Consider the following 56,280-nt stretch of genomic DNA (forward strand, 5'->3'; position numbering starts at 1 on the left):
CGCCCGCCTGCTGCTGGTCTGCACCTTCCGCACCGACGAGCTGCACCGTGGCCACCCGCTGCGGCCGTTCCTCGCCGAGCTGGACCGGGCGCGCGGGGTGGACCGGGTCGAGCTGAGCCGGCTCGACCGGGACGGCACCGCCACCATCCTCGCCGACCTGCTCGGCACCGAGCCGCCCCCGCGGGCCGTCGACGACGTGCACCGCCGTACCCAGGGCAACCCGTTCTTCATCGAGGAGCTGGCCGCCGCCGGCGACCCCGTCGGCTGCGCGGTGCTGCCGGAGACCCTGCGCGACCTGCTGCTGGCCCGGGTGGACCGGCTGCCCGAGCCGGCCCAGCGGGTGCTGCGGATCGCCGCCGCCGGTGGCACCCGCTTCGCCCACGAGCTGCTCGCCGAGGTCGCCGGCCTGCCCGAGCCCGAGCTGGAGGACGCGCTGCGCGCCGCCGTGGCCGCCCAACTCGTGGTGGCCGACCCGGACGGCGACTACGAGTTCCGGCACGCCCTGGTCCGGGAGGCCGTGCACGACGAACTGCTCCCCGGCGAGCACGCCCGGCTGCACGCCCGGTACGCCGCCGCGATCGAGGCGCAGCCGCACCTGGTGGCTGCCGGCCGCGCCCCGGCCGAGATCGCCCACCACTGGTACGCGGCACACGACCACCCGCGCGCCCTGATCGCCGCCCGCGTCGCCGCCTGCGCCGCCGCCGACCGGTACGCGTACGCCGAGCAGAGCCGGCTGCTGGAACGGGTCCTCGAACTGTGGGAGCTGGTGCCCGACGCTGCCGAGCGGCTCGGCATGGACCACCTGCGGGTGCTGGAGGAGACGCTGGGCGCGGCCACCACGGCCGGCGACCTCAGCCGGGCCCTCACCCTCACCCGGGCCGCGCTGGCCGAGGTGGACGCCGACGCCGAGCCGCTGCGCGCGGCCCGCCTGCTCGACCAGCGTGGCCGACTCCTGGCGCTGCTCGGCAAGAGCGACGGTGCGGCCGAGCTTGGTGAGGCGTATCGGCTGGCGGCCGGGGTGCCGGACGGGCCGGAGCGGGTGGGTCTGCTCGCCGACATCGCGGCACACCTGATGAAGGTCGATCCGAAACAGGCCGCCTCGGTGGCGGCCGAGGCGATGGCCGGCGCCGAGGCGATCGGGGCGGACCTGGTCCTGCTGCCCACCCGGATCGCCATGCTCCGCCGCACCGACCAGACGCCGGACCTCGGGCTGGCCGAGCTGCGCCAGGCGGAGGCCCGGGCCCGGGCGACCGACAACGCGCCGGCGTTGGTCAGCGCCCTGGTCTACCTCTCCGACGTGCTCTACGAGCTGGGCAGCTACCAGGAATCGGCCGAGGCGGCCGTGGCCGGGGTGGCCGAAGCGCGCCGGGTCGGGATCAGCCGCTCCATCGGGGCGTACCTGCTGTCGAACCGGGCCGAGGCGCTGATCGCCCTGGGGCGCTGGGACGAGGCCGACGCGGCCTGCGCCGAGGCGGCCCGGATCGACCCGCCGGGTGTCTCCGGGCTGCACTGGCTGCAGCTCCGCGCCGGGCTGCGGCTGGCCCGGGCGCACCCCGCCGCCGACGAGCTGGTCGGGCGGGCGCTGGCCTTCCTGGCCCGGCCGTACCTCTGGCCGAACCACCGGCTGCCGCTGCGCGAGCTGCGGATCGAGGCCGCCCTCGCGGCCGACGACAAGACGGCGGCGCTCGAGGCGAGCCGGGCCGCCCTGGCCGACGAGCGCCTGCTCGACCTGCCCCGCGAGGGGTGGCCCGTGCTCGGCGCCGCGGCGCGGACCGCCGCGCTGGCCGGCGACGCCGAACTGGCCGGTGAGGTGTCCGCCGTGGCCGCCGCCCTGCCCGTCCGCTACCCGGCGGAACAGGCACACGCCGCCCAGGTCACCGCGATCCTGGCTGGTGCCGGCGCTCCTGCTGTCGGTGGCGGCGTGGCGTTGGCGGCTTGGCAGGCGGCGGTGGCGCAGTGGCGGGCGGTCGGGCAGCCGTACCCGCTGGGCCGGGCGTTGCTCGGGCTGGCCGAGGCGGCCGCCTCCGCCGGCGAACGGGACAGCGTCGCCGCCGCGGTACGCGAGGCCGGCGACATCGCCGCCCGGCTCGGCGCCACCCCGCTGGGCGAGCAGGCCGCCGTCCTGGCCCGCCGGGTCGGGCTGCGCGGCGGTGGCCGTCCCGGGCCGGACCTGCTCACCAGCCGCGAGCAGGAGGTGCTGCGGCTGGTCGCCGAGGGACACAGCAACAGCCGGATCGCCGAGCGGCTCTTCATCTCGCCGAAGACGGCCAGCGTCCACGTGTCCCGGATCATCGCCAAGCTGGACGTGAGCAACCGGGTGGAGGCGGCCGCGCTGGCCCACCGCCTCGGCCTGCTGGACCCCACCCCGCGCTGACCCGCCCGGGTCAGGGGCGGGGGAGGTAGATCCGCCAGTCCGCGACGGTGACCACGTCGAGGGCGCCCGGGCCGGGGCCGAGCCGCTGTTCGAGCCGGGCGGCCAGCGGGGAGCCGGCCGGCGCGACCCAGGCCGCGCCCGGATCGGCCGTCACCGCCCGCCGGTAGCTCGGCAGCCGGTCGAAGCCCGGGCGTAGTTCGTCGTCGACCACCGCGCAGACCACGTCCTCCCCGGTGGCGAAGGTGAGCCGGTTGCAGGTCCAGTAGCCGCCGCGCACGTGCCGTACGCCCAGCCCGCCGAGGGTGTCGACGAGCGCGCGGTGCCGCTCGGCCTCGGCGTGGATGGCCGGTATCCGGGCCATCGCCCCGGCGGTGGCGACCCCCGCCGTACCGAGCATGGCGGCCAGCACGGCGACCGCCGCCAGGGCCGCCACCCGGGCGCGCCGGCCGCCCTCCGCCGGCCCGAGTCCGCCGGCCGGCTCGGCGCTGGTCGACTCCACATCGGCGAGGCGGTGTCGTCCGACCGACCCGGACACCGCCAGATCGCCGAACTGGCGTGGAAAAGGGAGCTGCCACAGCGGCCAGAGCAGGGCGGGCGTGGCGACCGCCAGGCAGGAGAGGTAGCGGGCGCTCTCCACCGGTGTCTGCCCGGCCGAGCTGCTCACCGTGTACGCCGCCAGCACGGCCGCCGCTCCGGCGAGCAGCGCCAGCCGCACCGCCCCCGAGACCCGCCGCTCGTCCGCGCCGCCCGAATCGTCGTCGGGTCCCGTGCCGGCGGCAGGCGCCACCGGCGTGCGGAGGGTGCGCCAGGCGGCCACCGCCCCGAGCAGCAGCAGCACCGGGAACGCGACGGCCCACCAGAGCTGCCAGCCGGCGCAGTGGCTCGGCGAGCAGAAGCCCATGCCGAGCGGCGGCCCGAGCACCAGGCCGCCGTACAGCCGCTCGCCCCAGCCTGCCGCCGCGTCCCCGCCGCCGGCGGCCAGGACCGCGGCCAGCGGGTTGCGGCCGTGCCGGAGGCTGTCCAGCAGCATCGGCGCCGCGCCCAGCAGCAGCGTGCCGGCCACCACCAGCCCGGCCCGGCCGGCCAGCTCCCGCCGGCGGCGGGCCACCAGCACCGCGCCGGTCCCGAGGATGTACGGCAGCAGCAGCGGGTCGACCCAGAGCATCAGCCCGGACACCAGCCCCCAGGCCGCCCACCGGAGCAGTCGCGCCCCGGGCCGTGGGCGGCTGGGATCGGCATCGACGGTGCGCGCGTCCGGGCCCGGAGGCGCGGCGCGGCTGGACGTCGGCCGCCCCGACCCGCCGGCGCGCCGCCCCGACCCGCGGGCGGGTCGGGCCGAGCCGCCGGCGCACAACCCCACGGTGAGCAGGGCGAGCGCGACTCCGGCCGGGTTCAGCTCGGGGTAGCCGCCCCCGGCGATGAGCTGGTTCTTGACGACGCGGTCCGAGCCGAGCGCGAGGAAGCCGACGACCAGCAGGGCGAACCAGGCATCTCCGCCGAGCCGGCGGGTGAGCCGCCAGGACAGGGCGAGGAAGAGTGCGTAGAGCGCGAGGGTGGGCAGCCGCAGCGCGAGCACCGACGGTCCGGCGAGGGCGACCAGCGGCGCGGCCAGGTACGCCTCCAGCGTCCCCATGTACGCCTGCCCGTAGAACCAGACCGGGAAGTCCTGCCCGCGGGCGATGTGCAGGGCGGCCAGGCCCATCGTCGCCTCGTCGCTGTTGGTGGGCGGGGCGTCGGCGAGCAGCAGCGCCAGCCGGTATCCGACCCCGGCCAGCCCGACGAGCAGCGCGAGCAGCACCGGCAGCCGGGGCCGCAGGGGCGGGCGCGGGCGGGCGCCCTCGCGTGGCTCCTGGCGTACCCCGGCGGTCATGCCTGCGATCATGGCATCCGGGCGGTGGCCGGCGGCGGGTGACACGGCCGGCGCCCCCGCCCGGACGCAGCCGGCGGGTGGCGCGGTCCGTGCCGGCGGCCGGGCCTCAGCCGGCGGCGGGGACGCCCTCGCGGGCGGCGAGCGCCTGCTGGTAGAGGCGCCCGGCCCGGTACGACGAGCGGACCAGCGGGCCGCTCATCACGCCGGCGAAGCCGATCTCCTCGGCCTCCTCGCGCAGCTCGACGAACTCCTCCGGCTTGACCCAGCGGGTGACCGGGTGGTGCCGGGGGGAGGGGCGCAGGTATTGCGTGATGGTGATCAGCTCGCAGCCGGCCTCGTGCAGGTCGCGCAGCGCCTGGGACACCTCGGCCCGCTCCTCGCCCATGCCGAGGATCAGGTTGCTCTTGGTGACCAGGCCGGCGGCCCGGGCCTGGCGGATCACGTCGAGGGAGCGCTCGTAGCGGAACGCCGGCCGGATCCGCTTGAAGATCCGCGGCACGGTCTCCACGTTGTGCGCCAGCACCTCGGGCCGCGACCCGAAGACCTCGGCGAGCTGCTCCGGGACCGCGTTGAAGTCGGGGATCAGCAGCTCGACGCCGCACCCGGACTGGAGGGCGTGGATCTGCCGGACCGTCTCGGCGTAGAGCCAGGCGCCGCCGTCGGGCAGGTCGTCGCGGGCGACGCCGGTGATGGTCGCGTAGCGCAGGCCCATCGCGGCCACCGACTCGGCGACCCGGCGCGGCTCGTCGGCGTCGAACTCGGCCGGCTTGCCGGTGTCGATCTGGCAGAAGTCGCAGCGCCGGGTGCACTGGTCGCCACCGATGAGGAAGGTGGCTTCCCGGTCCTCCCAGCACTCGTAGATGTTGGGGCAGCCGGCCTCCTGGCAGACGGTGTGCAGCCCCTCGCGCGAGACCAGCCCGCGCAGCTGGGTGTACTCCGGCCCCATCTTGGCCTTGACCTTGATCCACGGCGGCTTGCGCTCGATCGGCGTCTCGGCGTTGCGCGCCTCGATCCGCAGCAGCCGCCGCCCCTCGGGTGCCGCGGTCGCGGTGCGGCCAGCCTGCGGGGTCGTCGGCGTGGAGTGCTCGATCGTCACGAATCCGAGCCTACGCCGGACGGTGGCCGTCGATGAACGTCGGGCGACCGGCGTCACGCCGCAGATGTTGTGACACCGGACACCGGCGGTGAAAAAAGGTCGTCACAGGGGCCGGTACGGGGTGCTAACGTGCCGGCAAAGCTGCGACGGAGCCGAGTAGCGCGCCGACCCGCCAGCGCAGAGAGCCGCCGGTTGCTGGAAGGCGGTCTGGCGCCGGCGCGTGAAGACCCTCCCGAGCTGCGGGAAGAACGGCGCTCGTGCCCGGCAGGGCCCCTCTCCACGCCTCCGGTGGAGCGGGTGACCCCGCTCACCGCGCCCAGTAGAGCCCGCCGGCTGGCCCCCGTCACGGGCGACGAACGAGGCTCCCGCTCCGGCGGGGGCGAAGGTGTGGTGGCACCGCGAGGATCCCGCTCGCCCACACCTCCCGGGGATCGCGTTGCGATTGATCGAGGAGGTAGCCGTGCAACGCATCCTTTCCACCCAACTGTCCGCCCACGTCGGCGAGTCCGTCCGGATCGCCGGCTGGGTGCACCGCCGCCGGCTGCTCAAGTCGGTGGCCTTCCTGATCGTCCGCGACGCCGCCGGCCTGGCGCAGGTGGTGGTCGCCGACCCGGCGGTGCGCGCGGCCGTCGAGAAGCTCACCGAGGAGACCGTCGTCGAGGTCGTCGGCACGGTGGTCGCGAACGACACGGCGCCCGCCGGGGTCGAGCTCACCGCGCCGACGGTACGGCCGCTCGGCCCGCCCGCCGTCCCGCCGCCGTTCGACCTGTACCGGCCGGCGCTCACCGCCACCCTGCCCACCCAGCTGGACCACGCGCCGACCGCGCTGCGCCACCCGACCCGCTCGGCGGCGCTGCGGATCTCGGCGGCGGCGGTGGCCGGCTTCCGGGCCGCCCTGGACGCCCGCGACTTCGTGGAGATCCACACCCCGAAGGTGGTGGCGTCCTCCACCGAGAGCGGGGCGAACGTGTTCGCGTTGGACTGGTTCGGCCGGCCCGCCTACCTGGCCCAGTCGCCGCAGTTCTACAAGCAGCTCATGGTCGGCGTCTTCGAGCGGGTGTACGAGGTGGGGCCGGTGTTCCGGGCCGAGCCGCACGACACCGTGCGGCACCTGGCCCAGTACACCTCGCTCGACGTCGAGCTGGGCTTCGTCGCCGACCACCGGGACGTGATGGCCGTGCTGCGGGACACCCTCGCCGGAATGCTGGGGGCGGTCGCCGACCGGGCCGGCGCCGCGCTGGCCACGCTCGGGGTGGCGGCGCCCGAGGTGCCAGCCGAGATCCCCGCCGTGCACTTCACCGAGGCGCTGAAGATCGCCGGGGCGCCGGCCGACGAGCCGGACCTCGCCCCCGCCCACGAGCGGGCGCTGGGGGAGTGGGCCCGGCGCGGGCACGGTTCGGACTTCCTCTTCGTCACCGGGTACCCGATGGCGAAGCGGCCCTTCTACACCCATCCGGACCCGGCCCGGCCGGCCTACTCCAACGGCTTCGACCTGCTGTTCCGGGGGATGGAGCTGGTCACCGGCGGGCAGCGGCTGCACCGGTACGAGGACTACCTGGCCGCCCTCGCCGTGCGCGGCGAGCCGGTCGAGCCGTACGCGGGCTACGTGGACGCGTTCCGGCACGGCATGCCGCCGCACGGCGGCTTCGCGATCGGCCTGGAACGCTTCGTGGCCCGGCTCACCGGCGCGGCCAACGTCCGGGAGGTGACCGCCTTCCCCCGCGACCTGCACCGGCTCACCCCGTGAGGACAGGAGTGGTCCCCGGTTGACCGCCCGTCAACCGGGGACCCCTCCTTTCCAGCCGCTTCATCGGCGGCGTGATCGTGCTCTGCGAGCCGTGGGTTCGGGCGGGGATCAGCGCTGGCCGGGGACCGCAGCGGTGACCCGGTCGCCCGCTTCTCCGCCGCGCACCGAGGGCGCGATCGGGAGGCGGCGCTTGTGGTCGGTGGCCCGGTAGCGGGCCACCAGCGCCTCGGCCACCTCCGCCAGGACCGGCCGGCCCTCCAGGAAGTCGTCGATCTGCTCGTACGTCAGGCCGAGCGCGTCCTCGTCCAGCTTGCCCGGGGCCAGGCTCTCCAGGTCGGCGGTGGGCGCCTTGCCGACCAGTTCGGCGGGTGCGCCCAGCGCCTGGGCGAGCGCGCGGACCCGGCGCTTGGTCAGCCCGGTCAGCGGCACCACGTCCGCCGCCCCGTCGCCGTGCTTGGTGAAGAAGCCGGTGACCGCCTCGGCCGCGTGGTCGGTGCCGACGACCAGGCCACCCATCGCCCCGGCGACCGCGTACTGGGCGATCATGCGCTGTCGGGCCTTGACGTTGCCGTGCACGAAGTCCCGTTGGGCGGCGTCGGTGAAGGCCAGCCCGGCCGCCACCAGCGCGTCCAGGGCGGCGTCGCTGGCCGGCTTGACGTCGACCGTGAGCACCCGGTCGGGCCGGATGAACGCCAGGGCCGCCTGGGCGTGGTGCTCGTCGGCCTGCACCCCGTACGGCAGGCGCATCGCCACGAACACCGCCGGGTGGCCGGCGGCGCGGGCCCGCTCGACGGCGAGCTGGCAGAGCCGGCCCGTGGTGGTCGAGTCCACCCCGCCGCTGATGCCGAGGACCAGCGCCGTCAGCCCCGTGTCGACCAGGCGGTCGGCGAGGAAGACGACCCGGCGCTCGATCTCCACGGCGGCGTCGAAGGTCGACGCCACCTGGAGTTCCTCGGCGATCTGCCGCTGCGTCGAGATCAGGTCGGTCATCGGGTCCTTTCCGGTTCAGGCGGGGCCGAGTTCAGGCTGGGCCGAGGAGGTCCCACGGGTTGCCCTCCAGGTCGCGGAAGACGGCGACCCGGCCGTACGGCTCGGTGCGCGGCGGCTTGACGAACTCGACGTTCGCCTCGCGCATCCGGCGGTAGGTGGCGTCGAAGTCGTCGACCTGGAGGAAGAAGCCGACCCGGCCGGCGGTCTGGTCGCCGACCACCGCCTCCTGCCGCTCGCCGTCGGCGCGGGCCAGCAGCAGCCCGGTCCCGCCGCCGGGCGGGCGGACCACCACCCAGCGCTTCGGCCGGCCGTCGTTGGTCAGCGACGGCTTGTCCTCGGCCAGCTCGAAGCCGAGCACCTCGGTGAAGAACGTGATCGCCGGGTCGTAGTCGGCGACGACCAGGGTGACGAGATCGATCCGCACCGGACGAGAGTACGCGATCAGCCCGGCAGCTCGGCCTGGCGCCGGCGCAGGTGGTCGGCCTGCGGAACGCTCAGGCCCAGGGCCAGCGCCTCGCGGTCGGGTAGGGACGATCGGCGGGCCGCCCGCCGGGACACCACGCGGCGGATTGGTTTTCAGACCTGCACGAGGGTCGGCAGGTGGCGTTCGACCACCGGGAGCACGTCGGCGACGGTGACCGGGTGGCCCAGCTCGGCGGTGAGCGAGGTGGTCCCCGCGTCGCGGATGCCGCACGGCACGATGCGGTCGTAGTACGTCAGATCGCAGTCGCAGTTGATCGAGAAGCCGTGCAGGGTCACGCCCCGGGCCACCCGGATGCCGATCGCGGCCACCTTGCGGGCCGGGCCGCGGTCGTCCTCGGGCACCCAGACGCCGCTGCGCCCCTCGACCCGGCCGGCGGTCAGCCCGAACTCGGCGCAGACGTCGATCAGCAGCTGCTCGGTGCGCCGGACGTACGCCACCACGTCCACCGGGTCGGGCAGCTTGACGATCGGGTAGCCGACCAGCTGCCCCGGCCCGTGCCAGGTGATCTTGCCGCCGCGGTCCACGTCGATCACCGGGGTGCCGTCCATCGGCCGGTCCCACGGCTCGGTCCGCTTGCCGGCGGTGTAGACGCTGGGGTGCTCCAGCAGCAGCACCGTGTCGCCCTGCTCGCCGGCCACCACGGCCTCGTGCAGCCGGCGCTGCTCGTCCCAGGCGGCCTGGTAGTCGAGCACACCGGCACGGACCGGGGTCAGCCCGGAAGTCGTCACGCTCACCCGTCCAGCCTAGTCCCGCCACCTGCCGGTGCGCCCCTGTGAGCCTCGTCGCGTTAGGCCGGCGGGACCCGCCAGACCCACACGTCGTCCACCCGCTGGGGCGGGCCGAGCAGGCCGGTGGCGGTGCGCAGCAGGGCCTCCTCGTTGATGTCGTACTTGGCGCCGTGCACCCGGTCGGCCAGGACCACCGTCTCGACGTGCCAGTAGCGCAGGTCCTCCCGGCTCTGCCGGATGCTGCCCTCGGTGATGATCGGGACGAGCCCGGTCCGCCCGGCCTGGTCCATCAGCGAGTCGAAGCTCCGCGGCACCGGCCCGATCCGCCCCCGGCCCTCCGGGCCGCCCGGGCCGAGGAAGAAGCCGGCCGGGATGCGGAACTCGCCCTGCCGGTGCGCCAGGGCGTACGCCTGCCAGCGCTGGCCGTCCGGGGTGACGTCGACGGTCAGCGGCAGTGGGGTGAGCACCCCGCCGGGCGAGACGTACTGCTGCCAGGTGCCGTTGGTGATGAACTGCGGGACGGGCTCCCGCACGCTGGTCAGCAGCGGGGTCGGCAGCAACGGCACCAGCGCGACGGCGAAGCCGAGCGCCCAGGCCGCCGTGGTCACCCGGTGCCGGGGTGGCCGGGCGCGGAGCCGGTCCACCGTGTGCGCCAGCAGCAGCCCGATCACCGGCGCGACCACCAGCGCCAGCCGCGAGGGCAGCGCCGCGTTGATCACCGGCAGGTTGTCCAGCACCCCGAACGGGAGGAGTTGGCCGGTGCGCCGGCCGTTCCACTTGGCCGTCGGCCCCCAGGAGAGCACCGCGAAGACCACGGCGGTGACGCCGAGCGCGGTGAGGGTGGCCCGGAACGCCCGGTCGGCGCGCCGCCAGAGCAGCCCGAAGCAGGCCACCGTGAGCAGCAGCAGCGGGATGCCGAAGAAGGAGTTCTCCTCCGTCGGGTTCGGTGCCAGCGAGGTGCCCAGCCCGGCCCAGCCAGCCAGGGACCGGCGCGGGTACGACCCGTACGCGGCGATGTCCTCGGAGTGGATGAGCGGGTCGAAGCCGGTGCCGTGGAAGCGCTGCGGCCCGGCGAAGTGCAGCCACAGCGGGTACGCGAGCAGCGCCCCGGCCACCAGCGCGGTCACCCCGAGCCCGGCCGCGAAGCGGGGCAGCGCGGCGCGGACCTCGGCCCGACGGGCCGGGTGCAGCGCCCACACCAGCAGGAACAGGGCGAGCGCCAGGGCGGTGAAGAAGAGCCCTTCGGCGGCGATCGAGAAGGCGACCGCCACCAGCAGCCCGAGCACGATCCCGCCGCGGACCGCCCGGCCGGGGCGGCGCAGCCGGAACACGCCCCAGATCAGCAGCGGCACCAGCCAACCGGCGGTCCAGTTCAGGTGCGCGTTGGCGTGCGAGACCATCGCCGGGCAGTAGGCGATGAAGAGCGCGCCGACGGCGGCGGCCAGCCGGCTGCCCACCAGGTATCGGCTGAGCAGCCAGTACCAGGCCACCCCGGTGGCGGCGAGGTTGAGGGTGAGGATCACCAGGAACGTCGCGGGCGGCCCGATCAGGTACGTCAGCGGCGCGAAGAGCACCGCGTACACGGTGATCGAGGTGTTGACCGCGAGGTTCACCCCGTCCGGATTGTTGATCAGGTGGGTGTAGAACGGGTTCTCCCCGTGACTGACGGCGTGCCCGCCGAAGGCCAGCAGCCACTCGAAGAGCGCCTGGTCACTGGAGTTGACGGTGATGGCCCGGGTGTCCGGGTTCCACCACAGGCCGCTGGTCACCCAGAAGGCCAGGGCCACCGCGGCGAGCACCACGACCAGGTCGGCCCGCCAGCTCCGGTTGGCGGGCTCGGGGGACCGGTCGGTGACCAGGGTCGGGGAGGTCGGCACGCAGCGGACGTTACCAACCGGAACTGGACACGCCGGTCAGACACGAAACCTCGCGGCCGCTTCCGTCGCCCGCGGCGACACACTTCGATCTCGGTGAATGTGTGAGCGGCGGCCATGTCGGGCCGCGCAACCCGGACGTAACGTCTCGGCAACTTCAGCGTGACTCAGTTCACAGTTCGCCGTCGGGAGGTCGCCGTGCGCCGCTCCTCATCCATCCTCACCCGCCTCGCCGGGGCGGCGGCCGGGATCGTGCTGGCCGCGGCCGCGGCGCTCACCGCCGCCCTCCCCGCCCAGGCCGCCTCGCTCACCCAGGTCACCGGCTTCGGCTCCAACCCGGGCAACCTCGCCATGTACGCGTACCGGCCGGACGGCCTGCCGGCCAACGCGCCAGCCGTGGTGCTGCTGCACGGCTGCACCCAGAACGCCGGCGGCTACTTCGCCAACTCCGGCTGGCAGAAGTACGCCGACCTGTGGAAGTTCGCGCTGATCGTGGCGCAGCAGCCAGCTGCCAACAACTCCAGTTCCTGCTTCAACTGGTTCGAGACCGGGGACACCGCGCGCGGCCAGGGCGAGGCCCTGTCGATCAAACAGATGGTCGACTACGCGAGGACCAACTACGGCACCGACGCCGCCCGGGTGTACGTGAGCGGCCTGTCCGCCGGCGGGGCGATGAGCGCGGTCATGCTCGCCACCTACCCGGACGTCTTCGCCGCCGGCTCGGTCATCGCCGGCCTGCCGTACCGCTGCGCCACCAGCAGCACCAGCGCGTACTCCTGCATGAACCCCGGCGTCGACAAGACCCCGGCCCAGTGGGGTGACCTGGTCCGCAACGCCTACCCCGGGTACGCCGGGAAGCGGCCGCGGGTGGCGATCTGGCACGGGACCGGCGACTACACCGTCGCGGTGGCGAACGCCGTCGAGTCCCGGGACCAGTGGACCAACGTGCTCGGGGTGTCGCAGACCCCCACCAGCACCGCCACGCTGCCCGCCGGCACCAGCCTGGAGGTGTACGGCAGCGACCAGGTCCGGCTCTACCGGGTCGCCGGGATGGGCCACGGCACCCCGGTCGACCCGGGCTCGGCCACCGACCAGTGCGGGACCGCCGCCGCGTACTTCCTGGACACCATCTGCTCGACGTACCGGGACGCGCTCTTCTTCGGCCTCGACGGCGGGGTGACGCCCAGCCCGACGCCGACCGCGTCCCCGTCGCCGACCCCGACGGCGCCGCCGGCCTGCGTGACCGCCAGCAACTACGCCCACGTGAGCGCCGGCCGGGCCTACCAGTCCGGCGGCTACGCCTACGCCCTGGGCAGCAACCAGAAGATGGGCCTCTACAACACCTTCAACACGACCACCCTCAAGCAGACCGGCCCCAACTACTGGGTCATCGGCTGCTGACCGCCCGCCGTCGCCCTCGCCGGGTCACTCGGTGAGGGCGGCGTGCAGCGCGCTCGGCAGGTCGCGGTGGGTCCAGGTGAAGCCGGCCTTGGTCAGCACGCCGGGCAGGACCCGCGCGCTGGTCAGGGCCTCGTGGGCGAAGCCGCCGAGGGCGATCTTCAGGGCCAGCGCGGGGACCGGCATGATCGCCGGCCGGTGCAGCTGGCGGGCCAGTTCCCGGGCGAACTCGGCGTTGGTGACCGGGTTCGGACCGGCCACGTTGACCGGGCCGGCGAGGTCGTCGCGGGCCAGCAGGAAGGCCACCGCGTCCAGCCAGTCCCGCATCGAGATCCAGGGCAGCCACTGGCGGCCGCTGCCCAGCTTCCCGCCGACGCCCAGCCGGAACGGCAGCAGCTGCGGTTTGAGCATCCCGCCGGCGCGGTCCAGCGGCAGGCCGGTGCGCAGCCGCACCACCCGTACGCCGGCGTCCTCGGCCGGCCGGGTCGCGGCCTCCCAGACCCGGCAGACGTCGGCCAGGAAGCCCTCGCCGGCCGGGGAGTCCTCCTCCACGACCCGGTCGCCGGTGTTGCCGTACCAGCCGACCGCCGACGCGTTCAGCATCGCCGCGGGCCGGTCGGCGGCGGCCAGACCGGCGATGGTGATCGCCAGCGTGGTGGTGGTGTCCACCCGGCTGGACCGGATCAGCCGCTTGTACTCGTCGTTCCAGCGCCGGTCACCCACCCCGGCGCCGGCCAGGTTGACCACCGCGTCGGCGTCGGCGACCACCGCCGGGTCGAGCTGCGCGGCGGACGGATTCCACTGCCGCTCGTCCGGCGTGCGCGGCGGGTGGCGGACGAGGCGGGTGATCTGATGCCCGTCCGCGGTAAGCCGGTCGACCAGTCGGGTGCCGAGGAAGCCGGACACTCCGGCCATGAGGATCCGCATGCTCATATCTTCGGGTACGGACCCGGCGCCCGGATGCGTTGAGCGGCATGCGTCACTCGCCGGTCCCGCCGCCCGGAGTCAACGCACCGCCCCGGCCGGGCGCAGGTCGGCCAGGAGTCGTTCCACCTCCGCGAACGCCTCGGCGGGCAGCGGGCCGAGCGCGAGCGTCGCGAAGTTCTCCTCGGCCTGGGCCACCGTCCGGCAGCCCGGGATGGGCACCGTCCGCGGGCTGCGGGCCAGCAGCCAGCCCAGCGCGCCCTGGGCGAGCGTACGACCGTCGGCGGTCAGCGCGTCCCGGATCTGCGTGACCCGGGCCGACCACTCCGGGGTCGGCCGCCCGTCGGTGAACCAGACCAGCCACTCCGGGGCCACCCCCCGCACGTCGTCCCGGCCGACCGCCCGGGTCGAGCCGGTGAGCAGGCCCATCGCGAGCGGGCCCCGGTCGAGGCTGGCCAGGTCGAGCGAGTCGCAGACCGCCAGCATGTCGAGGTTGTCGTGGAGCACCGACTCGTCGTGCTGAATCGCGGTGCAGTGCGGTCCCGCCTCGGCGAACGCCCGCGCCGACGACGGATTGTCCGTGCTCCAGCCGTACGCTCGGATCTTGCCCTGGGTGACCAGGCCCTCCAGGGCGTCGATCAGATCGAGCGCGGCGGACGCCGGCAGGTCGTTGATGTGCAACTGGTAGAGGTCGACGTGGTCGGTGCCGAGCCGGCGCAGCGACTCGTCCAGGCTCGCCACCGCGTACGCCGGGCTGGCGTCGGTGCCGGTCCAGCGCCGGCTGGCCTCGTCGGAGCGGTTACCGAACTTGGTGGCGATCACCGCGTCGTCGCGCCGCCCGGCGAGGGCGCGGCCGAGGACCCGCTCGCTGTGGCCGGCGCCGTAGTTGCTGGCCGTGTCGAAGAGGGTGACGCCCAGGTCGAGCGCCCGGTGGATGGTGCGGACCGACTCGTCGTCGTCGACCTCGCCCCAGCCGAACGGCTGCCCGCCGTCGCCCCACAGTGGCCCGCCGATCGCCCAGCATCCCATGCCGACCGCGCTGACCGTGATGCCGCTGCGGCCGAGTGTCCGTGTCATCGTCATGCGCTCCAGTGTTCGACTTCGAGCACTCTCCAAGTCAAGGCATGCGCTGCCTCTCCCGTCGCCCCTCGTGACGAAGGCGGAGTGAACTGTTCGGCCGCTACGAACTTGATGACGGGAATGGATCGCGTCGAGAGCCGACTGCCCAGCCGAGGAAGCGGGCGTAGAGCTGCCCCGGCGTCGGCCCGTCCTGCGGGTGCAGGAGGTGCAATTCGCCGGCCGCGTCGTGCAGCATCCCGCCCAGGTAGACCAGCAGCGCCACCCGGTCGTCGACGTACTCGCGGAGCAGGGTGAGCCGCGCGATCGGGCACGGCCAGGGCGCGGCGCAACCCCGGCAGAGCCAGAGCGGCCGGAGTGGCGTGTGCGGCCGACTCACCACCGGCCGCCGTTGGCCCGCCAGGTCTGCGCCGGGGTCAGCCAGCCGGCCCGCCCGACCTGCGGGTTCGCCCGGGTGGCCTCGTCCCACCACCGGCTGTTCGGCGGCGGCGCGGGCGGCTCGGTGGGGATCGGCGCGTGCCGGTTCGGGCAGGCGGTCCAGCGCAGGCCGCACGAGCACCAGCGCCGCCCGCGTCGCCAGGTCCGCCGGTGCCGGGGCGCGAGCGGCACCGGCGCCGCGTTCCGTCGCGGCCACATCGTCAGCACCCCCCATCGGGTACGCGGACCAGCAGCTCACCATGGGCCCGCAGCTCGTCGATCACCACCCAGGGCATCGGCAGCTCGCCGAGCACCTTCTCCATCGCGTCCACCGGTTGGTCGACCACTGACCGCACGCTGCTCCGCCTCTCTTGATGCGGCACCGAGACGGGCGGGGTCGACCGTGCGCGCGCATGACCGGCCGGAGCCCGGCACCCGCCCCGGGCCTGCTCACAAGCCCGCCGTGACCTGCGGTGGGCAGGGGATGGCACCCGGCCGACTACCGGGGGAGTACTCGGCCGGGTGGTCCTACGGGGTGACCAGCTCGTGGTTGCAGACCAGGTGAGCCGGTCGGCACGAACTTATACTTAGTACTGCTCATAGGTCAACCACCCAGTACCTCTTACTTGTCGGTAGAAGCAGGGCGTGATCAAATGGCGGTGCAGACCAGGGAGTGCAGATGCCCGCCAAGCCCAAGTGGGCGCAGCTTGCGGACCTCATCCGTGAGCAGATTGCGTCCGGAGAACTCGCCCCAGGCGACAAGTTGCCGTCCACCGCGCAACTGTGCAGCCAGCACGGTGTGTCGGCCGGGGTGGTCAACCACGCCATGATCGTGCTCAAGACCGAAGGGCTGGTCGAAGGTGTGCACGGTCTCGGCGTCTTCGTCAAGGAACCGTCAGGCGAGCAGACCTAGCCTGCTCCCTCCACGTACGGAAGTGCCCCTCATGCCTGCAAAAGCCAAATGGGCGCAGATCGCGGATCAGATCCGTGAGCAGATCGCGTCCGGGGCGCTCGCCCCTGGCGAGAAGCTGCCCTCGACCGCTCAGATGAAAGAGAAGCACGGCGTGTCACAGGTCGTTGTGCGACAGGCGGTCCTTGTCCTGCAGACGCAGGGGTGGGTGGAGGGCGTGCCGGGCGTCGGCGTGTTCGTCGCCGAGGAGTTGCCGAACGCGCCCGACCGGTGAGCGCGGTGGATTCATGGGCATGACGCTGTGGTTCACCCGGGTGACCCCGCGGGAACTGGACCGGGCGATCGCGGACCCGGAGTGGGCGGCGGAATATCTGGACGGCGAGAACCTGCCGATCTGCTACCTCGAGAAGTCCTGGGCCGGCATCCAGTTCCTGCTGGACGCGGCCGAGGTGGGCGTCGACCTGTACGAGGACGGCTTCCTCATCGACCAGGAGTGCACCCTCCTGGGCTGGGACGACGGCATGGTCGCCGACGCCGCCCGGGCCCTGAGCGCGACGCCGTTCGAGGCGTTGGCCGGCCACTACGACCCGGCGAAGCTGAGCGCGGAGGAGATCTACCCGCATCGGCGGGTGTGGGACGACGACGACCTCGACTACCTGCGGGACCACCACGAGGAACTGGTCCGGTTCTTCGTGGCGACCGCCGCCTCGGGCAGCGCGGCGATCCGGAGTTTCAGCTTCTGACGGAGCGCGTGTTCACCGTGCCGGAGCGGTTTCGCGCAGCACGGTGTCGAGCACCTGGGCGACGCCGTCCGCGTCGATCGGCGCCGCCGGATTCACCTCGTACTGGTGAAGCGCCTGCCGGACCGCGGTCAGCGACGGGTCGCGGTCGAGTGCCCACCCGGCGGCCTGGGCTTTGGCGCAGTGCCGACCCTCGACCGCGAAGCGCCAGATCCGACAGGCGGTGAGGACCATGAGGGCGGCGTCCTCCGCGTCGTCGGTGCGCGACTGCCAGGTCGTCAGCCAGTACCGGCCGCGCTCGTGGAGCCACTCGCCTGGCACCGGCGCGAGCACCTCGCCCGGCTGAGCGCCGCGGAGCGTGTGCCCGTCGGCCCGTGCCATCGACAGTTCGGCCGGCAGGTCGGGGGCGGCCGGCACCCGGCGGTCGACCTCGAACCCGACGGACGAGCCGTCGTACCGGCCGACGTGCAGCTCCAGCGGAGGCGCCGGCGTCGGCGCGCCGGCCACCGCGGCGGTCACGACGTGCAGGTCGATGCCGGCGGCACCGTCGATCCGGGCGTGGCGCACCCGGTCCGCCAGGGCATCGAGCTGCGGGTCGGACAGTCCACCGTCGACGACGACGAGCAGGTCGATGTCGCTGCGACCGACGCGGAAGCCGCCCGCCGCCAGTGATCCGTGCAGGATCACCGACCGGAGCGCCCCGTCGACGATGTCCACAACGGACCCGGCCAGTTCCTCCGCAGCGGTCCGGGTGGAGATTTCGTCATCGCGTGCCACCCGGAGTTTCTAGCAGGCGTCCCCATGCCGGCCTGGCTGTGGGCCCTCCCGCCGTGGCAACCCCTGCCAGCCGAGGTGCCGTTGCCCCGCCGGCGGGCTTGCCCGAATTTCCCGACAGGTCTTCCGAGGCAGATGTATCCAGTGATATCTATATAGACCTGAATCGTTCCTTCGCCCCCCTCGGAGGATCCCGTGCTCAGATCCCGCCTCGCAACCCTCACCATGAGCCTGGCGACGGCGCTTGCCAGCGTTTTCGCGCTGGCCACGCCGGCCCAAGCGGCCTCCACCGTCCGATACGTCGCCCTCGGCGACTCGTACGCCTCTGGCGTGGGCGCCGGTAACGAAAGCGGCTCGTGCCGCCGCAGCCCCAACGCCTACCCGTCGCTGTGGGCCACGGCCAACGCTCCCGCGTCGTACACCTTCGTGGCCTGCTCGGGTGCGACCACGACGAGCGTGCGCGACACCCAGCTGGGCTACCTGTCGACCAGCACCACGCTGGTGAGCATCACCGTCGGTGGTAACGACGTCGGGTTCAGCGACGTCATGACCACCTGCGTGGTGTACGGCGAGTCGGCGTGCATCGCGGCCGTCAACGCGGCCGAGGACAAGGCTCGCACGGAGCTGCCGCCGAAGCTGAACAACCTGTACCAGGCGATCCGCGCACGTGCGCCGTCCGCCCGCGTGGTGGTCATCGCCTACCCGGTCTTCTACCGGATCGACACCTACTGCCCCGGCCTCAGCGACACGTCCCGCACGAAGATCAACGAAGGCATCAACCTCCTGGACGACATCACCAAGAATGCTGCTGTCCAGAACAGCTTCGCCTTCGCCGATGTCCGCCCGATCTTCCGGGGCAACGAGCTCTGCGCCTACGGCGAGAAGTGGCTGCACGCGTTGAACTGGGCCGACACGAGCATTTCGTACCACCCGACGGCCGCCGGGCAGTCCGGCGGTTACTACCCGACCTTCGCCCGGGCCGTGTGACGGGTTCGGCTTCTCGTGGTCAGCGGTCCCGCCGCTGACCACGGGCCGGTCGGCGAACCACGGCCGGGTTCGCGTCGGCCCCCGCCCCGCTGCGCGGCTGCGTCCATCTCGCGCGTTGCGGGCAGCCTGACCGGTCCAGGATCACGGTTCGGCGCTGATCACCATCTCCTCGGGTAGCTCTGCCGGATTCAGGCCAGCGAGGTGGATGACGATATTGGTGTCGATCAAGCCGCGAAGGAAAGTTCACCACTCACGGTCGAGAAGGTCCTGCCCGATCGCCGCGTCGAGGTCCCTACGGAATCTGGATTCGTCGAGCACCGGAGCTGTCGCGAAGGCCGCCATGACCTCGGCTCGGGGAACGAAGGTGCGTCGCCGGATTGGGATCAGCCGACCGATCGGAGTGCCGTTTCGGGTGATCGTGAAGGATTCTCCGCGCTCAACGCCACGCATGATGGCACCCGAATCGTTGCGCAGTTCGCGCTGCGTGATCTCGCGAGGAGCGTGCTCAGCCACAGCGACAATCTAACCCCGTGTGCTACGAGGTGCTACAACGCCGCCAGGCGGGGGAGGAACGGGGCCAGGGCGTCGACGGCATCGGCGCGTACCACGAAGCGGGTGATCCCCCAGCGGCGCCGGTGCTGCGCGACCGCCGCGACGATCTCCTCGGCCGTGCCGATCAGCACGAACGGCGTGGCGAGCAGCTCGGCGGTGGTGAGACCGGCGTGCTCGGCGAACTGCACGGCGGCGGCCTCGGCGTCGTCGGTCACGGTGACCTGCTGGACCAGCGCCTCCAGCACAGGCGGCGTGTCGCGACCGGCGGCACCGGCCGCCACGTGGGCGAGCTGCGCCTCGATCTGGTCGGCCCGCCACCGCACCTCGTGCGTGTGGCCGTCGGGGAGGGTACGGCCGGCGCCGAACAGGCCCACCACGTCGGCGTGCGCGCCGGCCCAGCGCAGCAGCGTCGAGTTGGACGTACCCATGGTGAGCGGGACCGGGTCCTGCACCGGCCTCAGCTCGGTGAGGCGCGCGGCGTGGGCGACCAGGTCTGGGCTGTCCACGGTGACCTCCTTGCCGGCCAGCAGGCCACGCACGGCCTCGGCCACGGCGATGCAGCGGCGCACCCGGCCGGGCACGTCGGGGCGCTCGCGGCCGACGGCCCGCCACTCGGCCGGGGTGTGGCCGGCACCGACGCCGAGCCGGGCCCGCCCGCCGGAGACCACGTCGAGGGTGGCCACGTCGGTGGCCAGCAGGATGGGCTCCCGGACCCCGGCGTTGGAGACGTACGAGCCGAGGCCCAGCGTCGAGGTCACCGCCGCCGCGGCGGCGAGGGCCACGAACGGCGACGCGCCGTGGCCCGGGTGGTCGGCGGCGAACAGGGCGTCGAAGCCGGCCGCCTCGACCCGGCGGGCCAGGTCGAGCCAGCTCGCGGCGTCGGTCGGTCGGGCCTGGACGGAGAAGGTCACCATCGCCCCAGCATGCTGTGCCCCCACCCGCGCCGGCCAGCGCGCCCGGGCCGATTCTGCCAACGGGCGAATCCGCCGCGTGGCGCGTGCCCCTTCGGGGAGCAACTTCGGGGAAAGCGCTGCCTACCGGCGCCCGGAGGCAGCAACCTCCCGGAAGTTGCGCCGCCGAGGTCAATCCGCGACCGTCGGGACGTCCATGCCGAACAGTTCGTGGGGCGTGCCGGCGGTCAGCGCGTCGAGGGCGGCGACCAGCTTCCGCTCCTCGTAGCTGAAGTGCGACTCGAGCAGCGCGGCGAGGCCGTCCAGCTCGGCCCGGACCGCCGGCCCGTCGCCCGCCCCGGTGAGCAGGGCGTCGACCCGGCGCAGCAGGTCCGCCACCACCCGGTGGTCCTCGCTCAGTTGGGCGAGGACGGGGCGCAGCTTGGGCACCTGCTCGGCCAGGACGCGGAACGCGCCGGCGTCCTCGCCGGTGTGGTGCCGGTCCAGGGCTGCACAGAAGCCGACGCAGTGGGCCCGTAGCTCGCGGGACAGGCCGGCGCGGTCGGGGGAGTCGAGGCTCGCGCGGAGCCGAGCCAGCTCCTCGCGGAGCCAGTGGTGGATCTCGATCAACTGGGTGCCGAGGGCGGTCAGCCGCCCGGCCGGTGAGTGGGATGGGTGCACATGGTCCCCTGCTGTCCCGCGCCTCCATGCCCTCGGCGGCCTTCGTGCCGGGTGCACCGCGACGCTACGCCGCACCCTACGCGACCCGGCTGCCGTACGCCGCCCACGTCACTCGCCCTCGTCCCGCTCGTCCGGCTCGTGCCAGCGGGCCCGGTAGGCGGCCTCGTGCGCCTCGTGGGCGGTCCGTTCCTCGAAGATCAGCTTGCGCAGCGCCGTCCGGCCCTCTTCGAAGATCACCACCTCGGCGGCCACCATGCCCACGCAGATCACGGCCAGCAGTGCCAGGGTGCCCAGCGCCGGCAGTTGGTCGACCAGCGGGGGGCAGATGGCGAGCAGCCCGAGGGTGCCGACCCGGGTCCAGCTCAGGGTGTGCAGGGTCCGCAGCTGGAACAGCATGTCGCCGCAGAGGTAGAGGAACACCCCGCCGAAGAGCAGAGGCGCGGCCGGGCCGCGGGCCGGATCCCAGTCGGAGACGTTCGGATTGGTGATCTGGTGCACGATCTGCTCGGCGCCGAGCGCGAACAGGATGATGCCGGCGATCATCGGCAGGTAGCAGTACGCGTACGCGTCCCGGGCCATGGTGAGGCGGGGTTTGCCCTGCGCCGAATGCAGGGCGATCCGGGCGGCCGGTCCGATCATGTCGTAGTGCGCCCACCAGAGCGAGGCGGTGAAGAAGATGCTGAGCACCGCTGCACCCACCGCTGGCAGGGTGGGTGGCTGCCCGATCAGGTTGCTCCCGACGCCGACCGAGATGACCGACTCGCCCAGGGCGATGATCAGGATCAGGTCGTACCGCTCGGTCCAGTGCTCGGCCGAGGCGATGCCCCAGCCCGAGGCGTTGGCGAGTTGGCCGGTGGTGTACTGGAGCAGCACGGCCAGGCCCCACAGCCCGTCCCGGACGACTGGCGCCGCGGCGGAGTCGTGTATCGCCCCAGGGATCAGCGCGGCGGCGAGCAGCAGCAGGGTGCTGCCGACCAACTCCGGGGTCAACTTCGTCAACTGCCGGCGTTCGCCCGGGCTGCCCCGCGTCGCCTGCAGGAGGAGCAGCACGTGGACCAGACGAAACACGATGTAGCTGACCGCCGCCACGACCGGCCCGGCGGCGTTGCCCCGCACGTCGTGGAACGCCTGCGGCAGCGACAGGGCGAAGGTGAACAGCGCCGCCATGCCGACCGTCATCAACACCGGCACGAAGCCCTCGCCGAGCCGGACCCGGGTGGCGACCACGCTGTGCAAGACCCATGACCACCAGAGCACCGCGAGGACCAGCAGGGCGTGCAGCAGCGCCCCGCCGCTGACATCCCGTGCGGTGGACCGGGTGATGATGAAGAACGAGAAGACGAAAACCAGGTCGAAGAAGATCTCGAACCGGTCCACCCGGGCCGCGGGGGCCATCGGCACCGCAGGCCCGAGGCGCCTCCCGAAGCCGCTCACCGGACGAGTCTTTCAGCGGCCGGGCGCTTCCGCGCCGGATTCCGGCACAACGAAGGGCGCGCTGCTCAAGCCGCGCGCCCTTCGTTGTCAGGGCGTCAGAGCCCCAGCTCGGCCTCGAAGTTGCCGGCCTCCAGCCGCTCCTTGACCGCGACGAGGAAGCGGGCCGCGTCCGCGCCGTCGATCAGCCGGTGGTCGTACGACATGGCCAGGTAGACCATCGAGCGGACCGCGATGACCTCGCCCAGCTCCGGGTCGTTGACCACGACCGGACGCTTCACCACGGCACCCGTGCCGAGCATCGCCGACTGCGGCGACGGCACGATCGGGGTGTCGAAGAGGGCGCCCCGGCTGCCGGTGTTGGTCAGCGTGAAGGTCGCCCCGGCGATCTCGTCCGGGCTGATCTTGTTGGTCCGGGTCCGCTCGGCCAGGTCGGCGACCCGCTTGGCGATCCCGCCCAGGTTCAGGTCGCCGGCGTTGTGGATGACCGGCACCAGGAGGCCCCGCTCGGTGTCCACGGCGATGCCGAGGTGCTCCGCGTCCGGGTAGGTGATCGTCCCGGCCTCCAGGTCCATCCCGGCGTTGACGATCGGGTAGGTCTGGAGCGCCTCGACGGCCGCCAGGGCGAAGAACGGCAGGAAGGACAGCTTCACGCCGTGCCGCTGCTGGAAGGAGTCCTTCGCCTGTGCCCGCAGCTTGGCGATCTTGGTGACGTCCACCTCGATCACCGTGGTGAGCTGCGCCATCTCGTGCAGCGACTGCTGCATCCGCTTGGCGATGGCCGCGCGGATCCGGGGCAGCTTCTCGGTGGTGCCGCGCTTCGCGCTCGGCTGCGGCTTTGCGGCCGGCTTCGCCGGAGCAGCCGCAGCGGCCGGAGCGGCGGCCTGCGGTGCCGGCGCGGCCTTGGCGGCCTTCGCCTTCTCGGCCGCCTCGAGGACGTCCTGCTTGCGGATCCGCCCGCCGACGCCGGTGCCGTTCACCGAGGACAGGTTCACCCCGTGCTCGGCGGCCAGCTTGCGGACCAGCGGGGTCACGTAGCCGGCGGCCTCCTCGCCGCCACCCTGGACGGGGGCGGTCGGACGCTGCGGGGCGGGGGTCGGCGCGGCAGGCTGCGCGGCCTGCTCGGCCCGCATCGGCTGGGCGGCGGTCTCCGCCTCCGGGGCCGGCTGGTTGTACGACACGCCCGGGGTCGGCTCCTCGGCCTTCGGCGCCGGCTGGGCCGGGGCCGGCGGCGCGGGCTTGGCCTCGGCCTGCGGGGCGGGCTTGGCCTCGGGCTGCGGCGCAGCCGGGGCCGCGCCGGCCGCACCGATGATCGCCAGGTCGGCGCCGACGTCGGCGGTCTCGTCCTCGGCGACCTTGATCTCCAGCAGCGTGCCGGCGACCGGCGACGGGATCTCCGTGTCGACCTTGTCGGTGGACACCTCCAGCAGCGGCTCGTCCACCTCGACGCTGTCGCCGACCTGCTTGAGCCAGCGGGTGACCGTACCCTCGGTGACGCTCTCCCCGAGGGCCGGCATCTTGACCGGGGTGCCCGCGCCCGACGGCGCCGGGGCCGCCTGGGCCGCCGGCTGCTCGACGGCCGGCTGCTCCGCCTCGGCCTGGGGCTCGGCGGCGGCCTCCTCGGCCTCCTCCGCCGGGGCCGCCTGCGGCGCGACCGCCCCGCCGGCCTGCTCGCCCTCGCCGGCGATGACCGCCAGTTCGCTGCCGACCTCGGCGGTCTCGTCCTCGCCGACCACGATCCGGCTCAGCACGCCCGCCGCGGGCGACGGGATCTCGGTGTCCACCTTGTCCGTGGACACCTCCAGCAGCGGCTCGTCGACCTCGACGGTGTCGCCCTCCTGCTTGAGCCAGCGCGTGACGGTGCCCTCGGTGACGCTCTCACCGAGCCGGGGCATGGTGACCGATACCGGCATGTTCTCCAGACTCCTTCATTCCCCTGGTGGGATCATCGCCCGTCGCCGGACGCCGCGGTTGTCGTGGTCAGTTGTGCGCGTGCAGCGGCTTGCCGGCGAGGGCCAGGTGCGCCTCGCCCAGGGCCTCGTTCTGCGTCGGGTGGGCGTGCACGAGCTGCGCCACCTCGGCCGGGTACGCCTCCCAGTTGTAGATGAGCTGCGCCTCGCCGATCAGCTCACCGACCCGCGCGCCGACCATGTGCACGCCGACCACCGGGCCGTCCTCGACCCGGACCAGCTTCACGTGGCCGGTGGTCTTGAGGATCTGGCTCTTGCCGTTGCCACCCAGCGGGTAGTTGTAGGCCTTGATCTTGTCGGCGCCGTACTGCTCCTTGGCCTTCGTCTCGGTCAGGCCGACCGACGCCAGCTCCGGGTCGCAGTAGGTGACCCGCGGGATGCCGGCCTCGTCGATCACGGCCGGGGTCTGGCCGGCGATCTCCTCGGCGACGAAGATGCCCTGCTGGAAGCCGCGGTGCGCGAGCTGCAGGCCGGGCACGATGTCGCCGACCGCGTAGACGTTCGGCACGCTGGTGCGCAGCCGCTCGTCGGTCAGCACGTAGCCGCGGTCCATCTTGACGCCCTGCTCCTCGTAGCCGAGGTTGGCGGTGTTCGGCCCGCGCCCGACGGCGACCAGCAGCAGCTCGGCCTCGACGGTGTCGCCACCCTGGATGGTCAGCCGGACGCCGTTCTCGGTCTTCTCGACCTTCTCGAACGGCTTGCCGACCTTGAAGTTGATCTTCCGCTTGCGGAACGCCCGCTCCAGCGCCTTGGACGACTCCTCGTCCTCGGCGGCGACCAGGCGGGGCAGCGCCTCGACGATGGTCACGTCGACGCCGAAGGACTTCCACACGCTGGCGAACTCGACGCCGATCACGCCGCCGCCGAGCACGATCGCCGAGGCCGGCACCCGGTCCATGACCAGGGCGTGGTCACTGGTGATGATCCGCTCGCCGTCGATCTCCAGGCCGGGCAGGCTCTTCGCGTACGAGCCGGAGGCCAGGACGACGTTGCGGCCGGTGTAGCGCTTGCCGTCGACCTCGACGGTGTTCGGCGCGACCAGCTTGCCGGCGCCCGCCACGAACGTGATGTTCTTGGCGCCGCCCACCAGGCCCTGGAGGCCCTTGTAGAGCCGCGAGATCACCCCGTCCTTGTACGAGTTGACCGCGGCCATGTCGATGCCGACCAGTTCGGCCTTGACGCCGAACTGCTCCGACTCGCGGGTCTGGTCGGCGATCTCGGCGGCGTGCAGCAGGGCCTTGGTTGGGATGCAGCCGTTGTGCAGGCAGGTGCCCCCGAGCTTGCCCTTCTCGATCAGGGCCACGGACAGGTTCAGCTGGGCGGCGCGCAGCGCGGTCGCGTAGCCGCCGCTACCACCTCCGAGGATCACGATGTCGAAGGTTGCGTCGTTCGGCTCGCTCACGTCCAACTCCCAGGTCGCGTCACTGCTTCGGGGGTTACGGTGGAGTAACAGGCACACCCCACCTCGGTCATCTTGTCACCACCGCCGACGAAGCGCGTAGTGAGGTGCCCAACGACACGTCGCCGCCACGTACGCTTGGCACCGTCTTCGATGACGTACGGGGAGGGGTTGGGCGCGGTGGGACTGTTCCGACGACGCAAGCGGACGGACGCGGTGAGTCGCGACCGGGTCGCTCAGCGCGCCGATCTGGACCACCTTGAGAACTTTGTCCGCACTCGACGTGGCGTCGAGGCGTACATCGAGCCCCGGACCACGGTCACCGAGACCACCGTCATGCTGATCGCCGGCGACGGCGAGTGGACCCGGCGGCGGGTCGGCAGCCCGGAGGAGGCGCGCCGCTTCGCCCACAAGCTCGCCATCCCGATCTACGACGTCCGGCTGATGGGCTATCCGCAGCGCATGCGCGACTACAACGAACGCCGCAAGCGCCGCCCCGAACTCTTCTGACGCCCGCTTCTCGGGCCGTGCGGCGGCAACGTCGCGGAAGTCGCTGCCGCAGCGCGTCCGGACCCGGCGATCTCCCCGAAGTCGCGCGGCTCCTCCAGCGGGCAGACGCGCGGACGGGGTGCCCCCGGAAGGGGGCACCCCGTCGACAAGAGGTGCGGGTCAGCCGTTGGCGGCGACGTCCTCGACCAGGTGGACCAGGGTGCGGACCGGGACGCCGGTGCCGCCCTTGGTCCAGTAGCCCGTCGCCTCGCCCGAGTGGTAGCCGGGGCCGGCGATGTCGATGTGCGCCCAGGCCACGTCCTCGGTGACGAACTCGCGCAGGAAGACGCCGCCCTGGAGCATGTGACCGGCCCGGTCCATGCCGGCGTTGACCTGCGAGATGTCCGCCACGTCGGAGTCCATGCCCTTGCGCACGTCGTCCGGCAGCGGCATCGGCCAGGCCGGCTCGCCGGTGGCCTCACCGGCCGCCTTCACCCGCTCGCACAGCTCCGGGGTGCCCATCACGCCGGCGATCTTCTTGCCCAGCGAGATCACCTGGCCGCCGGTCAGGGTCGAGGTCTCGAACAGGTAGTCGGCGCCGTCCTCGCAGGCCCGGGCGATGCCGTCGGCGAGGATCATCCGGCCCTCGGCGTCGGTGTTGAGCACCTCCACCTTCTTGCCGCTGTACATGGTGATCACGTCGCCCGGCCGGTAGCTGGTGCCCGACGGCATGTTCTCCGCCATCGGCAGGTAGCCGGTCACCGCCACCGACGGCTTGAGCGCCGCGACCGCCAGCATGGCCGCGCCGACCGCCGCCGCGCCGGCCATGTCGGACTTCATCTCCCACATGCCCTGGGCCGGCTTGATCGAGATGCCGCCGGTGTCGAAGGTGATGCCCTTGCCGACCAGCGCCACCCGCTTGCCGTTGCCGCCACCGGACGGGGTGTAGGTCAGCTTCACCAGCCGCGGCGGCGCCTCCGAGCCCTGCCCGACGGCGAGGATGCCGCCGTACCCGCCGGCGGACAGGGCCGCCTCGTCGAGCACCTCGACGCCGAGCCCGGCCTCCCGGGCGGCGGCGGCCACGGCCTCGGCGAACGCCGGCGGGCGCAGCTCGTTCGGGGCGGTGTTGACCCAGTCCCGGCTGGTCAGCGCCGCGCCGGCGACCGCCTGGGCCCGGGTGACCTCCGCCTGCGCGGTCGCGTCGGCGGCGTCCGGCACCGCGATCAGCACGTCGGCCACCGGCTCGCGCCGTCCCGGCTGCGGCTTGGTCTTGTAGCCGGCGAACCGGTACCCGCCGAGCAGCGCGCCCTCGGCGACCGCGCGCAGCGCCGCCGGGGCGTCGGCGTCGTCGGGCAGCGGCAGGGCGAGCGCCACGCGCGGCGCGCCGGCCAGGGCGCGTACCGCCGCGCCGGCGGCCCGGCGCAGGGTCTCCGGCGCCGGGGCCGCGCCGGACGGCTCGGGGCCGAGGCCGACGGCGGTGACCAGCGGGGCGGTGATGGTGCCAAGCGTGGCCAGCTTGATCACCTCGCCGGGGCCGCCGGTCGCGCCGAGCAGCGCCAGCGTCTCGGTCAGCTTGCCGTCGAACGCGGCGGCGATGCTCTCCGCGCCGCTGGCCAGCAGCAGGGCGCCGGCGGGTGAACCCGAGCCCTGTTCCGCGGTCTGGCTGTGCACGCCGATCACGATCGCGTCGACGGCGAGTTCGGCGGGGTCGGTGTCGACCAGGCTGAGGGTGGTGCGGGGCGATGTCACTGAAGCTACTCCGGGCGGGCCGGGCCGGTCGCGTGGTCGCGTACCGGCGATGAAGGTCTCCGGCGGCAACCTACCCGCCGGACGCGTGGCTGTCCCGCCGATGGGCCTCGACGGGTCCCGCCGATGCTAACCAGGCGTTCAGGTGGCGGTAAGTTGCCACCCATGACCGAGGTGACCTCCGACGCCGCCGCGACCCGGCTGCGCCGTTCCCCGCTGCACGAGCGGCACGCCGCCGCCGGCGCCAAGTTCGCCCCCTTCGGGGGTTGGGAGATGCCGCTGGAGTACGCCGGTGGCGGCGTGCTCAAGGAGCACACCGCGGTGCGTACCGGGGTGGGTGTCTTCGACGTCTCGCACCTCGGCAAGGCGCGGATCACCGGGCCGGGCGCCGCGGACTTCGTCAACGCCTGCCTCACCAACGACCTCGGCCGGATCGCCCCCGGCAAGGCGCAGTACACCCTCTGCTGCGATGAGGCGACCGGTGGCGTGGTGGACGACATCATCGCCTACCTGCACGCCGACGACCACGTCTTCCTGATCCCGAACGCGGCGAACACCGCCGAAGTGGTCCGCCGCCTGCGCGCCGCCGCGCCGGCCGGGGTGGTCATCACCGACGAGCACGAGGCGTACGCGATCCTCGCGGTGCAGGGGCCGCGCTCGGCGGACCTGCTGGCCGCGCTGGGCCTGCCCACCGAGCACGACTACATGAGCTTCTCGGCGGCGACGCTGGACGGCGTCGAGCTGACCGTGTGCCGCACCGGCTACACCGGCGAGCTCGGCTACGAGCTGGTGATCCCGGCCGAGCACGCGCTCGCCGTCTGGGACGCGCTGTTCGCCGCCGGGGCGGCGTACGAGCTGCGGGCCTGCGGGCTGGCCGCGCGGGACACCCTGCGCACCGAGATGGGGTACCCGCTGCACGGGCAGGACCTCTCGCTGGAGATCACCCCGGTGCAGGCCCGCTCCGGCTGGGCGGTGGGCTGGGACAAGCCGGCCTTCTGGGGCCGGGACGTGCTGCTCGCCGAGAAGGCCACCGGCCCCCGGCGTACGCTGCGCGGGCTGGAGGCGGTCGACCGGGCGATTCCGCGCCCGGGGATGGCCGTGTACGCCGGCGACACCCGGGTCGGCACGGTCACCAGCGGCACGTTCAGCCCGACGAAGAAGCAGGGCATCGCGCTCGCCCTGATCGACACCGAGCCCAAGCTCGCCGACGGCGAGGTCCTCGAGGTCGACATCCGTGGCCGCCGCGCCCCCCTGCGCCTCCACCGCCCACCCTTCGTCCAGCCCTCGGTCCGCTGACCTGATGTGTTGATCATGAGGTTGGCGGCGATGTCGATCTCCGTCGACGCCGCCACCCTCATGATCGACGGAGACATGGGCGTCAGTCGGCGGTGGGGGGTTCGCCGGCGTCCAGGACCGCCTGGGTCCAGCCGCCCTCGATGACGCCGGTGCCGTCGAGCAGGGCCCAGTCGACGACATCCGTCGCCGCCACGACCACCGGGGCGCCGATCCGGACGCTCGGGTCGCTGTTGGCGTCGCTGGCGCTGGCCCCGACGATCCGCTCCGGGCTCTCCCAGGACGTCACCCCGGCCCAGACGAACTCGGGGCCCTCGTCGCCGGGCAGGCCGTACTTGACCACGAGCTGGGTCTCGGTGGGCAACTGACCGGCGAGGAAGCGGGCCCGGATGTCGCCCAGGCCGGCCCGGGCGGTGGCGATCGCCCGGCTCATCGCGTCGCCCGGCCGGGCGTACCGGACGTCCGGCTGGATGCCGTTGAACAGGGTGGCGCAGGCGGCGGCGAAGTAGCGGCCGGCCGGACCGGGATGCCCCGGCGGCGGGTTGAGGCTGAGGAACGAATCGGCGTCCGGGTCGGTGGCCGGGTCCAGCTCCAGCCGCAGCAGCACCGGCGCGGTCGCGCCGTGCTGCTCCGGATTGCCGTACGCCACGGCGATGTCATGCCCGGTCACCGTGGCCAGCACCGGGAGCTGCACGAACGCGGGCACCTCCTCGCCGGCCAGCCCCTCGGTCCAGTCCCGCAGCAGCCGCCGGGCGGCACCGGTCATCACCGCGCCCCAGGCCCGGGTCAGGTGGTCCGGCACCCCCTGGGCCTGCAGCTCCAGCAGCCCGAACCGGCGCAGCCCCTTGGTGGTGAACCACAGCCCGTCGGCGTCCGACGAGTACGGCACCAGCACCCAGTCGACCAGCCGGATCCGGCCCTGCTCGTCGGGGAGCGAGCGCAGCGCGGCCGCCGGGTCGAGGAACTGGAGGCCGAAGACGTCCACCACGTCCCCGTCGACCGTCTCGGCGATCGCCGCAGCCACCGCCCGGGCCGCCCACTCGTGCGCCGGCGGCCAGCCCGGCCGGTATTCGGCCTGGACCACCACGAGGTGGGTGGCGGCGGCCAGCCGGGCCAGCTGGGCCTCGGTGGCGCCGAACGCGGTGAGCAGGTCCGGCGGCAGCTCGGGGAACTCGCCGATCGGCCGGGTGTCGACGCTCATCAGCGGGCTGTCCAGCATCTGCCGCGCCAGCCCGTGCACCGGCTCGGCCAGCCGCCCGGTCAGGCGCTCCACCGCCGTCTTCGGGCTGACCTTCGGCAGCCCCGCGATGGGCACCAGATAGGTCGCGTCCAGCGACTCCGGCACCGGTACGGGCAGGAAGTCGTCCGTGATGAGCATGTCGTCCCCCTCGACCGTGCCGGTGCCTCGTCCCGAACGCTACCTGCCCAGACGGGTGACGCTCAGCCGGACAGCGCCAGTCCCAGGTAGACCAGCGTGGTGACGATCTCCACGGTGGCCCCGAGCACGTCCCCGGTGATCCCGCCGAGCCGGCGTACCACGTGGCTGAGGAGCCCGGCCGCGACGGCGAGCGCCGCGACGACGGCGAGCGGCCCCTGCCACGGACGGCCCGGCACCGCCGGCACGGCCAGCAGCGCGACGGCGGCCGCGCCGACCACCAGGGCGACCGGCCCCACCGTGCCGGCCACCAGCGCGCCCAGCCCCTCCGGCCGGGCCGCCGGCACCCCGCGCCGGCAGGCCAGGGCCACCCCGAGCCGACCGGCGGCGGTGGCGGCGGCCACCGCGGCGAGCGCCGCCGGCCACGACCGCCCGGCCAGCTCCGCGAGCACCGCCGCCTGCAGCAGCAGTACGACCACCAGCGCGACCACCCCGAACGGGCCGACGTCCGGCTTCTTCATGATCTCCAGCGCCGCCGCGCCCCGCCGGTACGACCCCAGCGCGTCCACGGTGTCGGCCAGCCCGTCCAGGTGCAGGCCCCGGGTGAGCAGCGCGCCGAGCCCGACGGTGACCCCGGCGGCGACCAGCGGGGGAGCGAGGGCGGCGGTCAGCAGCAGCGCCGCCGCGAGGAGCGCGCCGAGCAGTGCCCCGACCGCCGGGGCGAGCGCCATCGCGGTGCCGGCCGCGGCCCGGTCGACCCGACCGGCGCGCACCGGCAGCGTGGTGAAGGTGGTGACCGCCAGCCGGATCCCGTCCGCGAACCGGGGCTCAGTCGGCACGCCGGTCGGCGGACTCCGGCACCGCGACCGGCTCGTCCGGCTCCGCGGTAACGGGCCTGCTGGGTCCCGGCCCGGCGGGCTCCGGCTCGGCGAACTCCGGCTCGTAGGGGGGCGGAACGGGCTCCGGCTCGGTGGTGGTGGGCCCGGGGCCGGCCGGCTCCGGCTCGGCGAACTCCTCGTCGTCCGCGCCGCCCCGCAGTGACGGGTGCACCGGCAGGCCGGCGGCGAGCGCCAGCATCGAGTTCAACAGCGGCAGGGTGGCCAGCGCGGTGGCCCCCTCGCCCAGGTTGAGCCGCAGGTCCACCAGCGGGGTCAGGCCGAGCACGTCGGCGGCGAGCCGCACGGCGGGCTGCCCGCCGTGGTCGGGCAGCAGGCACCAGTGCCGGGCCTGCCCGGCCAGGTCGCGGCTGACCAGGCCGGCGGCCACCCCGACCGGCCCGTCCAGCAGCACCGGTATGCGGCGGGCGGTCGCCCCGAGCAGCACGCCGGTGGCCATCGCGATGTCGCCGCCGCCCAGCTCGGCCAGCACCTCCTTGGCGTCGCGCGAGCTGCGGCGGGTGCGGTGCAGGGCGTCCCGGACCGCCGCGCAGCGGGCCATCCAGGCCGCGTCGTCGATCAGGCCCTGCTCGCTGATCACCCGGCCCAGCACCGCCGGGGGCTCCGCGCCGGCCGTCGCCGCCAGCACCGCCGCGGCCGCCGCCTCGGTGCCCGCGCCGCACGCCGCCAGCACCAGGACGTGTACGCCCGCGTCGGCGGCCTGCTCGGCCAGCCGCCAGCCGTACCGCAGGGCCGACTCGACCTGCTCGGCGGACAGCGCCGGCCCGTCCTCCATGGCGGCGGAGGCGGGCGCCTCGACCACCTGGAGGCTGGCCCCGCACTCGGCGGCGAGCCGGGCGAGCGCCCCCTGGCCGGCCCGGGCCTGCCGGGCGCGGCGGGCCGACTCGCCGGAGGCCACCCCGGCCGACGCTCCGCCGGCGTGGTCACCGTGCAGCAGCAGGACGCGCACCGAGTTCCACGGCGCGGGAGTCGGGGTGCCCTGGGTGGCGGCGGCGAAGCCGACCACCCGGTCCAGCACGCCGAGGCCGGCGCCGGGGAGGTCCAGGGTGGCGAGCCGGTCGATCGCCTGCGGGCCCGCGTACTCGTCGGGCATCGGCAGTTCCATGCCGGGCTGGATGACCAGGCCGGTGGCGATCATCGGCAGCGCCATGGTGGGGGCGGCCCAGGCGGTGGGCTCCCCCGCGGGGGCGGGGCTCGGTGCGGGCGCCACGGCCGGGGTGAGCACCTCGGGCAGCGCCTCGTCCGGCTGCGCCGGCGCGGCGGGGGCGCCCGCCTGGCCGGGGCCGGCCGGCGCCGGCACGGTGGGGCGCGGCGGCGCGCCGGCCGGCTTCAGCCACGCGGCCTGACCGGCCACCACCAGCACCACGGCGTCGCAGGCGTCGGCGACCGCCCGGTTGGTCGCGCCGAGCGCGTCGGTGAACGCCCGGCCCAGCGGGGTGGTCGGCACCAGGGAGAGCCCCACCTCCGGGCTGACCAGCACCAGCCGGGCGGCGCTGCCCCGGACCGCCGCCGCCAGCTCGGCGATGGTGGCGGAGTCGTCGGCGGGCTGGTGGGCCGGGTCGAGCAGCACGGTCACCCAGCCGCCCAGGTCGTCCACGAGCAGCGTCTCGTTCGGCCCGGCCGCCGCGATCACCTCGGCCAGCCGGCCCGGGTCGGCGGCGGTCTCCTCGGTGGTCCAGCTCCCCGGCCGGCGGGCCCGGTGCGCCGCCAGGCGGGTCGCCCACTCGGTGTCCTCCGGGTCCCCCTCTGGGGCGGTGGCCACGTACCGGACCGTGGGCGCGTCGGCGACCAGCGATTCCGCGAACTCGGACTTGCCGGACCGGATACCGCCGAGCACCAGGAGTGTGTTCCACCCGTCAACGGACATGCCCGTACCTTACGGCCGCCCGGCCGGTCACCGCCTGCCGGCCCGGACGGCTGACCGGTGCGCCGCCCCGGGCCGCCGGCCGGCTCATCCGCAGTGCTCGAAGCCGCTGCCGTAGCTGGCCCCGCCGGTCGACCCGCCCCACTTGACGCAGGCCTTGGCGGCAGCGGCCCGGACCGGCCCGGCGTAGTACGAGAACGCCCCGCTGTCCGTGCTGCGGGCCTTCCCCTGCACCTCCAGGTACGCCGACACCTGGGTGGCCCGGCCGACGTCGGTGTCCTTGAGCGTGACCACGCAGTTGGACCCGCTGGCCGTGTTGTAGAGCAGGTAGACCCGGCCCTTGCGGACGCCGCTCGCGGTCAGCGTCGCCGAGTCGATCACCTGGTACCCGCTGCCGCACGCCTGCGCGGCGGTGTACGGGTTGGGCTTCTGGGGGGCGGCTGTCGTCTTCGTCGGCTTCGGTGCGCCGGTGCCGCCGGCGTTGCCGGTGCTGCCGGTGCTGCCGGCGCTCGGTGCTGCCGCCGACGCGCCGGCCGCCGGGGTGGTGTTGCCCGGCGCGGGGCGACTCGGCGTGGCCGAGGGCGACTGGCCGGGCAGCCCGGTGGGGCTCGCCGTCGAATCGGGCGCCGCCCCGCTGGGCGACGGCTCCGGCTGCCCGGGATCGGCGACCGCCGTCTCGCCGGTCAGCGCGGTCCGGTCCGGCTGTTGCTGGTCATCAGGGCTCAGCGCCGCCACCGCCACGGCGGTCATCAGCGCGACGACGACGACGCCGGCCGCGCCGGCCAGGGCGAGGACCCGTCCCCGCCCCCGGCGCCCCGCCGGCTCCTCCCGCGTCGGCGGTACGCCCGAGCCGGCCGGCCGGCCCTGCTCCGGGCCGTACCCGCCGGGGCGCGGACCGGGGTGCGCGGCGCCGACCGCCCAGGCGGGCCCGCCCGGGGGCGGTCCCGCGGGACCGCCCCCGGGCGGGCCGGCGGCGGGATGGCGGTTCGGCCCGGTCGGGCCGCCGGCGCTGGGGGTGATCCCGGCGGCCGGGCCGGCCCCGCCGACCGGGCCAGGTCCCGGCGCGGCACCGAAAGCGCCCCCCGCGACCGGGCCGGAACGCCCCGGCCCCGGGGCGGCACTCGGGGCGACGGCCGGAGCGTCCGGTCCGAATCCGGGCGCCGGAGCGGGGGTGGGCCGCTCCGCCCCGTCTGGAGCGGTGGCGGACACCGGGCCGGCCGGGGGTCCGGAGCGGGCGGGCCCGCCCGCGGGCGTACCACCGGCGAGGCCCGGGGCGGCGGCGCCGGGACCGGACGCGGCGGGCGGACCGGGAGGGGCCGGAGAGTCGGGCGTCGGGAGCACGACGGGTCCCGGCACGGCCGGGCCGGCCACCGCCCACGGCGGGCGGGCCGGCACGGGCACGCTGGCCAGCGTGGCGTCCCGGACGTCCTGGGCGGCCTCGGCCAGGGCCAGCGCGGTCGGGTGCCGGTCGGCGGGGCGCTTCGCCAGCGCCCGGCGGACCACCTCGACCACCGCCGGGGGCGTGCCCACCGGCAGCGGTGGCGGCTCGTCCTGGGCGTGCCGCAGCGCCACCTGGAGCGGGTTGTCGCCGTCGAACGGCGGTCGGCCGGCCAGACAGTAGTAGGCGACCGCGCCGAGCGCGTACACGTCGGTGGCGGCCGACACGGCCTGGCCGGTGGCCTGTTCCGGCGACATGTACGAGGCGGTGCCGAGCACCATGTGCGCGGCGGTGATCCCCGCCATGGTGCTGGCCCGGGCGATCCCGAAGTCGACCAGCACCACCGTGCCGTCCCGCTTGACCAGCAGGTTCCCCGGCTTGACGTCCCGGTGCACGATTCCGGCGAGGTGGGCGGCGTGCAGCGCGTGGGCGGCCTGCGCCACCACCGACATGGTGGACGCCGGGTCGAGCCGGCCGGCCTGGCGGATCCAGGTCACCAGCGGATCGCCGTCGACGTACTCCATCACCAGGTAGCTGACCTGGCTGCCGTCGGCGAGCGTGGCGGAGCCGGCGTCGTGCACCTGCACGATGCCGGGGTGCCGCAGCGCGGCCAGCATCCGGGCCTCGGCCTGGAAGCGGGTGGTGAACTCGGGGTCGGCGACCAGCGACGGCAGCAGCACCTTCACCGCGACCTCGCGACCCAGCAGGGTGTCGGTGCACTTCCAGACGGCCCCCATGCCGCCGGTCGCGATGCGTTCGTTCAGCCGGTAGCGGTCGCGGAGCACGACTCCTTCAGTCAGCACCGGGCCACCGTACCGGCCGGCCGGCGCGCGCGATGATCCAGCGGCGGCCCTGTCCGGAACGTGGTGCCCGCGTGCGGCCGACTACGCTTGCGGGGGTTCCGTCCCAGGAACGACGGCGGCGAGGGGAGACGCGGCATGGCGTGGAGCTGGCGGTACGAGGGCGCGAACGGCGAATCGGTCGACGGGCCGACCGAGTCGTTCAGCAGCCAGGCGGACGCCGAGTCGTGGATCGGCCAGACCTGGCGGGAGCTCGCGGCATCCGGCGTCACCTCCGTCGCGCTCGTCGAGGACGACCGGGTGGAATACCGGATGAGCCTGCTGCCCCCGGCCCAGTGATGGGCTACGACCGCCCGGGCGAACCGCTGGTGCTCGGGGTGCCCCGCGCGGCGTTCCGGCCCAGCCCGATCTTCCTCGCCCTGGTCGCGCTCTTCGTGGTCAGCGGGGTGATGACCTGGCACGGCTACGGCAACGTCCGGTTCGACGTCTTCCTCTTCGCGGTCTCGGGCTGGCTGGTCTCGCTCTGCCTGCACGAGTACGCCCACGCGGTGGTCGCCTACCGCGCCGGCGACCGGGACATCGCCCACCGCGGCTACCTGACGCTCAACCCGCTGAAGTACACCAACCCGCTGCTGTCGATCGCGCTGCCCGTGGTGGTGGTGCTGCTCGGCGGCATCGGCCTGCCCGGCGGGGCGGTCTGGGTCGACCGGCACGCCATCCCCGGCCGGCTGCGGCACACCCTGGTCAGCCTGGCCGGTCCGGCCACCAACGTGCTGTTCACCCTGGTCCTGGTGGCGGCGCTGTGGCTCGGGTACGGCAACGTCGGGCCGCTGCAGTTCTGGGCCGGGGTGGGGCTGCTGGCGTTCCTCCAGCTCACCGCCAGCGTGCTCAACCTGCTGCCGGTGCCCGGGCTGGACGGCGGCAACATGATCCAGCCGTGGCTCAGCCCGCAGTACCGCCGGATGTACGACCTGTTCGCCCCGTACGGCTTCATCCTGCTGTTCGCGCTGCTGTGGAGTCCGCGGATCAACGGCTGGTTCTTCGGCGCGCTCTTCAGCGTGGCGGATTTCCTCGGGCTGCCGCCCCAGCTCTACGCACTCGGGTTCGAGCTGATCCGCTTCTGGCGGGGCTGACCGGGCGGCGGGAGCCGCCGCGCAGCGGCGGGGCGGCCATGCCTCGGCGTACCCGGGAAGGGGCCCGGGCCGGCGCGGTGGCCGTGCCGGCCCGGGGAGAGCGTCACGGGCGCTGCGCCGGGCTCTCGGTCTTCGCCGGGTCCCGCTCGATGACCGGCTCGACGATCTCGTCGATCGCCTTGAGCAGGTCCGCGTCGAGCTTCACGCCCGCCGCCTTGACGTTGTCGTGCACCTGCTCGGGCCGGGACGCCCCGACGATCGCCGAGGAGACGTTCGGGTTCTGCAGCACCCAGGCGATGGCGAGCTGCGGCATGGTCAGCCCGGCCTGCTCGGCCAGCGGCTTGAGCCGCTGCACCCGGGTGAGCACCTCGTCGCCGAGCCACTTGGCGATGAACCCGGCACCCGACTTCTCGTCGGTGGCCCGGGAGCCGACCGGCGGCGGCTGGCCCGGCAGGTACTTGCCGGACAGGACGCCCTGCGCCATCGGCGACCAGACGATCTGGCCGACGCCCAGCTCCTCGCAGGTGGGGATCACCTCGGTCTCGATGACCCGCCACAGCATCGAGTACTGCGGCTGGCTGGAGACCAGCGGGATGCGCAGCTCGCGGGCGAGCTGGTGGGCCTCGCGGATCTGCGACGCCTTCCACTCCGAGACGCCGATGTAGTGCGCCTTGCCGGAGTGCACGACGTCGGCGAACGCCTCCATCGTCTCCTCCAGCGGGGTGCTGTAGTCGTACCGGTGGGCCTGGTAGAGGTCCACGTAGTCGGTCTGCAGGCGGCGCAGCGAGCCGTTGATCGACTCCATGATGTGCTTGCGGGACAGGCCGCGGTCGTTGCGCCCCGGGCCGGTCGGCCAGAAGACCTTGGTGAAGATCTCCAGCCCCTCGCGGCGCTCGCCCTTGAGCGCGCGGCCGAGCACCTCCTCGGCCTTGGTGCCGGCGTACACGTCGGCGGTGTCGAAGGTGGTGATGCCGGTGTCCAGGGCGGCCCGCACACAGGCGGCCGCGGCCTGCTCCTCGACCTGGGAGCCGTGAGTGATCCAGTTGCCGTACGAGATCTCGCTGACGATCAGGCCCGAGCGGCCTAGGTGTCGGAATTCCATGCCTCGACCCTAGCCCCGCCGGATCATGGCCGCGCCGAGGCGCGACGCGGGTGTGATGCTCGGCCGGGCAGGCGGCGTGATCCGAGGTCAGAGCACCGGTGTCGTGTCGGCGAGCAGCCGGTCGATCTCGGCGATCACCGCCGTGGGGCCGGGGTGCACCGGGTCGATCAGCGGCTCGCCCCGGCGGTCCAGCGCGCCCCAGCGGCCCGACCCGTCGCCGACCAGGAAGGCGACCGGGTGCACGACCAGCGCCGGGTACGCCGGCGGGACCAGCACCCGGCCGTTGCGGTCCACCACCCCTCGACGGCCGGCCAGCTCCACCACGGCCAGCCCCTCCTCGGTGAAGCCGTCCACCTGGCGGCCGTCGGCCAGGGCGGTGGTGAAGCCGTGGTAGCGGGTCGGCACGACGACCTGACCGGTCAGGTCGACCGCGCCCCAGGCGCCGTTCTGGCGGACCGCCGCCAGGCCCCCCCGGAACGGTCGCACGTCCTCGAACCCTGGCGGGATCTTCACGATGTTGGTGGGGTCGACCGCCATCCACCGGCCCTTGCCGTCCATCGACACCCAGGCCAGGCCCTCGGAGAACGAGCCGACCGCCCGGTAGCCGTTGTTCGCCTCGATCAGCGCCGCGCCCGTGGTGTCGATCAGCGCCCAGCGGGACGCCTCCGGCCGCCGTACCCAGGCCACACCCTCGCGGAACGGCTGCACCTCGGCGTACCGGTGCTCGACCACCAGCTCGCCCGCCTCGTCCGCGTACCCCCACAGCTTCTGCTGCTCGTCGAAGGTCGGCACCGGGTACCGCTCGCGGCCCAGGATCGCCTCCCGGCTCCGCGGCTTCGGCCCGAAGCCGTCCGTCGCGGCCCGCGCGGCGACCGCGTCCAGCGCCATCGCCGTACGCGCGTTCAGCTCGACGTCCTCGGCCTGGCGCAGGTCCAGGGCGCGCTCGAAGTGCAGGCACGCCTCGGTCAGCCGGCCCTGGTCGTAGCAGGACCGGCCGGCGTGCTCGTGCAGCGCCGCGCGCAGCCGGTCGGGCAGCTCCGGCGAGTTGGCCTCGGCGAAGAGCCGGTCAGCCTCCGCGTGCTCGCCCCGCCAGCGCAGCACCTCGGCCAGCCGCGCGCGGGCCAGCGCGGTCCGCCGCAGCTCGCCGGTGGCGTCCGCGTACGTGAGGGCGAGCCGGGCGTCGGCGACGGCGTCGTCCAGCTCGCCGAGGATCCGGGACGCCACCGACCGCAGGCTCAGCAGCCGGGCCCGGCTGCGGTTGTCCAGCGCGCTGCCGAGCTTCGTGGTGAGCCCCTCCCGGACCTCGCGCAGCGCCTCCGGATCGGGAGCCTCCTCACGCAGCGTCTCCGGGTGCAGCCGCCACCGGAACGCGGCCAGCGCCTGCTCCGGGTCCGCCGGGCGTGGCTCCCGCGGTTCGGTCTCCGCCGTCGGCCGCTCCGCCGACACCGAAGCCGGTACCGCTGGTGCGCAGACCTGGGCCGGTGGTGCGGAGACTTGCGCGGGTGGTGCGGAGACCTGCGCGGGTGGTGCGGACACCTGGGCCGGTGGTGCGGAGACCTGCGCGGGTGGTGCGGAGACCTGCGCGGGTGGTGCGGACACCTGGGCCGGTGGTGCGGAGACCTGCGCGGGTGGTGCGGAGACCTGGGCCGGTGGTGCGGACACCTCGGCGGGTGGTGCGGAGACCTGGGCCGGTGGCGCCGACACGGGTGGCGTTGCCGGTGCGGGCCCATCGGTCGGACCTGCCGACGCCGAGGGTGCGGCGGCCGGGACCGGAGGCGCCGAGGGCGCGGCGACCTGGGCCGGAGGCGCCGAGGGCGCGGCGACCTGGGCCGGAGGCGCCGACACCGGCGGTGTGCCGGGCTCGGCAGGCGAGCCCGACCGGGGCCGCAGCGAGGGTGCCGCATCCTCCGAACCGGTCTGGGCGGAAGCGTCGGCGGCCGGGGCGGACGGTGCGTGGTGTTCCGGTCGGGGCTGGACGGCAGCCTCCGGAGCGGCTGGCGCCGACCCGGGCGGAGCGGCGGCTGCGGGGGCTTCCGGCTCCGCCTGGGGGGCGGCCTCCGGAGCAGTTGGTTCCAAAGTGGTGGGCGCAGCGCCCTCCGGCGCGGGGGCGGCGGGCGTTCCGGACTCGGGCTCCGCGGCGGCCTCCGGGGCAGCCTCGTCCACCGGGGCGGTCGGCGGCGGTACGGGGTGGCTCGGCCTGAACCAGGCCTCCACCTCCTCGACCACCCGGCTGGCCCCGTCGTGGCCCGGCCGGTCCGGCCCCGCCGCCTCGGGGCGGTCGCCGCCGTCCTCCACCGTGGTCGGCGTCGCGGCCACACCGTCGGCCGCCTTCCCGGACGTCGAGGTGCCCGCCGGCCGCGCCTCGGCGGTGGGTGCCGGCCGCCGGGGCATGTCGGTGGCCGGTGCCGGAGGCGCGGCAGTGGACGGGGCTGGGCCGGCTGCCGGAGGCGTGGCCGTGCCGGGTCCGGTTGGTGCCGGGGAGACGGGTGGCGCCGGTACGGGCGGGCGTGCCGCCGCGCTCCTGGTCTCGGGCAGAGCAGCCGGTCCGGCGGCGGGAGTGCCGACGGGCGGGCTGGAGACCGGAGCCTCGGTGGGAGGGGTCGCGGCGGTGGCCGGCGTGGCGGCCGGGGGCGGTGGGGCCGGGTGCGCGGGCACGCCGGAGACCGGCCGGGGCTGGGCGGGTGCCGACGGACGCCAGCCGTCGCCGAGGCGTGCCGGACCGGGCTCGGCCGGGCGGCCCTGCCGCGGCTCCGGGCGGAACGCCGGCCCGTCCTCGGCCCGCGGGCCGACCGGCTCGGGGTGCGGACGGTGCGCGGCCGGGTCGGGACGGCGGGCGTCGTACCGGGCCTCGTCGCCGGGGCGCGGCGGCGGCCCGTCCGGGCGGGGGCGGTCGGGGACGGCCGGCGGGCGGTGTCGCTCGTCGGGCCGGTACGCGGCCGGCTCGGTCCGGGGCCGGCGCTCGCCGGCCGACGGCTCCTCGGTCCGTGGGCGCGCGGGGTCGCCCGGGGGGCGCCGGCCGTCCCACCGGTCGCCCGGTCCGAAAGCGGCGGGCTGCGGTTCGTCGTACCGGCCGGGCTCCGGCCGGTACGGATCCACCGGTCGGCGCGGGCCGTCCGGCGCGTCCCGGTACGTCTCGGCCCGCGCGGCGGCCTCCCGGCGCGGGTCGGGCTGGCGGCGTGGCCCGTCGAAGCCGGGGTCCCGTTCGCGGCGGGGCGGACCGTCGAAGCCCGGGTCGGGCCGGTCCGCCGGCGGCCCGAAGGCGGGGCCGCGTCGGTCGGTGGGGGGCCCGAAGCTCGGGTCGCGCCGGTCGGTGGGGCGCTCGAAGCCGCGCTCCCGCCGGTCGACCGGGCCGTCGGATGCCGGGCGCCGCTGGTCGGCCGGGCCGTCGTACCCCGGCTGCCGCCGGTCCATTGGGCTGGGCGGGGTGCCGTTGGATCGCCCGTCGGCCGGGCCCCGGCGCGGCTCCGACCAGGGCGGTCGCGGCTGGGGACGGGGCGGGAACTCGCCGGGTTCCGGGAGCCAGCCGGGCTCGGGCGCGGGGGAGACCGGCCGCTGCGCGTCCGGCGTCCGCCGTCCCGGCTCGGGGTGCACCCAGCGCTGGTCGTACCGGTCGTCGGGCCGGCCCGCGGCGCGCTCCGGGATCCGCTCGTGCGGGTCGTACCGGTCGCCGGGGTGCGGTACCGGGCTGCGCCGGGGTCCGTCGCCGGGGGCGCGCCGGTCCGCCCACGCCCGCCGCCCGTCCGGGTGCGGCTCCTCCGCGCCGCGGCCCTCCGGGTGCCCGTGCCGCTCGCCCGAACCGCGCGGTCCCGGGAAGCCGCCGTGCCGCTCGTCCGGGCCTGCCGGGCTCACCGGGTACGCGCCGCGCCGGGCGTCCGGGCCTGCCGGGCTGACCGGGTGGCCGCCGCGCCGCTCGTCCGGGCCGGCCGGGCTGACCGGGTACGAGTCCTCGGCTGGCCCGGGGCTGACGGGGTGCACCTCGGCCCGGCCGACGACGGCCCGGCCGCGCGGCGCGGGTGAGGCCAGGTACTCGATGCCGATGTCACCGGGGTAGCGCTGGCCCGGAAACTGTGGACGCCACTCGTGGGTGGGTTCGGCGGCCCAGGACGGTTCGGCCGGCTCGCGCCACTGGTCCCAGCCGCTCATCGGCAGGTCCCGTCGCCGCCGGCGCGGCGCGGCCCCCGGGCCGGCTCGCGTCGCTCGCTCACGGCGATGTCACCTCGTTGGAAATTGTCGCGCCGGGGCCCCGGCGCGCCGGTAGAGTCGCCCGGTCCGGCACGTCGTGGCTGCGGAAGGAGGGTAGCGGCGTGGGCTCTGTCACCGCCACTGTGGCACCGCCCACGGACTCAAACGTTACCCGATGGTTTCGGACATTCGGCGCCATAGTGGGATCTGGGTTTCGGCGTCATGCCACCTACCGCCAGGCCGCCATGGCGGGAGTGGTCACCAACAGCGTTTTCGGCTTCCTGCGCTATTACATCTTCGTCGCGGCCGCCGGCGCGGCGGGCCGGGTCGCCGGCTACGACCGCGCCCAGCTCGCCACCTTCGTCTGGGTCGGGCAGGGGCTGCTGGCGGTGGTCGCGATCTGGGGTTGGACCGAGCTGGCCGACCGGATCCGGACCGGCGAGATCGCCGCCGACCTGCTCCGCCCGATCCACCCCGTGACCAGCTACTTCGCCACCGACCTGGGCCGCGCCGGGTTCGCCTCGCTGTCCCGGCTGGTGCCGCCGGTGCTGGTCGGCCTGCTCTTCTTCGACGTGTACCTGCCCCACCGCTGGGCCACTCTGCCGCTCTTCGCGCTCTCCGTGCTGCTCGCCGTGGTGGTCTGCTTCGGCTGCCGATACCTGGTCAACGCCACCGCGTACTGGTTGCAGGACGTCCGGGGTCCGCTGATCCTGTGGACGCTCTGCTCCGGCGTGCTCGCCGGCCTCTACTTCCCGCTGGGCTTCCTGCCCGGCTGGCTGGAGGCCGGGCTGCGGTACGGGACTCCGTTCCCGAGCCTGCTCCAGATCCCGCTCGACGTGCTGGTCGAACGGGACCCGGCAGCGATGCAGTTCGGCCTGGTCGGGGTGCAGCTCGGCTGGGCCGTGGCGCTGCTCGCCCTGTGCCGCCTGGTGCAGCGCAGAGCCGAGCGCCGCCTGGTGGTGCAGGGTGGCTGAACCGCGGCAGGCGGTGCGGGGTGGCTGAGCCGGGGACGCTGACCGGCCCGGGCCGGTCAACCGTGGAGAGTGGACCGGTGTGGCCGGGCGGTGCGGAGCGGCGACCGCCCGGGCTGGCCGCGTACCGGGCGCTGCTCGGCGCGCAGGCCCGGTCGCAGGCCGCGTACCGGGCGTCGTTCGTGGTGGACCTGGTCGGCAACGTCGGGGCCACGGTGTTCGACGTGGTCACCGTGCTGGTGCTCTTCGGGGTCACCCGCGAGCTCGGCGGCTTCACGCTCCGCGAGACGCTGGTGATCGTCGGCCTGTCGTCGTTCGCGTTCGCCACCGCGGACCTGCTGGTCGGCAACATCGAGCGGCTGCCCCGGTACGTCCGCACCGGCCTCTTCGACGCCGTGCTGGTCCGCCCACTGGCCGCGCTGCCCCAGTTGCTGCTGATGGACCTGCCGCTGCGCAAGGTGTCCCGGGCGGTCTTCGGGCTGGCCGTGCTGGTGGTGGCGCTCGCCTCGGCCGGCATCCAGTGGGCGCCGGGGCGGGTGGCGCTGGCGGTGGTCGCCCCGCTCGCCGCGGTGGTCTTCTTCGGTTCGGTCTTCGTCACCACGGCCACCGTGTCGTTCTACTGGATCGACTCCGGCGAGCTGGCCAACTCGGTCACCTATGGCGGGCGTGACTTCACCTCGTACCCGGTCACCGTCTACGGCAGCTGGTTCCGGTCGCTCTTCGCGTACGGGATGGGGTTCGCCTTCGTCAGCTACCACCCGGCGCTGGCACTGCTCGGCCGGGCCGACCCGCTCGGCCTGCCCGGCTGGGTCGGCTGGGTGGCGCCGGGCGTCGCGGTGGTCGCCGCGGCGATCGCCACCCTGGCCTGGCGGGTCGGGATCCGTCACTACCGGAGTACGGGATCTTGAGCGTCATCGAGATGCGCGGGCTGCGCAAGGAGTTCACGGTCCGGGTCAAGGCGGGCCGGCTGCGCCGGGAGAAGCGGACGGTCACCGCGGTCGACGGGGTCGACCTGCGGGTCGAGCGCGGCGAGATGCTCGGCTACATCGGCCCGAACGGCGCCGGGAAGTCGACCACGCTGAAGATGCTCACCGGCGTGTTGATGCCGTCGGCGGGACAGGCCCGGGTGTGCGGGCTGCGCCCGGTGGCCGAGCGTACCCGGCTGGCGCTGCGCATCGGCGTGGTCTTCGGCCAGCGCTCGCAGCTCTGGTGGGACCTGCCGCTGCGCGATTCGTTCGAGCTGCTCCGGCACGTCTACCGGGTGCCCGCGGGCGAGCATGCGGCCCGGCTGACCCGGTGCCGGAGCCTGCTCGACCTCGACGAGTTCCTGGACACCCCGGTCCGGCAGCTCTCCCTCGGCCAGCGGATGCGTGGCGAGCTGACCGCCGCGCTGCTGCACGGCCCGGAGGTGCTCTTCCTCGACGAGCCGACCATCGGGCTGGACGTGGTGAGCAAGCAGGCGGTCCGCGGCTTCCTGGCCGAGCTGGGCCGGGCGGGCGACACCACGCTGGTGCTCACCACCCACGACCTGGCCGACATCGAGCGGCTCTGCCGGCGCCTGGTGGTGATCGACCACGGCCGGGTGGTGCACGACGGCTCGATCGCCGCCCTGCACAGCCGGTACGGCTCCCGCCGGATGGTCGTCGCCGAGCTGGACACCGCGCTGCCCGAGCCGCCGGCACTGCCCGGTGCCCCGTTGCAGCGGGTGGAGGCGGACGGGCACCGGCTGGTCTTCGTGCTGGAGTCGGCGACCGTCGCCGAGGTGGTGGCCGGGCTGGCCGACCTGGCCGCGTTGCGGGACATCGCGATCGTCGAGCCGGACATCGAGGAGGTCGTCGCCCGGCTCTACCGCGCTCCGGCCGAGGTCGGTGAGCATGGGTGACCGAGCCGCAAGAGCCTGCCGGCGCGCCGCCAGGTGCGCGCCTGGTGTGATTCGACAACTGCGGGTGACAGGCGCCGTCGGAGGCCTGATGTCACGCGGCGTGACGGCGATAGCGGCGGCCCCCGCGCGAGGCTGCTGCCGCCTCAGCTGGATGACCAGCGGAAAGCCGTGAAGCAGGGGCCTCAGCAGACCCCTCCGTCGCCCGCCTTTGCTCTGCAGCCATATACGCAGCCGAGAACCGTGCGTGACCGCTGCGTGCGTGGCTGCAGAGCAAAGGCGGGGTGGGTGGAGGTTGCGGGGCCGGCCTGCTGTCACTCGACGTGATCGCGGTCGGTGCGCGACCGGCGCCGCACGTCAGCCGGCGCCCCAGGCGCCGCACGTCAGCCGGCGCCCCCGGAGCCGCTCGCCGGGCGCCCCGGCCCGGTGGCCGGCGACGGCGGGAGCGGGTCGTGCCGGCCGGGCCGTCGCCGGCTCACGGGTGCTCCATCACCAGCACCGCGAAAGTGCCCGGGACCAGGGCCTCGTACCGGTGCGGCGTGTCACCGGGGAACGTGGCGTAGTCGCCCGGGCCCAACTCGACCAGGTCGGACTCGGGGCCGAGGCGCATCCGCCCGGCGGCGACCACGACATGCTCGACGCTGCGCGGGGTGTGCGACTCGGCCACCCGCACCGCACCCGGCTCCAGCTCCATCACGTAGACGTCGCGGCGGGCGTGCGGCGCTCCGGCGGCGAGCAGTGTGGCGCTGAAGTCGGCGTGCTCGGAGCGGATCCGCGGGCCCTCGCCGGCGCGGACCACCCGGACGGCGGCCGTGGGTGGCTCGACCAGCCGGCTGAACGGCACGCCCAGCGCCACCCCCAGCGCCCACAGCGTCTCGACGCTCGGGTTGCCGACCCCGGACTCCAACTGGGACAGGGTGGACTTGGCGATGCCGGCCCGGCGGGCGAGCTCGGTCAGCGAGATCCCGGCCCGGTCGCGCTCGCGGCGCAGCGCGGCCGCGATGGTGGCCAGCGGGGGAGCGGGGTCGACGGCCATTGTTCGCTCCAGAGGTCGGTTTGTTCGGTTTGACGAACGCGTGCTGTCGTGTTCAGGATAATGGACATGCGTACGGCATATCGAACGGCCGATCGGGCGGTGCTCCGCGACGTCGCCGCCATCGGCGCGGCCATGCTCGCCGTGGGCGCCTCGTTCGGCGCCGTGGCGGTGGCCGCCGGCCTCCCGGTCTGGGCGACCCTCGCCATGTCCGTGTTCCTCTACGCCGGCGGCGCGCAGTTCATGGCGGTGGGTCTGGTCGCCGCCGGCAGTCCGGTCGCCGCGGTTCTCGCCGGTCTCCTGCTCAACGCCCGGCACCTGCCGTTCGGCCTGGCTCTCGGCGGCGCCCTCGGGCGACGGCGCTGGCAGCGGCTGCTCGGCAGCCACCTGATGACCGACGAGGCGACCGCCTTCGCCCTGGCCCGACCGGCCGGTCCCGGGCGCCGTCGAGCGTTCTGGCTCGCTGGGGCGCTGCTCTTCCTGGCCTGGAACGCCGGCACCGTGCTCGGCGTGCTCGCCGGCGGCGCGGTGGGCGACCCGGCTGCCCTGGGGCTCGACGCCGCCTTCCCGGCCGGGCTGGCCGCCCTGCTGCTGCCGAGCCTGCGCGACCGGGACACCCGCCGGGTCGCGCTGGCCGGCGCCGGGCTGGCGGTGCTGGCCACCCCGGTGCTGCCGGCCGGGGTGCCGGTGCTGCTCGCGCTCGCTGCCCTGATCGTGCCCGCACTCCGTGGCCGGGGCGCGCGCAGCGCCGACCAGGTGCCCGGCGGGACGGCCGTGGCCGGCCCGGAGCAGCACGGCTCGCCCGGCCCGGACGGGGCCGCACCGGACCCCGCTCACCATGCCGGGCCGGTGGTCCGGGCCGGGGAGGCGTCGTGCTGATCGCCGTGATCCTCGCCCTGGCCGTCGGCACGTACGGCTTCCGGGTCGCCGGGGTGCTGCTCCGCGACCGGCTGGAGTTGCCCGAGTGGGCCCGGCACCTGTTGCCGGTGGCTGCCGCCGCCCTGCTGGCCGCCCTCGCCGCGACCGCGGCACTGACCGAGGCCGGCCGCTTCGCCGGCTACGCCCGGCCGGCGGGGGTGCTGGTCGGGCTGCTGCTCGCCTGGCGACGGGCGCCCTTCGTGCTGGTCGTGGTCGCGGCGGCCGGCACCACCGCGCTGCTGCGCCTGCTCGGGGTGGCATGACGCGACCCCTCCCCGCGGGGCGGGAAGGGGCCGCGTCCGGGCCGGAACAGCTCAGATCTTGTCGCCGACGTTCACCTGCGGCGCCGGGGCGCGCATCTTGCGGAACGTGATCGACCGCATGATCGCGTAGAAGTAGAGCGAGCCGAGCTTCTCGGTGCTCTTCGGGTAGCGCTCGCGGACCAGCTTCTTGATCTTGCGGGAGATCAGGATCGAGTCGATCACCACGCCGAGTGCCAGCGCACCCCACAGCAGGTTGGAGATCAGCCGCACGATCGGCGGCATGGCCTGGTTGGAGCCGAGCAGCACGATCAGCGCGCCGCCGAAGAACCAGGTGCCGACGGTACGCCGGGAGTCCACCACGTTGCGGGCCAGCAGCCGCTCGGGGCCCCGGTCGCGCGGGCCGCCCTCGCGGCGGAACTCGGCCGCCGCCTCGGCGCGGGCCGCCCGGCGCTGCTCCCGCGCCTCCTCCTTGGTCAGCGGCTTGCTCGGCGCGCCCGGCCGGCGGCCGGCGGTGGGCCGCTTGGGCGTCACCACGCCCAGTTCCTTCTTGCTCGGGGTGTGGCCCCGGGACGGGGCAGCGGCGGACGCCTCGTCGGTCGTCACCGTGGTGACGGATTCCTCGACGAGGTCGGCGGGCTTACGACGAAACAGCGACGGCACGTCGTGAAGGGTAGCCAAACAGCCGCGCCCGGTGCACATCGCGGGTGCACCGGGCGCGGAAAACGCGGTGTGATGTTACGGACGCTCTGCGTGTGCGCCGAGGTTGGCCAGCTTGGCTTCGAAGTCCTCGTAGCCCCGGTTGATCAGGTCGACGCCGTACACCCGGGAGGTGCCCTCGGCGGCCAGCGCCGCGATCAGGTGACTGAAACCGGCCCGCAGGTCCGGGATGACCAGATCGGCCGCGTGCAGCTTGCTCGGGCCGGCGATCACCGCGGAGTGCTTGAAGTTGCGGCGGCCGAAGCGGCACGGGGTGCCGCCCAGGCAGTCCCGGTAGACCTGGATGTTGGCGCCCATCGAGTTGAGCGCCGTGGTGTAGCCGAGCCGCTGCTCGTACACCGTCTCGTGGACGATCGACAGCCCCCGGGCCTGGGTCAGCGCGACCACGAGCGGCTGCTGCCAGTCGGTCATGAAGCCCGGGTGCACGTCGGTCTCGAGGGCGACCGACTTCAGCTCGCCACCCGGGTGCCAGAACCGGATGCCGCCCTCCTGGCCCGGCCGGTCGGCCCGCGGCGGTCGGAGGTCGGTCACCTCGTACTCGCCGCCGACCGAGCGGAAGATGTTCAGGAAGGTCATCATGTCGGCCTGCTGGGCGCCCAGCACCTCGACGTGGCCGCGGGTGGCCAGCGCGGCCGCCGCCCAGCTCGCCGCCTCGATCCGGTCGGGGATCGGCCGGTGGTTGTAGCCGTGCAGCTTCGGTACGCCCTGGATCTCGATCACCCGGTCGGTGTGCACCTTGATGATCGCGCCCATCTTCTGCAGCACGCAGATCAGGTCGATGATCTCCGGCTCGACGGCGGCGTTGCGCAGCTCGGTGACGCCCTCGGCCATCACCGCGGTGAGCAGCACCTGCTCCGTGGCGCCGACGCTCGGGTACGGCAGGGCGAACTTCGTGCCGTGCAGCCCGTTCGGGGCGGACAGGTGCAGCCCCTCCGGCCGCTTGTCGACGGTCGCGCCGAACTCGCGCAGGGCCTGCAGGTGGAAGTCGATCGGGCGCGGCCCGATGTGGCAGCCGCCCAGGTCCGGGATGAAGGCGTGGCCGAGCCGGTGCAGCAGCGGGCCGCAGAACAGGATCGGGATCCGGCTGGAGCCGGCGTGCACGTTGATCTGGTCGGTGCTGGCGCTCTCGACGTTGGACGGGTCGAAGATGAGCTCGCCGTCCTCCTCGCCGTCACTGACCTTGACCCCGTGCAGGCCGAGCAGCCCGCGGACCACCTCGACGTCCCGGATCCGCGGCACGTCGAACAGCCGGCTGGGGGTGTCACCCAGGAGGGCGGCGACCATCGCCTTGGACACGAGATTCTTCGCGCCGCGCACGCGGATCCGCCCTTCGAGCGGAGTGCCTCCGTGTACGACCAGGACGTCGTCGGTCAACGCAACCTCCAGCGCGTTGGTACTTCCGTGCAGATGATCGGGCTCACGATGTGCATCGCTACCCACAATGGGGCCGCAGGAAAACGACCCGCGTCTTTCGTCGCCCCGGCAGCATAGCCCTCCGTGACGAGAATGGAATCGGTCACATCACCAGCGAGGGCACGAACCGGGGTGTCCGGTGCGTTTCCGTACCAGTGATGTGACCGAGGGTGATCAAGCGCCGGGGAGCGCGAGCATCTGGTCGAGCGCCGCCCGGGCGTGTCGCGCGGTGTCCGGGTCGACGGTGATCTGGTTGACGACCCGGCCGGCCACCAGCTCCTCCAGGGCCCACACCAGGTGCGGCAGATCGATCCGGTTCATCGTCGAGCAGTAGCAGACCGCCCGGTCCAGGAACATGATCTGCTTGTCCGGGTGGGCCAGCGCCAGCCGGCGGACCAGATTCAGCTCGGTGCCGACCGCCCACGCCGAGCCGGCCGGAGCCGCCTCGATGGTCTTGATGATGTACTCGGTCGAGCCCACGTGGTCGGCGGCGGTCACCACCTCGTGCCGGCACTCCGGGTGGACCAGCACGTTGACCCCCGGCACCCGCTCCCGGACGTCGTTGACGCTGTCCAGCGTGAACCGGCCGTGCACCGAGCAGTGCCCGCGCCACAGGATCATCTTCGCGTCGCGGAGCTGCTCCGGGGTCAGCCCACCGTTCGGCTTGTGCGGGTCGTAGAGGACGCAGTCGTCCAGCGAGTAGCCCATCTCCAGCACGGCGGTGTTGCGGCCGAGGTGCTGGTCGGGCAGGAAGAGCACCTTCGACCCCTGCTGGTACGCCCAGTCCAGCGCCCGCTTCGCGTTCGACGAGGTGCAGACCACGCCGCCGTGCCGGCCGACGAAGCCCTTGATGTCCGCCGAGGAGTTCATGTAGGTCACCGGGACGGTGTCCTTCGCCACCCCCAGCTCGGTCAGCACGTCCCAGGCGGTCTCGACCTGTGACAGCACCGCCATGTCGGCCATCGAGCAGCCGGCGGCGAGGTCGGGCAGGATCACCTGCTGGCTGTCCGAGGTGAGGATGTCCGCGCTCTCCGCCATGAAGTGCACGCCGCAGAAGACGATGTACTCCGCGTCGGGGCGGGCCGCCGCCTCCCGGGCCAGCTTGAACGAGTCGCCGGTCACGTCGGCGAACTGGATCACCTCGTCGCGCTGATAGTGGTGGCCCAGCACGAAGACCTTCGTGCCCAGCGCGGCCTTGGCGGCCGCCGCCCGGGCCACCAGGTCCGGGTCGCTCGGCGCGGGGAGGTCACCCGGACACTCCACGCCGCGTTCGGTGGCGGGGTCGCTGCCGCGGCCGAGGAGCAGCAGCGCGGTGGCGGTGTTGGAGGGCTCAACCCAGGTCGAAGTCACGTCCCCCATGGTCCCACAGCGCGCCCGGCGTACGACCACCGTCGGTGTGGCCTGCCACACTGCTCGGCATGCGCGTGCTGCTCTGTCCGGACAAGTTCGCCGGCACGCTGCCGGCTCAGGAGGTGGCCGCCGCGGTGGCCGAGGGCTGGCGGACCGTGGCCCCCGGGGACGAGCTGCTGCTCCGGCCGCTCGCCGACGGCGGGCCCGGGTTCGTCGCCGTCCTCGCCGAGGCGCTCGGCGGGCGGCGGCTGCCGGTCCCGACCGTCGACCCGCTCGGCCGCCCCGCCGCCGGTGAGATCCTGCTCACCGACGACGGCACCGCCTACCTGGAGAGCGCCCAGGCATGCGGGCTGCACCTGCTGTCGGCCGCCGAGCGGGACCCGAAGGCCACCACCTCGTACGGGCTGGGGCTGCTGGTGGCCGCAGCGGTCGAGGCGGGGGCGCGGACCCTGGTGATCGGGCTGGGTGGCTCCGCCACCAACGACGGGGGCGCCGGGATGCTCATCCCGCTCGGCGTCACCGCGCTGGACGAGGCGGGCCGGGCGCTGCCGTACGGCGGAGCGGCGCTGGCCGCGGTGGCCGCGCTGGACGGCGCGCCCCGGGTCCGCGGCGCCACCCTGATTGCCGCCACCGACGTCGACAACCCGCTGCTCGGGCTGCACGGCGCCAGCAACGTCTACGGCCCGCAGAAGGGCGCCACGCGGGAGGACGTCCTGCTGCTCGACGGCGCTCTGGAGCGCTGGGCCGAGGTGCTGGAACGCGAGCTGCCCGACTGCCCGCCCGGGTTCGCCGCACGGCCCGGCGCCGGGGCGGCCGGCGGGCTCGGCGCGGCGGTGCTCGCCCTCGGCGGCCGGTGCGAGTCCGGCATCGGGCTGGTCAGCCGGGCCATCGGGCTGGACGCGGCGCTGGACGCCGCCGACCTGGTGATCACGGGGGAGGGCTCCTTCGACCACCAGTCGCTGCGCGGCAAGGTGGTCGCCGGGGTGGCCGGGGCGGCCCGGGACCGCGGGGTGCCCTGCGTGGTGCTGGCCGGCCGGGTGAGCACCGGGCGGCGGGAGGCTGCCGCGGCGGGCGTGACCGAGGCGTACAGCCTGGTGGAGCACTTCGGCGGCGACGAGCGCGGCGGAGCGGCGGCGGCGCTGGACCGGCCCGCCGAGGGGCTGCGTACGCTCGGCGCCCGCCTGGCCCGGCAGTGGAGCCGCTGACCGCTGCCTGGCCTGCGGCGCGGCTCACCCGCCGCGGATCACGCCACCGGGGGTGGCGCGCGGCGGGGCGGCGTACGATCGGATCTGGACCACACCGGGAATGCCTGGGCGACGGGAGATGTTGGCCAGTGCGTCCGGACCCACACGCGCAGGGAGATTTCCACGTGACCACGCCAGCGCAGACCGAGTCGACCGAGGCCAAGGCCCCCAGCACCGTCGTCCTCACCGACGTCGCGGCGCAGAAGGTCAAGGCCCTGATCGAGCAGGAAGGCCGCGACGACCTGCGGCTCCGGGTCGCGGTGCAGCCGGGCGGCTGCTCCGGCCTGCGGTACCAGCTCTTCTTCGACGAGCGGTCGCTCGACGGTGACATCGTCACCGACTTCGACGGTGTCGAGGTCGTCGTCGACCGGATGAGCGCCCCCTACCTGGCCGGCGCGACCATCGACTTCGCCGACCGGATCGACGCCCAGGGCTTCACCATCGACAACCCCAACGCCGGCAACTCCTGCGCCTGCGGCGACTCGTTCAGCTGAGTCGACGCCGGCCGGCCCGGACGGGCCGCGACGGCTGACATACGGACACGGCGGGACCGCCCCTCACCGGGTGGTCCCGCCGTGCTGTCTCCGCCTCCAGCAGGTGTCCACGCGGTGACCTTCGTACGTGCGGAGTATGGCCGGTTGTCGACCGACCCCGGTCCGCCCGGGCTGAGTGACCGGTAGGCTGACCCGCGCCGTGCTCCCGACCGCGAGGGTTGACATGAAGATCGCCGTGACCGGCTCGATCGCGACCGACCACCTGATGAGCTTCCCCGGCCGGTTCGCCGACCAGCTCATCGCCGACCAGTTGGACAAGGTGTCGCTGTCCTTCCTCGTCGACGAGCTGGTGCTCCGGCGCGGAGGCACCGCCGCCAACATCGCCTTCGGCATGGCCCAGCTCGGCCTGCGTCCGGTGCTGCTCGGCGCGGTCGGCGCGGACTTCGCCGACTACCGCTCCTGGCTCGAACGGCACGGCGTGGACTGCGACTCGGTGCACGTCAGCGAGGTGGCGCACACCGCCCGGTTCGTCTGCACCACCGACACCGACATGTGCCAGATCGCCTCGTTCTACGCCGGCGCGATGAGCGAGGCCCGCAACATCGAGCTGGCCCCGGTGGCCGACCGCCTCGGCGGCCTGGACCTGGTGCTGGTCAGCGCCAACGACCCGGCCGCGATGATCCGCCACTCGACCGAGTGCCGCGAGCGGGGGTACGCCTTCGTGGCCGACCCGTCGCAGCAGCTCGCCCGGATGGACGGCGGCGACGTGCTCGGCCTGGTCGACGGCGCCGACTACCTGATGACCAACGAGTACGAGAAGTCGCTGCTGCAGAGCAAGGCCGGGCTGACCGACGCGCAGCTGCTGGACCGGGTGCGGGTGCGGGTCACCACGCTGGGCAAGCAGGGCGTGGAGATCGCCGGCCGGGACATCGGCACCATCCACGTGCCGATCGCCCGGGAGATGCAGGCGGTCGACCCGACCGGCGTCGGCGACGGCTTCCGGGCCGGCTTCTTCGCCGCCCTCGACTGGGGCGTCAACCTGGAGCGGGCCGCCCAGGTGGGCTGCCTGCTCGCCACCCTCGTGCTGGAGAACTTCGGCGGCCAGGAGTACGAGGTCCGCCGGGACCTGTTCGTCAAGCGGCTCGCCGAGTCCTACGGGGACGCGGCCGCCGAGGACGTCCGGCCGTACCTGCTGCCGTGACCTCCGGCCCACCGGCCCGGGCGCGTGACGCAAACCTCTTGACCACCGGGGTGGGCCGGCCGGGTCAGTGGGTGCGGCGGACGTCGTAGGCGGGGGGATCGGGGTGGGCGGCCAGGAACTCCTGGTCGCGCATCCGGCACCAGGCGGGGATGTCGACGGCGGCGGCCGGGTCGTCGGCGAGCACCCGGACCACCGCGCCGACCGGCAGCTCGGGCAGCCGGCGGGCCAGGTTGATCACGGGCAGCGGGCAGCGCTGCCCCCGGCAGTCGAGCACCTCGTCCGGTTCGCTCACGCCGCCACGCTCCGCTTCGCGGCGGCGCGAGGCGCCACGCTACTGAACTTGATGGTTCGCTCGCTCCGCTCGCTCACAGGCCGGTGACCCCCGCCTCGGCGCGCAGGTCGGCGACGATCCCGGGCAGCTCGGCGAGGAAGCGGTCCACGTCCGCCGCCGTGGTGTCCCGGTGCAGCGACACCCGGACGTTGCCGTGCGACAGCACTCCCATCGCCTCCAGCACGTGCGACGGCCGCAGCGTCGACGAGGTGCACGAGGAGCCGGAGGAGACCGCGAAGCCCCGCCGGTCCAGCGCGTGCAGCAGCGCCTCGCCGTCCACGTAGAGACAGGAGAAGGTGACCAGGTGGGGGAGCCGGTCCACCGGGTCGCCGACCACCTCCACGTCCGGCACCTCGGCCGCCACCCGGGCCCGGATCCGGTCCACCAGCGGCGCCAGCCGGGCCGTCTCGGCCGCCGCCTCCGCCGCCGCGGCGCGCAGGCTCGCCGCCGCCGCCACCACCGCGGGCAGGTTCAACACCCCAGGGGTACGCCCCGACTCCCGCTCGTCGGCCGGGAACGGCGACTCCCACCGGGTGCCCTTGCGGACCACCAGCAGCCCGACGCCGGGTGGCCCGCCCCACTTGTGCGCGCTGGCGCTCAGCACCGACCAGCCGGCCGGCAGCGGCGCCCGGCCGACCAGTTGCGCCGCGTCGACGTACAAGGGCACCCCGGCCTGGGCGCACGCCTCGGCCGCCGCCGGCACCGGCTGCACGGTGCCCACCTCGTGGCTGGCCGCGATCAGCGCCGCGAGGGCCACCCCCGGCGCGGCCACCGCCGCCGTCCAGGCGTCCAGGTCCAGCCGGCCGAGCCGGTCCACCGCCACGGGCACCGCGTCGCCGCCGGCCGCCACGTGGCGCTCCGCGGCGTGCAGCACCGCCGAGTGTTCGATCGCGGAGTGCACCAGGGTCGCCCCGACCCGGCGCCGCCCAGCCAGCCCGCCCAGCACGGCCGCGTGCGCGGCGCTCGTACCGCTGGGGGTGAAGGAGAGCTCGTCGGCGCGGACGCCGAGGGTCTGCGCGGCGGCCTCGCGGGCGGCGTCGAGGAGCTGGCGGGCCCGGCGGGCCTGGGTGTAGAGCCGGCCGGGGTCGGCCCAGCCGTCGTCCAGCGCGGCCAGCAACGCCTGCCGCGCGACCGGGTGCAGCGGGGCCGCGGTGGCCGCGTCCAGGTAGACCGGGGACGGGTTCACGCCGCCGCCTCGCTCCGCTCCGCGGCGGCGCGCGGCGCCGCGCCACTGAGCCTGATGGTTCGCTCGCTCACGACTGCCGACGCTATCGCGTCGCCCGCCCGCGGCACCCCCGATGGGGGCGGACAGTGACCCCAACACGGTCAGGCCCCTCATGGTCGAGTAATCTGCGACCGTCGGTGACGCCTTTGCCGTCGGTATGGAGAGAAAGCCCCACCGCGGCGCGCTAGGGAGGCAGGACCAGGTGGTCGCAAGGAGTTCGGAGGTACGGTCGTCGGCCGTACGGCACAGCGCTTCCCCGGGAGCCGGTGGGCACCGGCGGCGTGGTGCTGGTCGGCTCGCCGGGCTCGGTCTCGGCGGAGCCGCGCTGCTGATGCTGCTCACCGGCTGCGACGTCGGCAAGACGTTCGCCGGCTTCGGCTGGCCGCAGGGCGGCATCACGCCGGAGTCGCACCGGATGTACGACCTGTGGATCGCGTCCTGCATCGCGGCCCTGGCGGTCGGCATCTTCGTCTGGGGCCTGATCTTCTGGTGCGTGATCCGCTACCGGAAGCGGGGCAACACGCTGCCGGTGCAGACCCGCTACAACATGCCGATGGAGTTCCTCTACACGATCGCGCCGATCCTGATCGTCTCGGTGCTCTTCTACTACACGGCGATCGTGCAGACCGGCGTGGACAAGACGACGAAGAACCCGGACGTCACGGTCGAGGTCGTCGCCTTCAAGTGGAACTGGCAGTTCAACTACCGCGACGGCCAGGGCCGCGACGCCAACACGGTCGCCTCGGTCCTCGGCACCAGCGAGGTCATCCCGATCCTGGTGCTGCCGACCGGCAAGTCGATCCGGTTCGAGGAGCAGAGCCGCGACGTCGTGCACTCGTTCTGGGTGCCGGAGCTGCTGTTCAAGCGGGACGTCTTCCCGGGCAGCATCCGGAACGTCTTCGAGGTCACCAGCCTCGACCAGGAGGGCGCGTACGTGGGCCGCTGCGCCGAGCTGTGCGGCACCTACCACGCCTTCATGAACTTCGAGCTGCGGGTCGTCTCGCCGGAGAAGTACGAGCAGTTCCTGGCGGCCAAGAAGGCCGGCAAGTCGACCCAGGAGGCGCTCACGGCCATCGGCGAGAAGCCGACCGCCGAGACGACCGAGCCGTTCGACACCCGGCGCGACAAGAACAACTTCAACCCGAGCGGCGCCAACGCCGGCGCGGGCAGCTGAGGGGGCCGGCATGAAGACCGAGTGGAAGATCTTCCTGACCGTCGCGACGTTCCTCTTCGGCGTCAGCATCCTCTACGCCGCCTGGACGTACGGCGAGGGCGGCCGGGTCGAGTGGGTCGGCACGGTGGCGCTGGTGCTGTCCTTCCTGCTCTGCTCGATGTGCGGTGGCTTCTTCTGGTTCGTCTCCCGCCGGATCGACCTGCGCCCCGAGGACCGGCCGGACGCCGAGGTGGCCGACGGCGCGGGCGAGGTCGGCTTCTTCAGCCCCGGCAGCTACTGGCCGTTCGGCCTGGCCCTGGCCGCGTCGATCGCCGGCCTGGGGCTGGTCTACTGGCAGATGTGGCTGCTCGGCGTGGGTCTGGTCGCGGTGATCTTCGCCGCCTGCGGCCTGCTCTTCGAGTACTACTCCGGCACCCGCCGGACCGCCGAGCACTGA

52 protein-coding genes (1 of these 52 running past the window's edge) are annotated in these 56,280 nt (G+C 74.3%); 21 read left to right on the top strand and 31 right to left on the bottom strand.

Translation table 11 applies throughout. The features are described from left to right. Window positions 1-2,374, top strand: partial view of an AAA family ATPase gene (locus ABZ783_RS07210; protein WP_357434991.1) — the 3' portion only. Its footprint begins 791 nt before the window's first position; 2,374 of the gene's 3,165 nt are visible here — the last part of the coding sequence; the start codon falls outside the window, past its left edge; the stop codon is at window positions 2,372-2,374. 10 nt (window positions 2,375-2,384) lie between these two features. On the opposite strand, the gene ABZ783_RS07215 is transcribed toward ABZ783_RS07210, so the two are convergent. Together ABZ783_RS07215 and lipA are read right to left on the bottom strand one after the other, a co-directional pair. Beyond that, window positions 2,385-4,244, bottom strand: a complete 1,860-nt coding sequence (locus ABZ783_RS07215) for a DUF423 domain-containing protein (protein ID WP_357434993.1) — start codon at window positions 4,242-4,244, stop codon at window positions 2,385-2,387. 106 nt (window positions 4,245-4,350) lie between these two features. Beyond that, entirely contained in the window at window positions 4,351-5,397 is a 1,047-nt protein-coding gene (gene lipA, locus ABZ783_RS07220) for a lipoyl synthase (RefSeq protein WP_357434995.1), read from the bottom strand. A 403-nt stretch (window positions 5,398-5,800) separates the two neighbouring features. Here lipA and aspS point away from each other — a divergent pair, with 403 nt between their 5' ends. After that, entirely contained in the window at window positions 5,801-7,087 is a 1,287-nt protein-coding gene (gene aspS / locus ABZ783_RS07225; RefSeq protein WP_357434996.1) for an aspartate--tRNA(Asn) ligase, read from the top strand. Between the two features lie 108 nt (window positions 7,088-7,195). On the opposite strand, the gene nadE is transcribed toward aspS, so the two are convergent. The 4 genes from nadE to ABZ783_RS07245 all read right to left on the bottom strand — a co-directional run bounded on the left by nadE (window position 7,196) and on the right by ABZ783_RS07245 (window position 11,166). Then, on the bottom strand, window positions 7,196-8,077 hold the full coding sequence (gene nadE / locus ABZ783_RS07230) for an ammonia-dependent NAD(+) synthetase (protein ID WP_357434998.1): 882 nt from the start codon (window positions 8,075-8,077) through the stop codon (window positions 7,196-7,198). Window positions 8,078-8,108: 31 nt separating this feature from the next. Further along, complete coding sequence (locus ABZ783_RS07235; protein ID WP_357435000.1) at window positions 8,109-8,501, bottom strand: VOC family protein; 393 nt, start codon at window positions 8,499-8,501, stop codon at window positions 8,109-8,111. Window positions 8,502-8,653: 152 nt separating this feature from the next. Then, window positions 8,654-9,295, bottom strand: a complete 642-nt coding sequence (gene lipB, locus ABZ783_RS07240; protein ID WP_357435001.1) for a lipoyl(octanoyl) transferase LipB — start codon at window positions 9,293-9,295, stop codon at window positions 8,654-8,656. A 53-nt stretch (window positions 9,296-9,348) separates the two neighbouring features. Then, on the bottom strand, window positions 9,349-11,166 hold the full coding sequence (locus tag ABZ783_RS07245; protein ID WP_357435003.1) for a DUF2079 domain-containing protein: 1,818 nt from the start codon (window positions 11,164-11,166) through the stop codon (window positions 9,349-9,351). Window positions 11,167-11,361: 195 nt separating this feature from the next. Between ABZ783_RS07245 and ABZ783_RS07250 the strand changes: the two genes are divergently transcribed. Next, entirely contained in the window at window positions 11,362-12,564 is a 1,203-nt protein-coding gene (locus ABZ783_RS07250) for a PHB depolymerase family esterase (RefSeq protein WP_357435005.1), read from the top strand. Between the two features lie 24 nt (window positions 12,565-12,588). Here ABZ783_RS07250 and ABZ783_RS07255 read toward each other — a convergent pair whose 3' ends face one another. From ABZ783_RS07255 to ABZ783_RS07275, 5 genes are all read right to left on the bottom strand, one after another. Beyond that, a complete protein-coding gene (locus ABZ783_RS07255; protein WP_357435007.1) occupies window positions 12,589-13,488 on the bottom strand; it encodes a TIGR01777 family oxidoreductase in 900 nt (299 codons plus the stop codon). 78 nt (window positions 13,489-13,566) lie between these two features. Continuing rightward, the gene (locus tag ABZ783_RS07260) at window positions 13,567-14,568 is read right to left on the bottom strand and encodes an aldo/keto reductase (protein ID WP_357435009.1); all 1,002 of its coding nucleotides are present in this window, start codon (window positions 14,566-14,568) and stop codon (window positions 13,567-13,569) included. 97 nt (window positions 14,569-14,665) lie between these two features. Beyond that, window positions 14,666-14,941 carry a hypothetical protein gene (locus ABZ783_RS07265; protein WP_357435011.1) on the bottom strand — a complete coding sequence of 92 codons (276 nt, stop codon included), beginning with the start codon at window positions 14,939-14,941 and terminating at the stop codon, window positions 14,666-14,668. Next, entirely contained in the window at window positions 14,938-15,198 is a 261-nt protein-coding gene (locus ABZ783_RS07270) for a hypothetical protein (RefSeq protein ID WP_357435013.1), read from the bottom strand. The genes ABZ783_RS07265 and ABZ783_RS07270 overlap by 4 nt, the downstream gene beginning before the upstream one ends. 2 nt (window positions 15,199-15,200) lie before the next feature. Beyond that, window positions 15,201-15,326 (bottom strand): hypothetical protein, encoded by a 126-nt coding sequence (locus tag ABZ783_RS07275; RefSeq protein WP_357435015.1) that lies wholly within the window; start codon window positions 15,324-15,326, stop codon window positions 15,201-15,203. Window positions 15,327-15,658: 332 nt separating this feature from the next. On the opposite strand from ABZ783_RS07275, the gene ABZ783_RS07280 reads away from it, so the two are divergent. Genes ABZ783_RS07280 through ABZ783_RS07290 form a run of 3 tightly spaced genes read left to right on the top strand, consistent with a single transcriptional unit; the run spans window position 15,659 to window position 16,632 of the window. Next, window positions 15,659-15,892, top strand: a complete 234-nt coding sequence (locus ABZ783_RS07280; protein ID WP_357435016.1) for a winged helix-turn-helix domain-containing protein — start codon at window positions 15,659-15,661, stop codon at window positions 15,890-15,892. 31 nt (window positions 15,893-15,923) lie between these two features. After that, window positions 15,924-16,163, top strand: coding sequence for a winged helix-turn-helix domain-containing protein (locus ABZ783_RS07285; RefSeq protein WP_357435018.1), 240 nt, complete (start codon window positions 15,924-15,926; stop codon window positions 16,161-16,163). Between the two features lie 13 nt (window positions 16,164-16,176). Then, window positions 16,177-16,632, top strand: a complete 456-nt coding sequence (locus ABZ783_RS07290) for a DUF1877 family protein (protein ID WP_357435019.1) — start codon at window positions 16,177-16,179, stop codon at window positions 16,630-16,632. Between the two features lie 12 nt (window positions 16,633-16,644). On the opposite strand, the gene ABZ783_RS07295 is transcribed toward ABZ783_RS07290, so the two are convergent. Beyond that, a complete protein-coding gene (locus tag ABZ783_RS07295; protein ID WP_357435020.1) occupies window positions 16,645-17,406 on the bottom strand; it encodes an aminoglycoside adenylyltransferase domain-containing protein in 762 nt (253 codons plus the stop codon). Between the two features lie 192 nt (window positions 17,407-17,598). Here ABZ783_RS07295 and ABZ783_RS07300 point away from each other — a divergent pair, with 192 nt between their 5' ends. Then, the gene (locus tag ABZ783_RS07300) at window positions 17,599-18,390 is read left to right on the top strand and encodes an SGNH/GDSL hydrolase family protein (RefSeq protein WP_357435022.1); all 792 of its coding nucleotides are present in this window, start codon (window positions 17,599-17,601) and stop codon (window positions 18,388-18,390) included. Between the two features lie 243 nt (window positions 18,391-18,633). Here the strand turns inward: ABZ783_RS07300 and ABZ783_RS07305 are convergent, their stop codons facing one another. The 6 genes from ABZ783_RS07305 to lpdA form a co-directional block, all read right to left on the bottom strand. Continuing rightward, on the bottom strand, window positions 18,634-18,903 hold the full coding sequence (locus tag ABZ783_RS07305; protein ID WP_357435023.1) for a type II toxin-antitoxin system prevent-host-death family antitoxin: 270 nt from the start codon (window positions 18,901-18,903) through the stop codon (window positions 18,634-18,636). Between the two features lie 32 nt (window positions 18,904-18,935). Further along, window positions 18,936-19,856 (bottom strand): LLM class flavin-dependent oxidoreductase, encoded by a 921-nt coding sequence (locus tag ABZ783_RS07310; RefSeq protein WP_357435024.1) that lies wholly within the window; start codon window positions 19,854-19,856, stop codon window positions 18,936-18,938. Between the two features lie 168 nt (window positions 19,857-20,024). After that, window positions 20,025-20,513, bottom strand: coding sequence for a hemerythrin domain-containing protein (locus tag ABZ783_RS07315; protein ID WP_357435026.1), 489 nt, complete (start codon window positions 20,511-20,513; stop codon window positions 20,025-20,027). Window positions 20,514-20,621: 108 nt separating this feature from the next. Further along, window positions 20,622-21,908, bottom strand: a complete 1,287-nt coding sequence (locus tag ABZ783_RS07320; protein WP_357435307.1) for a low temperature requirement protein A — start codon at window positions 21,906-21,908, stop codon at window positions 20,622-20,624. Window positions 21,909-22,042: 134 nt separating this feature from the next. Continuing rightward, window positions 22,043-23,857 (bottom strand): 2-oxoglutarate dehydrogenase, E2 component, dihydrolipoamide succinyltransferase, encoded by a 1,815-nt coding sequence (gene sucB, locus ABZ783_RS07325; RefSeq protein ID WP_357435028.1) that lies wholly within the window; start codon window positions 23,855-23,857, stop codon window positions 22,043-22,045. A 67-nt stretch (window positions 23,858-23,924) separates the two neighbouring features. Further along, window positions 23,925-25,316, bottom strand: a complete 1,392-nt coding sequence (lpdA, locus tag ABZ783_RS07330) for a dihydrolipoyl dehydrogenase (protein ID WP_357435030.1) — start codon at window positions 25,314-25,316, stop codon at window positions 23,925-23,927. A 177-nt stretch (window positions 25,317-25,493) separates the two neighbouring features. On the opposite strand from lpdA, the gene ABZ783_RS07335 reads away from it, so the two are divergent. Beyond that, window positions 25,494-25,823: a hypothetical protein gene (locus ABZ783_RS07335; RefSeq protein ID WP_357435309.1), complete on the top strand. Its 330-nt coding sequence runs from the start codon at window positions 25,494-25,496 to the stop codon at window positions 25,821-25,823. Between the two features lie 159 nt (window positions 25,824-25,982). Here ABZ783_RS07335 and ABZ783_RS07340 read toward each other — a convergent pair whose 3' ends face one another. Continuing rightward, the gene (locus ABZ783_RS07340; protein WP_357435032.1) at window positions 25,983-27,551 is read right to left on the bottom strand and encodes a leucyl aminopeptidase; all 1,569 of its coding nucleotides are present in this window, start codon (window positions 27,549-27,551) and stop codon (window positions 25,983-25,985) included. Between the two features lie 162 nt (window positions 27,552-27,713). On the opposite strand from ABZ783_RS07340, the gene gcvT reads away from it, so the two are divergent. After that, the gene (gene gcvT, locus ABZ783_RS07345) at window positions 27,714-28,844 is read left to right on the top strand and encodes a glycine cleavage system aminomethyltransferase GcvT (protein WP_357435033.1); all 1,131 of its coding nucleotides are present in this window, start codon (window positions 27,714-27,716) and stop codon (window positions 28,842-28,844) included. An 82-nt stretch (window positions 28,845-28,926) separates the two neighbouring features. On the opposite strand, the gene ABZ783_RS07350 is transcribed toward gcvT, so the two are convergent. The 4 genes from ABZ783_RS07350 to ABZ783_RS07365 all read right to left on the bottom strand — a co-directional run bounded on the left by ABZ783_RS07350 (window position 28,927) and on the right by ABZ783_RS07365 (window position 35,217). Next, entirely contained in the window at window positions 28,927-30,219 is a 1,293-nt protein-coding gene (locus ABZ783_RS07350) for a DUF2314 domain-containing protein (protein WP_357435035.1), read from the bottom strand. Between the two features lie 62 nt (window positions 30,220-30,281). Beyond that, window positions 30,282-31,055 (bottom strand): adenosylcobinamide-GDP ribazoletransferase, encoded by a 774-nt coding sequence (locus ABZ783_RS07355; RefSeq protein ID WP_357435036.1) that lies wholly within the window; start codon window positions 31,053-31,055, stop codon window positions 30,282-30,284. Continuing rightward, window positions 31,045-32,979 carry a bifunctional adenosylcobinamide kinase/adenosylcobinamide-phosphate guanylyltransferase gene (locus ABZ783_RS07360; protein WP_357435038.1) on the bottom strand — a complete coding sequence of 645 codons (1,935 nt, stop codon included), beginning with the start codon at window positions 32,977-32,979 and terminating at the stop codon, window positions 31,045-31,047. The genes ABZ783_RS07355 and ABZ783_RS07360 overlap by 11 nt, the downstream gene beginning before the upstream one ends. A gap of 84 nt (window positions 32,980-33,063) precedes the next feature. Further along, on the bottom strand, window positions 33,064-35,217 hold the full coding sequence (locus ABZ783_RS07365; RefSeq protein ID WP_357435040.1) for a protein kinase: 2,154 nt from the start codon (window positions 35,215-35,217) through the stop codon (window positions 33,064-33,066). Window positions 35,218-35,352: 135 nt separating this feature from the next. Here ABZ783_RS07365 and ABZ783_RS07370 point away from each other — a divergent pair, with 135 nt between their 5' ends. Next, window positions 35,353-35,553 (top strand): hypothetical protein, encoded by a 201-nt coding sequence (locus ABZ783_RS07370; protein WP_073833657.1) that lies wholly within the window; start codon window positions 35,353-35,355, stop codon window positions 35,551-35,553. Then, window positions 35,553-36,347, top strand: coding sequence for a site-2 protease family protein (locus tag ABZ783_RS07375; RefSeq protein ID WP_357435042.1), 795 nt, complete (start codon window positions 35,553-35,555; stop codon window positions 36,345-36,347). Before ABZ783_RS07370 ends, ABZ783_RS07375 begins: the two co-directional genes overlap by 1 nt. Window positions 36,348-36,450: 103 nt before the next feature. Here ABZ783_RS07375 and ABZ783_RS07380 read toward each other — a convergent pair whose 3' ends face one another. Together ABZ783_RS07380 and ABZ783_RS07385 are read right to left on the bottom strand one after the other, a co-directional pair. Further along, window positions 36,451-37,449 (bottom strand): aldo/keto reductase family protein, encoded by a 999-nt coding sequence (locus tag ABZ783_RS07380; RefSeq protein WP_357435045.1) that lies wholly within the window; start codon window positions 37,447-37,449, stop codon window positions 36,451-36,453. An 87-nt stretch (window positions 37,450-37,536) separates the two neighbouring features. Continuing rightward, window positions 37,537-41,592: a WG repeat-containing protein gene (locus ABZ783_RS07385; protein ID WP_357435047.1), complete on the bottom strand. Its 4,056-nt coding sequence runs from the start codon at window positions 41,590-41,592 to the stop codon at window positions 37,537-37,539. A gap of 284 nt (window positions 41,593-41,876) precedes the next feature. Between ABZ783_RS07385 and ABZ783_RS07390 the strand changes: the two genes are divergently transcribed. The 3 genes from ABZ783_RS07390 (at window position 41,877) to ABZ783_RS07400 (ending at window position 44,484) form a co-directional block, all read left to right on the top strand. Then, entirely contained in the window at window positions 41,877-42,605 is a 729-nt protein-coding gene (locus tag ABZ783_RS07390; protein WP_357435049.1) for an ABC-2 family transporter protein, read from the top strand. 113 nt (window positions 42,606-42,718) lie between these two features. After that, entirely contained in the window at window positions 42,719-43,510 is a 792-nt protein-coding gene (locus ABZ783_RS07395) for an ABC-2 family transporter protein (protein WP_357435310.1), read from the top strand. Beyond that, window positions 43,507-44,484 (top strand): ATP-binding cassette domain-containing protein, encoded by a 978-nt coding sequence (locus ABZ783_RS07400; RefSeq protein WP_357435051.1) that lies wholly within the window; start codon window positions 43,507-43,509, stop codon window positions 44,482-44,484. Before ABZ783_RS07395 ends, ABZ783_RS07400 begins: the two co-directional genes overlap by 4 nt. Window positions 44,485-44,956: 472 nt before the next feature. Here ABZ783_RS07400 and ABZ783_RS07405 read toward each other — a convergent pair whose 3' ends face one another. Further along, window positions 44,957-45,517: an XRE family transcriptional regulator gene (locus ABZ783_RS07405; protein ID WP_357435053.1), complete on the bottom strand. Its 561-nt coding sequence runs from the start codon at window positions 45,515-45,517 to the stop codon at window positions 44,957-44,959. Window positions 45,518-45,583: 66 nt separating this feature from the next. On the opposite strand from ABZ783_RS07405, the gene ABZ783_RS07410 reads away from it, so the two are divergent. Both ABZ783_RS07410 and ABZ783_RS07415 read left to right on the top strand, forming a co-directional pair. Beyond that, complete coding sequence (locus ABZ783_RS07410; RefSeq protein ID WP_357435054.1) at window positions 45,584-46,393, top strand: AzlC family ABC transporter permease; 810 nt, start codon at window positions 45,584-45,586, stop codon at window positions 46,391-46,393. Then, the gene (locus tag ABZ783_RS07415; RefSeq protein ID WP_357435056.1) at window positions 46,387-46,695 is read left to right on the top strand and encodes an AzlD domain-containing protein; all 309 of its coding nucleotides are present in this window, start codon (window positions 46,387-46,389) and stop codon (window positions 46,693-46,695) included. The genes ABZ783_RS07410 and ABZ783_RS07415 overlap by 7 nt, the downstream gene beginning before the upstream one ends. Window positions 46,696-46,746: 51 nt before the next feature. On the opposite strand, the gene ABZ783_RS07420 is transcribed toward ABZ783_RS07415, so the two are convergent. The 3 genes from ABZ783_RS07420 to nadA all read right to left on the bottom strand — a co-directional run bounded on the left by ABZ783_RS07420 (window position 46,747) and on the right by nadA (window position 50,175). After that, window positions 46,747-47,355, bottom strand: a complete 609-nt coding sequence (locus ABZ783_RS07420) for a DUF3043 domain-containing protein (protein WP_357435057.1) — start codon at window positions 47,353-47,355, stop codon at window positions 46,747-46,749. A 75-nt stretch (window positions 47,356-47,430) separates the two neighbouring features. Then, on the bottom strand, window positions 47,431-48,786 hold the full coding sequence (gene murA / locus ABZ783_RS07425) for a UDP-N-acetylglucosamine 1-carboxyvinyltransferase (protein WP_357435058.1): 1,356 nt from the start codon (window positions 48,784-48,786) through the stop codon (window positions 47,431-47,433). A 213-nt stretch (window positions 48,787-48,999) separates the two neighbouring features. Beyond that, the gene (nadA, locus tag ABZ783_RS07430) at window positions 49,000-50,175 is read right to left on the bottom strand and encodes a quinolinate synthase NadA (protein ID WP_357435060.1); all 1,176 of its coding nucleotides are present in this window, start codon (window positions 50,173-50,175) and stop codon (window positions 49,000-49,002) included. A gap of 68 nt (window positions 50,176-50,243) precedes the next feature. Here nadA and ABZ783_RS07435 point away from each other — a divergent pair, with 68 nt between their 5' ends. From ABZ783_RS07435 to ABZ783_RS07445, 3 genes are all read left to right on the top strand, one after another. Beyond that, window positions 50,244-51,380, top strand: a complete 1,137-nt coding sequence (locus tag ABZ783_RS07435; protein WP_357435061.1) for a glycerate kinase — start codon at window positions 50,244-50,246, stop codon at window positions 51,378-51,380. 164 nt (window positions 51,381-51,544) lie between these two features. Beyond that, the gene (erpA, locus tag ABZ783_RS07440; RefSeq protein ID WP_073833647.1) at window positions 51,545-51,913 is read left to right on the top strand and encodes an iron-sulfur cluster insertion protein ErpA; all 369 of its coding nucleotides are present in this window, start codon (window positions 51,545-51,547) and stop codon (window positions 51,911-51,913) included. A 223-nt stretch (window positions 51,914-52,136) separates the two neighbouring features. Beyond that, window positions 52,137-53,114 (top strand): carbohydrate kinase family protein, encoded by a 978-nt coding sequence (locus ABZ783_RS07445; RefSeq protein ID WP_357435063.1) that lies wholly within the window; start codon window positions 52,137-52,139, stop codon window positions 53,112-53,114. Between the two features lie 64 nt (window positions 53,115-53,178). On the opposite strand, the gene ABZ783_RS07450 is transcribed toward ABZ783_RS07445, so the two are convergent. Then, window positions 53,179-53,406 carry a sulfurtransferase TusA family protein gene (locus ABZ783_RS07450; RefSeq protein WP_357435065.1) on the bottom strand — a complete coding sequence of 76 codons (228 nt, stop codon included), beginning with the start codon at window positions 53,404-53,406 and terminating at the stop codon, window positions 53,179-53,181. A 73-nt stretch (window positions 53,407-53,479) separates the two neighbouring features. Beyond that, the gene (locus ABZ783_RS07455) at window positions 53,480-54,631 is read right to left on the bottom strand and encodes an aminotransferase class V-fold PLP-dependent enzyme (protein ID WP_357435067.1); all 1,152 of its coding nucleotides are present in this window, start codon (window positions 54,629-54,631) and stop codon (window positions 53,480-53,482) included. A gap of 241 nt (window positions 54,632-54,872) precedes the next feature. Between ABZ783_RS07455 and coxB the strand changes: the two genes are divergently transcribed. Next, window positions 54,873-55,844 (top strand): cytochrome c oxidase subunit II, encoded by a 972-nt coding sequence (gene coxB / locus ABZ783_RS07460; RefSeq protein ID WP_357435068.1) that lies wholly within the window; start codon window positions 54,873-54,875, stop codon window positions 55,842-55,844. 10 nt (window positions 55,845-55,854) lie between these two features. Continuing rightward, window positions 55,855-56,280 (top strand): cytochrome c oxidase subunit 4, encoded by a 426-nt coding sequence (locus tag ABZ783_RS07465; RefSeq protein WP_357435070.1) that lies wholly within the window; start codon window positions 55,855-55,857, stop codon window positions 56,278-56,280.

The organism is Micromonospora sp. NPDC047738 (assembly GCF_040642675.1).
Classification (GTDB): domain Bacteria; phylum Actinomycetota; class Actinomycetes; order Mycobacteriales; family Micromonosporaceae; genus Micromonospora.

What these genes read in the sequence shown, in the direction of transcription:
- ABZ783_RS07270 (WP_357435013.1), bottom strand. Translation starts at nt 15,198, where the DNA reads ATGTGGCCGCGACGGAACGCGGCGCCGGTGCCGCTCGCGCCCCGGCAC.
- ABZ783_RS07410 (WP_357435054.1), top strand. Translation starts at nt 45,584, where the DNA reads ATGCGTACGGCATATCGAACGGCCGATCGGGCGGTGCTCCGCGACGTC.
- nadE (WP_357434998.1), bottom strand. Translation starts at nt 8,077, where the DNA reads ATGACCGACCTGATCTCGACGCAGCGGCAGATCGCCGAGGAACTCCAG.
- ABZ783_RS07320 (WP_357435307.1), bottom strand. Translation starts at nt 21,908, where the DNA reads ATGGCCCCCGCGGCCCGGGTGGACCGGTTCGAGATCTTCTTCGACCTG.
- ABZ783_RS07360 (WP_357435038.1), bottom strand. Translation starts at nt 32,979, where the DNA reads ATGTCCGTTGACGGGTGGAACACACTCCTGGTGCTCGGCGGTATCCGG.
- ABZ783_RS07385 (WP_357435047.1), bottom strand. Translation starts at nt 41,592, where the DNA reads ATGAGCGGCTGGGACCAGTGGCGCGAGCCGGCCGAACCGTCCTGGGCC.
- ABZ783_RS07465 (WP_357435070.1), top strand. Translation starts at nt 55,855, where the DNA reads ATGAAGACCGAGTGGAAGATCTTCCTGACCGTCGCGACGTTCCTCTTC.
- ABZ783_RS07405 (WP_357435053.1), bottom strand. Translation starts at nt 45,517, where the DNA reads ATGGCCGTCGACCCCGCTCCCCCGCTGGCCACCATCGCGGCCGCGCTG.
- ABZ783_RS07260 (WP_357435009.1), bottom strand. Translation starts at nt 14,568, where the DNA reads ATGACGATGACACGGACACTCGGCCGCAGCGGCATCACGGTCAGCGCG.
- ABZ783_RS07375 (WP_357435042.1), top strand. Translation starts at nt 35,553, where the DNA reads ATGGGCTACGACCGCCCGGGCGAACCGCTGGTGCTCGGGGTGCCCCGC.
- ABZ783_RS07215 (WP_357434993.1), bottom strand. Translation starts at nt 4,244, where the DNA reads ATGACCGCCGGGGTACGCCAGGAGCCACGCGAGGGCGCCCGCCCGCGC.
- ABZ783_RS07310 (WP_357435024.1), bottom strand. Translation starts at nt 19,856, where the DNA reads ATGGTGACCTTCTCCGTCCAGGCCCGACCGACCGACGCCGCGAGCTGG.
- ABZ783_RS07285 (WP_357435018.1), top strand. Translation starts at nt 15,924, where the DNA reads ATGCCTGCAAAAGCCAAATGGGCGCAGATCGCGGATCAGATCCGTGAG.
- ABZ783_RS07445 (WP_357435063.1), top strand. Translation starts at nt 52,137, where the DNA reads ATGAAGATCGCCGTGACCGGCTCGATCGCGACCGACCACCTGATGAGC.
- ABZ783_RS07370 (WP_073833657.1), top strand. Translation starts at nt 35,353, where the DNA reads ATGGCGTGGAGCTGGCGGTACGAGGGCGCGAACGGCGAATCGGTCGAC.
- ABZ783_RS07290 (WP_357435019.1), top strand. Translation starts at nt 16,177, where the DNA reads ATGGGCATGACGCTGTGGTTCACCCGGGTGACCCCGCGGGAACTGGAC.
- sucB (WP_357435028.1), bottom strand. Translation starts at nt 23,857, where the DNA reads ATGCCGGTATCGGTCACCATGCCCCGGCTCGGTGAGAGCGTCACCGAG.
- ABZ783_RS07255 (WP_357435007.1), bottom strand. Translation starts at nt 13,488, where the DNA reads ATGCGGATCCTCATGGCCGGAGTGTCCGGCTTCCTCGGCACCCGACTG.
- ABZ783_RS07390 (WP_357435049.1), top strand. Translation starts at nt 41,877, where the DNA reads ATGGCGGGAGTGGTCACCAACAGCGTTTTCGGCTTCCTGCGCTATTAC.
- ABZ783_RS07435 (WP_357435061.1), top strand. Translation starts at nt 50,244, where the DNA reads ATGCGCGTGCTGCTCTGTCCGGACAAGTTCGCCGGCACGCTGCCGGCT.
- ABZ783_RS07350 (WP_357435035.1), bottom strand. Translation starts at nt 30,219, where the DNA reads ATGCTCATCACGGACGACTTCCTGCCCGTACCGGTGCCGGAGTCGCTG.
- gcvT (WP_357435033.1), top strand. Translation starts at nt 27,714, where the DNA reads ATGACCGAGGTGACCTCCGACGCCGCCGCGACCCGGCTGCGCCGTTCC.
- ABZ783_RS07280 (WP_357435016.1), top strand. Translation starts at nt 15,659, where the DNA reads ATGCCCGCCAAGCCCAAGTGGGCGCAGCTTGCGGACCTCATCCGTGAG.
- ABZ783_RS07380 (WP_357435045.1), bottom strand. Translation starts at nt 37,449, where the DNA reads ATGGAATTCCGACACCTAGGCCGCTCGGGCCTGATCGTCAGCGAGATC.